Annotated in this window: 54 protein-coding genes and 1 tRNA gene (2 of these 55 only partly in view); 32 read left to right on the top strand and 23 right to left on the bottom strand. The window is 60.6% G+C overall.

Translation table 11 applies throughout. From position 1 onward, the window contains the following. Both WA845_RS05555 and WA845_RS05550 read right to left on the bottom strand, forming a co-directional pair. On the bottom strand, positions 1 to 336 hold the 5' end (the start) of the coding sequence (locus WA845_RS05555; protein ID WP_092651364.1) for a TrmH family RNA methyltransferase. The gene continues 519 nt to the left of window position 1, outside the view; the window shows 336 of its 855 coding nt (coding positions 1-336); it begins with the start codon at positions 334 to 336; the stop codon falls past the left edge of the window. Then, entirely contained in the window at positions 326 to 718 is a 393-nt protein-coding gene (locus WA845_RS05550) for a hypothetical protein (protein ID WP_004443384.1), read from the bottom strand. Before WA845_RS05550 ends, WA845_RS05555 begins: the two co-directional genes overlap by 11 nt. Positions 719 to 756: 38 nt before the next feature. Between WA845_RS05550 and WA845_RS05545 the strand changes: the two genes are divergently transcribed. The 3 genes from WA845_RS05545 (at position 757) to rpoH (ending at position 3895) form a co-directional block, all read left to right on the top strand. After that, positions 757 to 1779: an RluA family pseudouridine synthase gene (locus WA845_RS05545; RefSeq protein WP_077987261.1), complete on the top strand. Its 1023-nt coding sequence runs from the start codon at positions 757 to 759 to the stop codon at positions 1777 to 1779. A gap of 222 nt (positions 1780 to 2001) precedes the next feature. Beyond that, positions 2002 to 2826, top strand: a complete 825-nt coding sequence (locus WA845_RS05540; protein ID WP_077987260.1) for a class I SAM-dependent methyltransferase — start codon at positions 2002 to 2004, stop codon at positions 2824 to 2826. 166 nt (positions 2827 to 2992) lie between these two features. Beyond that, on the top strand, positions 2993 to 3895 hold the full coding sequence (gene rpoH / locus WA845_RS05535) for an RNA polymerase sigma factor RpoH (protein WP_004443393.1): 903 nt from the start codon (positions 2993 to 2995) through the stop codon (positions 3893 to 3895). Positions 3896 to 4323: 428 nt separating this feature from the next. Here rpoH and WA845_RS05530 read toward each other — a convergent pair whose 3' ends face one another. Continuing rightward, positions 4324 to 6630 (bottom strand): hypothetical protein, encoded by a 2307-nt coding sequence (locus WA845_RS05530; RefSeq protein WP_337322224.1) that lies wholly within the window; start codon positions 6628 to 6630, stop codon positions 4324 to 4326. A 70-nt stretch (positions 6631 to 6700) separates the two neighbouring features. After that, a complete protein-coding gene (locus WA845_RS05525; RefSeq protein ID WP_004443399.1) occupies positions 6701 to 7999 on the bottom strand; it encodes an adenylosuccinate synthase in 1299 nt (432 codons plus the stop codon). Between the two features lie 242 nt (positions 8000 to 8241). On the opposite strand from WA845_RS05525, the gene WA845_RS05520 reads away from it, so the two are divergent. Continuing rightward, positions 8242 to 9129: a DMT family transporter gene (locus tag WA845_RS05520; protein ID WP_006700330.1), complete on the top strand. Its 888-nt coding sequence runs from the start codon at positions 8242 to 8244 to the stop codon at positions 9127 to 9129. A gap of 51 nt (positions 9130 to 9180) precedes the next feature. Here WA845_RS05520 and WA845_RS05515 read toward each other — a convergent pair whose 3' ends face one another. After that, positions 9181 to 9714 (bottom strand): transglutaminase-like cysteine peptidase, encoded by a 534-nt coding sequence (locus tag WA845_RS05515; protein ID WP_037091951.1) that lies wholly within the window; start codon positions 9712 to 9714, stop codon positions 9181 to 9183. Positions 9715 to 10374: 660 nt separating this feature from the next. Here WA845_RS05515 and WA845_RS05510 point away from each other — a divergent pair. Continuing rightward, entirely contained in the window at positions 10375 to 10959 is a 585-nt protein-coding gene (locus tag WA845_RS05510; RefSeq protein ID WP_004443407.1) for a transglycosylase SLT domain-containing protein, read from the top strand. 245 nt (positions 10960 to 11204) lie between these two features. On the opposite strand, the gene WA845_RS05505 is transcribed toward WA845_RS05510, so the two are convergent. From WA845_RS05505 to WA845_RS05485, 5 genes are all read right to left on the bottom strand, one after another. Then, positions 11205 to 11819: an alpha/beta hydrolase gene (locus tag WA845_RS05505; RefSeq protein WP_113380775.1), complete on the bottom strand. Its 615-nt coding sequence runs from the start codon at positions 11817 to 11819 to the stop codon at positions 11205 to 11207. Positions 11820 to 11956: 137 nt separating this feature from the next. Next, complete coding sequence (locus WA845_RS05500; protein ID WP_337322223.1) at positions 11957 to 12901, bottom strand: VOC family protein; 945 nt, start codon at positions 12899 to 12901, stop codon at positions 11957 to 11959. 160 nt (positions 12902 to 13061) lie between these two features. Next, complete coding sequence (locus WA845_RS05495; RefSeq protein ID WP_112557367.1) at positions 13062 to 14138, bottom strand: DUF2218 domain-containing protein; 1077 nt, start codon at positions 14136 to 14138, stop codon at positions 13062 to 13064. 207 nt (positions 14139 to 14345) lie between these two features. Beyond that, on the bottom strand, positions 14346 to 15038 hold the full coding sequence (ung, locus tag WA845_RS05490; RefSeq protein ID WP_004443416.1) for a uracil-DNA glycosylase: 693 nt from the start codon (positions 15036 to 15038) through the stop codon (positions 14346 to 14348). 18 nt (positions 15039 to 15056) lie between these two features. Continuing rightward, entirely contained in the window at positions 15057 to 15452 is a 396-nt protein-coding gene (locus WA845_RS05485; protein ID WP_112557369.1) for a VOC family protein, read from the bottom strand. Between the two features lie 247 nt (positions 15453 to 15699). Between WA845_RS05485 and WA845_RS05480 the strand changes: the two genes are divergently transcribed. Continuing rightward, positions 15700 to 16056, top strand: coding sequence for a YbaN family protein (locus WA845_RS05480; RefSeq protein ID WP_004443420.1), 357 nt, complete (start codon positions 15700 to 15702; stop codon positions 16054 to 16056). Positions 16057 to 16071: 15 nt separating this feature from the next. Here WA845_RS05480 and WA845_RS05475 read toward each other — a convergent pair whose 3' ends face one another. Genes WA845_RS05475 through WA845_RS05465 form a run of 3 tightly spaced genes read right to left on the bottom strand, consistent with a single transcriptional unit; the run spans position 16072 to position 18829 of the window. Further along, a complete protein-coding gene (locus tag WA845_RS05475; protein ID WP_004443422.1) occupies positions 16072 to 16854 on the bottom strand; it encodes a heme ABC transporter ATP-binding protein in 783 nt (260 codons plus the stop codon). After that, positions 16851 to 17939 (bottom strand): FecCD family ABC transporter permease, encoded by a 1089-nt coding sequence (locus WA845_RS05470; RefSeq protein WP_022556828.1) that lies wholly within the window; start codon positions 17937 to 17939, stop codon positions 16851 to 16853. Before WA845_RS05470 ends, WA845_RS05475 begins: the two co-directional genes overlap by 4 nt. After that, positions 17936 to 18829, bottom strand: coding sequence for a heme/hemin ABC transporter substrate-binding protein (locus WA845_RS05465; RefSeq protein WP_004443429.1), 894 nt, complete (start codon positions 18827 to 18829; stop codon positions 17936 to 17938). Before WA845_RS05465 ends, WA845_RS05470 begins: the two co-directional genes overlap by 4 nt. 186 nt (positions 18830 to 19015) lie before the next feature. On the opposite strand from WA845_RS05465, the gene WA845_RS05460 reads away from it, so the two are divergent. The 5 genes from WA845_RS05460 to WA845_RS05440 all read left to right on the top strand — a co-directional run bounded on the left by WA845_RS05460 (position 19016) and on the right by WA845_RS05440 (position 22539). Beyond that, complete coding sequence (locus tag WA845_RS05460; protein WP_004429958.1) at positions 19016 to 19363, top strand: antibiotic biosynthesis monooxygenase family protein; 348 nt, start codon at positions 19016 to 19018, stop codon at positions 19361 to 19363. A gap of 8 nt (positions 19364 to 19371) precedes the next feature. Next, positions 19372 to 19896, top strand: coding sequence for a heme utilization cystosolic carrier protein HutX (hutX, locus tag WA845_RS05455; RefSeq protein ID WP_337322222.1), 525 nt, complete (start codon positions 19372 to 19374; stop codon positions 19894 to 19896). Between the two features lie 335 nt (positions 19897 to 20231). Continuing rightward, positions 20232 to 21008 carry a YbaY family lipoprotein gene (locus tag WA845_RS05450; protein ID WP_112557388.1) on the top strand — a complete coding sequence of 259 codons (777 nt, stop codon included), beginning with the start codon at positions 20232 to 20234 and terminating at the stop codon, positions 21006 to 21008. 207 nt (positions 21009 to 21215) lie between these two features. Continuing rightward, a complete protein-coding gene (gene purU / locus WA845_RS05445) occupies positions 21216 to 22100 on the top strand; it encodes a formyltetrahydrofolate deformylase (RefSeq protein ID WP_006700424.1) in 885 nt (294 codons plus the stop codon). Positions 22101 to 22206: 106 nt separating this feature from the next. Continuing rightward, entirely contained in the window at positions 22207 to 22539 is a 333-nt protein-coding gene (locus tag WA845_RS05440; protein WP_112557390.1) for a hypothetical protein, read from the top strand. Between the two features lie 41 nt (positions 22540 to 22580). Here the strand turns inward: WA845_RS05440 and WA845_RS05435 are convergent, their stop codons facing one another. Next, complete coding sequence (locus WA845_RS05435; RefSeq protein ID WP_337322221.1) at positions 22581 to 23957, bottom strand: sensor histidine kinase; 1377 nt, start codon at positions 23955 to 23957, stop codon at positions 22581 to 22583. Then, a complete protein-coding gene (locus WA845_RS05430) occupies positions 23954 to 24634 on the bottom strand; it encodes a response regulator (protein WP_004443444.1) in 681 nt (226 codons plus the stop codon). Before WA845_RS05430 ends, WA845_RS05435 begins: the two co-directional genes overlap by 4 nt. A gap of 81 nt (positions 24635 to 24715) precedes the next feature. Between WA845_RS05430 and WA845_RS05425 the strand changes: the two genes are divergently transcribed. The 10 genes from WA845_RS05425 to dps all read left to right on the top strand — a co-directional run bounded on the left by WA845_RS05425 (position 24716) and on the right by dps (position 34347). Then, the gene (locus WA845_RS05425; protein WP_006700422.1) at positions 24716 to 25783 is read left to right on the top strand and encodes an ABC transporter substrate-binding protein; all 1068 of its coding nucleotides are present in this window, start codon (positions 24716 to 24718) and stop codon (positions 25781 to 25783) included. Positions 25784 to 26169: 386 nt separating this feature from the next. Beyond that, positions 26170 to 27078, top strand: a complete 909-nt coding sequence (locus tag WA845_RS05420) for a Bug family tripartite tricarboxylate transporter substrate binding protein (RefSeq protein ID WP_153776944.1) — start codon at positions 26170 to 26172, stop codon at positions 27076 to 27078. Then, positions 27075 to 27569, top strand: coding sequence for a tripartite tricarboxylate transporter TctB family protein (locus tag WA845_RS05415; RefSeq protein ID WP_035210454.1), 495 nt, complete (start codon positions 27075 to 27077; stop codon positions 27567 to 27569). Before WA845_RS05420 ends, WA845_RS05415 begins: the two co-directional genes overlap by 4 nt. 104 nt (positions 27570 to 27673) lie before the next feature. Then, the gene (locus WA845_RS05410; protein ID WP_004443452.1) at positions 27674 to 29191 is read left to right on the top strand and encodes a tripartite tricarboxylate transporter permease; all 1518 of its coding nucleotides are present in this window, start codon (positions 27674 to 27676) and stop codon (positions 29189 to 29191) included. A 129-nt stretch (positions 29192 to 29320) separates the two neighbouring features. Next, positions 29321 to 29581, top strand: a complete 261-nt coding sequence (locus WA845_RS05405) for a hypothetical protein (RefSeq protein ID WP_004443453.1) — start codon at positions 29321 to 29323, stop codon at positions 29579 to 29581. Between the two features lie 343 nt (positions 29582 to 29924). After that, entirely contained in the window at positions 29925 to 30863 is a 939-nt protein-coding gene (locus WA845_RS05400; RefSeq protein WP_112557320.1) for a siderophore ABC transporter substrate-binding protein, read from the top strand. Positions 30864 to 31054: 191 nt separating this feature from the next. After that, entirely contained in the window at positions 31055 to 32020 is a 966-nt protein-coding gene (locus WA845_RS05395; protein WP_112557322.1) for an iron chelate uptake ABC transporter family permease subunit, read from the top strand. Further along, positions 32013 to 32981 carry an iron chelate uptake ABC transporter family permease subunit gene (locus tag WA845_RS05390; RefSeq protein WP_112557324.1) on the top strand — a complete coding sequence of 323 codons (969 nt, stop codon included), beginning with the start codon at positions 32013 to 32015 and terminating at the stop codon, positions 32979 to 32981. Before WA845_RS05395 ends, WA845_RS05390 begins: the two co-directional genes overlap by 8 nt. After that, positions 32978 to 33736 carry an iron ABC transporter ATP-binding protein gene (locus tag WA845_RS05385; RefSeq protein ID WP_006700416.1) on the top strand — a complete coding sequence of 253 codons (759 nt, stop codon included), beginning with the start codon at positions 32978 to 32980 and terminating at the stop codon, positions 33734 to 33736. Before WA845_RS05390 ends, WA845_RS05385 begins: the two co-directional genes overlap by 4 nt. Positions 33737 to 33858: 122 nt before the next feature. Further along, positions 33859 to 34347, top strand: coding sequence for a DNA starvation/stationary phase protection protein Dps (dps, locus tag WA845_RS05380; RefSeq protein ID WP_004443462.1), 489 nt, complete (start codon positions 33859 to 33861; stop codon positions 34345 to 34347). A 66-nt stretch (positions 34348 to 34413) separates the two neighbouring features. Here the strand turns inward: dps and WA845_RS05375 are convergent, their stop codons facing one another. Next, positions 34414 to 34635, bottom strand: a complete 222-nt coding sequence (locus WA845_RS05375) for a hypothetical protein (RefSeq protein ID WP_004443464.1) — start codon at positions 34633 to 34635, stop codon at positions 34414 to 34416. 368 nt (positions 34636 to 35003) lie between these two features. Here WA845_RS05375 and WA845_RS05370 point away from each other — a divergent pair. Further along, positions 35004 to 35078, top strand: a tRNA-Gly gene (locus WA845_RS05370). Positions 35079 to 35194: 116 nt separating this feature from the next. On the opposite strand, the gene WA845_RS05365 is transcribed toward WA845_RS05370, so the two are convergent. Then, on the bottom strand, positions 35195 to 36028 hold the full coding sequence (locus tag WA845_RS05365) for an aldo/keto reductase (RefSeq protein ID WP_112556971.1): 834 nt from the start codon (positions 36026 to 36028) through the stop codon (positions 35195 to 35197). A 61-nt stretch (positions 36029 to 36089) separates the two neighbouring features. Then, positions 36090 to 37271, bottom strand: a complete 1182-nt coding sequence (locus tag WA845_RS05360) for an MFS transporter (RefSeq protein WP_337322220.1) — start codon at positions 37269 to 37271, stop codon at positions 36090 to 36092. A 163-nt stretch (positions 37272 to 37434) separates the two neighbouring features. Here WA845_RS05360 and WA845_RS05355 point away from each other — a divergent pair, with 163 nt between their 5' ends. Further along, the gene (locus tag WA845_RS05355) at positions 37435 to 38337 is read left to right on the top strand and encodes a LysR family transcriptional regulator (RefSeq protein ID WP_035210461.1); all 903 of its coding nucleotides are present in this window, start codon (positions 37435 to 37437) and stop codon (positions 38335 to 38337) included. A 4-nt stretch (positions 38338 to 38341) separates the two neighbouring features. Here WA845_RS05355 and WA845_RS05350 read toward each other — a convergent pair whose 3' ends face one another. Further along, positions 38342 to 39241: a LysR family transcriptional regulator gene (locus tag WA845_RS05350; protein ID WP_035210462.1), complete on the bottom strand. Its 900-nt coding sequence runs from the start codon at positions 39239 to 39241 to the stop codon at positions 38342 to 38344. 135 nt (positions 39242 to 39376) lie between these two features. Between WA845_RS05350 and WA845_RS05345 the strand changes: the two genes are divergently transcribed. The 4 genes from WA845_RS05345 to WA845_RS05330 all read left to right on the top strand — a co-directional run bounded on the left by WA845_RS05345 (position 39377) and on the right by WA845_RS05330 (position 45311). After that, positions 39377 to 40186 (top strand): alpha/beta hydrolase fold domain-containing protein, encoded by an 810-nt coding sequence (locus WA845_RS05345; RefSeq protein WP_004443469.1) that lies wholly within the window; start codon positions 39377 to 39379, stop codon positions 40184 to 40186. A gap of 115 nt (positions 40187 to 40301) precedes the next feature. Then, positions 40302 to 41492, top strand: coding sequence for an efflux RND transporter periplasmic adaptor subunit (locus tag WA845_RS05340; RefSeq protein ID WP_004443470.1), 1191 nt, complete (start codon positions 40302 to 40304; stop codon positions 41490 to 41492). A 133-nt stretch (positions 41493 to 41625) separates the two neighbouring features. Beyond that, a complete protein-coding gene (locus tag WA845_RS05335) occupies positions 41626 to 44820 on the top strand; it encodes a multidrug efflux RND transporter permease subunit (RefSeq protein WP_112556967.1) in 3195 nt (1064 codons plus the stop codon). Positions 44821 to 45107: 287 nt separating this feature from the next. After that, the gene (locus tag WA845_RS05330) at positions 45108 to 45311 is read left to right on the top strand and encodes a hypothetical protein (RefSeq protein ID WP_004443472.1); all 204 of its coding nucleotides are present in this window, start codon (positions 45108 to 45110) and stop codon (positions 45309 to 45311) included. A 52-nt stretch (positions 45312 to 45363) separates the two neighbouring features. Here the strand turns inward: WA845_RS05330 and WA845_RS05325 are convergent, their stop codons facing one another. Both WA845_RS05325 and WA845_RS05320 read right to left on the bottom strand, forming a co-directional pair. Beyond that, positions 45364 to 46209, bottom strand: a complete 846-nt coding sequence (locus WA845_RS05325) for an endonuclease/exonuclease/phosphatase family protein (RefSeq protein WP_004443473.1) — start codon at positions 46207 to 46209, stop codon at positions 45364 to 45366. Positions 46210 to 46222: 13 nt separating this feature from the next. Further along, positions 46223 to 47683 (bottom strand): phospholipase D-like domain-containing protein, encoded by a 1461-nt coding sequence (locus WA845_RS05320; RefSeq protein WP_004443474.1) that lies wholly within the window; start codon positions 47681 to 47683, stop codon positions 46223 to 46225. Between the two features lie 264 nt (positions 47684 to 47947). Between WA845_RS05320 and pdxY the strand changes: the two genes are divergently transcribed. Both pdxY and WA845_RS05310 read left to right on the top strand, forming a co-directional pair. Continuing rightward, entirely contained in the window at positions 47948 to 48823 is an 876-nt protein-coding gene (gene pdxY, locus WA845_RS05315) for a pyridoxal kinase PdxY (protein WP_112556975.1), read from the top strand. A 174-nt stretch (positions 48824 to 48997) separates the two neighbouring features. Continuing rightward, positions 48998 to 49639, top strand: coding sequence for a carbonic anhydrase (locus WA845_RS05310; RefSeq protein WP_004443476.1), 642 nt, complete (start codon positions 48998 to 49000; stop codon positions 49637 to 49639). Between the two features lie 177 nt (positions 49640 to 49816). On the opposite strand, the gene WA845_RS05305 is transcribed toward WA845_RS05310, so the two are convergent. Further along, positions 49817 to 50632, bottom strand: coding sequence for a lytic murein transglycosylase (locus WA845_RS05305; protein WP_004443477.1), 816 nt, complete (start codon positions 50630 to 50632; stop codon positions 49817 to 49819). 221 nt (positions 50633 to 50853) lie between these two features. After that, on the bottom strand, positions 50854 to 51888 hold the full coding sequence (locus WA845_RS05300) for an aspartate-semialdehyde dehydrogenase (RefSeq protein ID WP_003522626.1): 1035 nt from the start codon (positions 51886 to 51888) through the stop codon (positions 50854 to 50856). Between the two features lie 511 nt (positions 51889 to 52399). On the opposite strand from WA845_RS05300, the gene WA845_RS05295 reads away from it, so the two are divergent. From WA845_RS05295 to WA845_RS05285, 3 genes are all read left to right on the top strand, one after another. Further along, positions 52400 to 54283, top strand: coding sequence for an MFS transporter (locus WA845_RS05295; RefSeq protein WP_004443480.1), 1884 nt, complete (start codon positions 52400 to 52402; stop codon positions 54281 to 54283). 192 nt (positions 54284 to 54475) lie between these two features. Continuing rightward, positions 54476 to 56050, top strand: coding sequence for a Re/Si-specific NAD(P)(+) transhydrogenase subunit alpha (locus WA845_RS05290; RefSeq protein ID WP_112556965.1), 1575 nt, complete (start codon positions 54476 to 54478; stop codon positions 56048 to 56050). 20 nt (positions 56051 to 56070) lie between these two features. After that, a protein-coding gene (locus WA845_RS05285; protein ID WP_077987245.1) for an NAD(P)(+) transhydrogenase (Re/Si-specific) subunit beta crosses the window boundary here: on the top strand, positions 56071 to 56464 show its start. 1052 nt of this gene lie beyond the right edge of the window; the window shows 394 of its 1446 coding nt (coding positions 1-394); it begins with the start codon at positions 56071 to 56073; its stop codon lies off the right edge, out of view.

The following is a 56464-nucleotide window of genomic DNA, read 5'->3' as shown; positions in this document are numbered from 1 at the left end:
AATGCCACGATGCAAATGGAAACCGACGATACCATCCAGCACCGGCGCTTCGGCCACATAAACGGGCACATCTTCGGGGAAATCGGAGAGAATATCCGCAACGCCGGAAAGCCGGTTGCGCAGAATCAGGATGCTCTCCGCCGCAAAGGCCCCACCCGCCTTGTGAGCGGCGGCCAGCATGCGCAGCACCACCGTACCTTCGGCGATGAAACGCCCCTGCCGGCCGGTGAGATCACGCTCGCGAATATCGCGAAAGGCGGCAATGCGCGGATCGGCCGGGTCGTCGATCGAGATCAGCGCCCGGCCATCCAGCAGGTTATTGACCTCACTGACCATCAACAGTCACGTCGGCCAGGAACCGGCCGCTGGCGACGTTGAAGACCAGCGCCTTGCGCGTGCCGTTGGCCAGCCGGCCGTAAAACAGCATGTCACCGCCGGAATAGCTGACATTGTCGATCGTGAAGCCCTGCGGCAGGCTGGCGGTGACGGCCATCGGGCCACTACCAGTGGGAACGGCGAGGTTTGGCGCTTCCGTCTGCGTCTGAACGGCCTTCGACGGCCCCATCGCCTTGTAGACAACCGCACCGAAGACAGCCATAAGGCTGATAAACATCACGGAGCCCGACACGATCTGCAAACGGATCATCTTGCGGCGAACTTTTTCCATGGCCGGATCAAGCGGCTTGTCTTCCTGTTCGTCTTGCTCGATCTGCGTCATCGGGTTCCCTGAAATGCTGATGGATCGGAAAAATAAGAATGAACGACCCCTTTAAACAAGGCGGAGACGCAAGGAAAGTCCTGATTGCCGGGGAAGACGCCGAAGGCCGCCTCGATTCCTGGCTGGCGGGCGAACTGGGCAGCGACTTCTCCCGCAGCCGCCTGAAGGCGCTGATCGAACAGGGCGCGGTTTCCCTCAACGGCAAGCCGGTGACCGAGCCGAAAAAGAAGGTGCATCCCGGCGACCGTATCGAGATCGTCATGCCCGAGCCGGAAGACCCGGAACCCAAGGGCGAGGACATTCCCCTCAACGTGGAATATGAGGATGAAGACCTGATCGTGCTCGTCAAGCCCGCCGGCCTCGTCGTGCATCCCGGCGCCGGCAACTGGACGGGAACGCTGGTCAACGCCCTCATTCATCATTGCGGCGACAGCCTCTCCGGCATTGGCGGCGTCAAGCGCCCGGGCATCGTACACCGACTGGACAAGGAAACGTCAGGTGTCATGGTCGTTGCGAAGAACGACAACGCCCACCGGCATCTGGCCGCACAATTTGCCGACCATGGCCGCACCGGGCCGCTGGAACGCGCCTACAAGGCCATCGTCTGGGGCCGCCCGCGCACGCTGCGTGGCACCATCGACGCAGCGCTCGGCCGCAGCGTCGACCGCACCAAACGCGCCGTCAAGCACGAGGATTCGGATGATGCCCGCGAGGCAATCACCCATTACGAGGTAGTCGAGCGTTATCACGAGCGGCCGGACGCCACCTGTCTCGCCTCGATGGTGGAATGCCGTCTCGAAACGGGCCGCACCCACCAGATCCGCGTGCACATGGCCCATATCGGCCACCCGCTGATCGGCGATCCCGAATATGGCGCGGCTTTCCGTACCAAGGCGAACCTTCTGGAAGAACCGGCAAAGAGCATCGTCGGGCGCTTTCCGCGCCAGGCACTTCATGCCTATCTGCTCGCTTTCGAACACCCCCGCACCGGCGAGGTGATGGAGTTCGAAACCGAGCTTCCAGAAGACATGGAAGCCTTGGTCGCCGCATTGCGTGCCTGAAAACGCCTGGCGCAGTTCCAAAAAACTGCGCCGCACATTTCGCCGGAAGCTTCGGATAACAAAAAAAGATTAGCGGAACGCGATATTCTGCCAACGGTCCTCTTCATAGACCGCCCCAATTTCGCTTTAATCCTCGCACCTCCTTTGCCTCGCAAAGCCTTGAACCGCCGCACGTTCGAACTGCCTTGAACGGAGCCGGCACGATGACGGGATCGCGTGCGCATGACGATTAAAGACCGCCGGTTTATATTCCAGGAGCTGCGCAGCGTCGAAGGTTACATCGACCCGCCGGATGCGCTCGTCTTCAAGGCACTTCTGCAGGCGCAGACGAAAAGCGCCCTTAGTGGCGGCATCGCGGAAATCGGCGTCTATTACGGTCGCTCCTATTTCCTGCTGCGCAAATTCGCGCAGAGCCAGGAAAAGGTGCTGGGCGTCGATCTTTTCGATCTGGACCCGCCGCAAGACGGCAGCCTCGACCAGTATGAACGCCTGATGGAAAACGGCCGCCGGCTGGGTTTCACAATGGATCGGGACCTCATCATCAAGGGCGACAGCACGCGGCTGACACCAGACGACATCACGTCCCGCATCGGTCCGACACGGTTTTTCAGTATTGATGGTGGCCATCACCTGCATCACGTGCTGGCCGATGCGAAACTGGCCATGGAGGTGATCGCGCCGCACGGCATCATCGTTTTCGATGACACCTTCAACCCCGCCTGGCCGGAAGTGACGGTGGGTGTCGCCGATTTCCTGCGCACCCACGGCCACAGCCTCGTTTGCTTCGGCATGACGAAATACAAGACCTATGTGTGCCATCGCGAATTTCACTCAATCTATGCGCAGGCCATTGCCATCGATCCGGACCTGCAGGCGCTTGCTCATGTCGAGACGCAGTTCCTCGGCGCGAAGGTGGTGCGTCTGCACAATCCGATGCGCCGACGGGTGATGTATGAGCTGATGGTGCGCTCCGGCCTTGGCGGTTTTTCGGAACGAATTTACCGCTCGAAAGTTAAACAGGTCAAAGAAGGGGTCGCCTCGACATAACGCATGTGTGAACGCAGCGTTCGCTTGAAACGCGGCGTGAGCGTACATATCTGTCACATGGGTTCGTGCGGGGTCGGTAACGACCCGCAGCTTACGGCGCGCCTCCGGCGGGTTATTCGCCGATCAAAGAGGGTGCCGTTCCAGACCATAGATAAGGGGGTGCTTTATGGCCCGCAATAGTTTGCCTACGATTACAGCCGGCGAAGCCGGTCTCAATAGATATCTCGACGAAATCCGCAAATTCCCCATGCTGGAGCCGCAGGAAGAGTACATGCTTGGCAAGCGTTATGCCGAGCATGGCGACCGCGACGCCGCGCACAAGCTCGTCACCAGCCATCTGCGTCTCGTGGCCAAGATCGCCATGGGCTATCGTGGTTACGGCCTGCCGATCGGCGAGGTCGTTTCCGAAGGCAATGTCGGCCTGATGCAGGCGGTGAAGAAATTCGATCCGGAACGCGGTTTCCGTCTGGCCACCTATGCCATGTGGTGGATCAAGGCCTCGATCCAGGAATATATCCTGCGCTCGTGGTCGCTGGTGAAGATGGGCACAACCGCCAACCAGAAGCGTCTGTTCTTCAACCTGCGCCGTCTGAAGGGCCGCATCCAGGCCATCGACGATGGCGATCTGAAGCCGGAGCATGTCAAGGAAATCGCGACGAAGCTGCAGGTGTCTGAAGAAGAAGTCATCTCGATGAACCGCCGCCTGCATGGCGACGCATCGCTGAATGCGCCGATCAAGGCGTCCGAAGGCGAGTCCGGCCAATGGCAGGACTGGCTGGTGGATGACCATGACAGCCAGGAAGACGTGCTGATCGAGCAGGACGAACTGGAAACCCGCCGCCGCATGCTGGCGAAAGCCATGGGCGTGCTGAACGACCGCGAACGCCGCATCTTCGAGGCCCGCAGACTTGCCGAGGAGCCGGTGACGCTGGAAGAACTCTCGTCCGAGTTCGACATCAGCCGCGAGCGCGTGCGCCAGATCGAAGTCCGTGCCTTCGAGAAGGTGCAGGAAGCGGTGCAGAAGGAAGCGCTGGAAGCGGCGCGCGCCCTGCGCGTGGTGGATGCGTAAGACAGCCCGCTCATGACGCCAATGCGCTGACCATGAATCATCCTCGGCCTTCGGCCGGGGATTTTTTGTTGGTAAAAGGCGGGCGATAGGAAATGGTCTGCCTCTGAGACCGACGGTAGTGCTGGAGGAAAACCGGTAGGAAAAATATCGATGCTTCAGAGGATGCCGCTTACCCCCTCTGCCCTGCCGGACATCTCCCCCACAGGTGGGGAGATCGGCAAGACGCGCTACCGCCACTTCATCCTCGGCCGTTGAGTTGGTCGAGACCTCGCGGCATATCGATCTCCCTCCTTGTGGGGGAGATGCCCGGCAGGGCAGAGGGGGGTGAGCCGCACCCACCAACATCCCCGAAGCCCATCACCTGACACAGCAAAGACACCGCCGTAGCCATGTAACGAAAAGGGCGGCTTGAGCCGCCCTTTCAATCCTTATTGACCGCCCGTCGCCGGCGCTGATGCCGCCCATTCGCTGAGCGCCTTGTCGAAGGCGGCGATGCCGTCATTGCCCTTTTGCAGGGTCAGCAGCGCACGGCGGCCATTGCGGTAGGACACCGGAATATCGATCCAGTTGCGGCTCTTCAGAAGCTCCAGATTGGTCTTCATCGCATCCGGGAAGTCGTTGAGCGCGATCATGTGGAAATCGTCGGTGATCTTGGCCGGAACCGCGATCAGCGCGTTGCCGCGATCCTGCTCAGTGCTCTTCATCGCAATACGCTGGACGCTGTCGATCGCGCCGCCTTCAAAGCCGGGCGAAACCGAGAAGACGATTTCGATCAGATGGCTCGCCGGCAGCGACGGATCGGTGTTGCGCTTGAAGGTGATCAGCGCGCTGAGGCCACGGCCGGGAACGGTAATCTGCCCCTGCACGGTAGGCGAAGGCTTGCCTTCGGCATCATTTTCCTGCTGCAGCGACCAGGACACGCTGCCCTGAATGGCGGTCGGAACCGTCTGGCCCAGCACTTCCTCATAAAGGAACATGCGGTCGCCGGAAGCCGCGGCGGCAGGTTGCTGGCCGGCAGGTGCGCCAGCCGGTGTGCCGGCAGGTGCACCTGTATTGCCGGCCGGGCTTTCGCCTGCCGGCGGGGGCGCAACATTCTGCTCGTAGACCGACTGACCTTCCGCCGTGACGGGCTGGCCGTTAGCGCCCGGCGCCTGGCCCTCGTCACGCTCGGTGCCATCAGCCAGAAGCCGCTGGGTGAACTTTGTGCCGGTAACCGAACCATCATCGCCATGCGACTGGTTCGGGTGGTTGTTTGGTGTGGCCGTCGGTTGCTGCTGGCCAGCCGCAGGCGGCTGCTGGGTCGCGGGCGGCGTGGTGGGCTGCGTCTGCGCCGTCTCCGGCGAAGATGTCTGGGTACTACCGTTCTGGGCAGAATTGACCAGCCCGCCGACCATGTCGTTCAGCGCATCGCGGTTCAGCCAGAAGGCATAACCACCGCCGGCAAGCAGCGCCACGCCCACAAGTGCCAGCACCACGGAGGCATAGTTGCGGCGCGGCTTCTTCTTGACCATGTAGGCAGGCGTTGCCGCAGCCGCGCCGAGGCCGGGCGTTTCATCCGAAGACTGGCGGGTGGTGGACGACGCGCCGTCGTAACCGATCAGCTCGTCCAGATCATCCCAGGGCGTACGCTCCCTGTTGTCCTTCGCCTGCGCCTGATCGCCGAAGGGATCGTTATCGGCACGCGGCAGGACGGGGGCGTCTTTGGCGGGAATGGCGATATCCGCATCCTGAAAATAGGACGAGAAATCTTCCACGACGGCCTTTTTCGGAGTGGCCTCCTCGCTCTGCCGCTGCTCGGAAAACTCGTCCCGGGCGCCGAAAGCCGGAGTCTGGCCGAACCGCTGATCCGCATCGTCCCGCCTTTCGGAATCCAGCGTCACTTCCGGTTCCTGATAATGATGCGCGGGATAATCGGCAACGAGCGGATGCTCATCCGCCTCGGCGCGCCTGTCGGCATAATCGTCCGCCGCGCGCAGGTCCTCGTCCCGCGCCTCATCCAGCTTGCGCCAGTCATCTTCATCCACCGGCTGCGCCCAGTGGGCCGGAACGGACGCATCCTCTGCGAGCGGCGCGGTTTCGAATTCACGATCATGCTCGCCGGCCGAACGATAGGCCGGCTCTTCCTCCGCACGGGTGAAATAGGTTTGATGCACCTCGTCGGAAGCGACGGGCGATACCGGCGCCACGGGCGTGGGCGCCTCATAAAGCTCTTCCGGCTCGGCTTCGCCATGCTGTTCTACGCGCGGCTCTTCGTGTGGCTCAGCGTAAACCTGCTCATCCCGCTCGGCTACGGGCGTTTCACGGCCGGGTTCTTCTTCGGTGGCCTGTTCTTCGTATACCGGCTCGCGCTCGTCGGCCTCGACGGGGGCGGGCTCTTCATAAACCTGCTCCTGCTCTTCGTGCGTAACAGGCTCGGCGGCATGCGCCGTGCGGTCGTCTTCTTCGATTTCGTGCTGGTGGTAAGGCGCAGCCGCGTCTTCCGCGACGGGGGAGAACGCGTCATCCTCCTCCAGCGCCGGAAGCGCCTCGGCATATTCGCTGTCCACCTCGGCAATGGCGGCGTCCAGCTTGGCGATCTGCCGGCGCAACAATTCTTCCGGCGGACGTGGCTTCATATTCTCGAGCTGGCGCACAACCGCACTGCGCGCCTTGTCGTAAACCTTCGCCCGGTTTTCGGGAGTATTGTTCGCCAAGCCATCCACGGCCTTGCGAATGACTGCTACAAAATCCGCCATAAGCACTTTCTCGTCGTGACCGGCGACGTACCGGCCCGATATGGTTTATGAATCTAGATCGCCGAGGACATTAATCCTCAAACGGATCAGTCACAAGTATGGTGTCGTCACGCTCGGGACTTGTCGACAGGAGCGCAACCGGCGCCCCGATCAGTTCCTCCACCTGCCGGACGTATTTGATTGCCTGAGCAGGCAAATCCGCCCATTTTCGGGCACCGACGGTAGATTCTTTCCAGCCTTCCAGCGTGATGTAGATCGGCTCGACACGCGCCTGCGCGCCCTGGCTGGCCGGAAGATGATCGATTTCCTGCCCGTCAAGCTTGTAGCCGACGCAGATTTTCAGCTCATCCAGACCGTCGAGAACGTCGAGCTTGGTGAGCGCAATGCCGGTAATGCCGTTGGTGGCAACCGACTGGCGCACCAGCGCGGCATCGAACCAGCCGCAACGGCGCTTGCGGCCCGTGACGGTGCCGAATTCATGACCCTTTTCACCCAGGAACTGACCGATTTCGTCATTGAGTTCGGTCGGGAACGGGCCTTCGCCAACGCGCGTGGTGTAAGCCTTGGTGATGCCGAGGATATAACCCAGCGAACCAGGACCCATGCCCGAGCCGGCAGCGGCCTGGCCGGCTACGGTGTTGGAAGAGGTCACATAGGGATAGGTGCCGTGGTCGATATCGAGCAGCGAACCCTGCGCGCCTTCAAACAGGATGCGGGCACCGGCGCGGCGCTTCTTGTCGAGCAGCAGCCACACGGTTTCGCTGAACGGCAGGATGCGCTCGGCAATCGAGCCCAGCTCTTCCATGATCGTTTCATGCGAGACTTCGGCTGCACCGAAGCCGCGACGAAGCGCGTTGTGGTGCGTGAGGATACGATCGACCTTGGCGGAAAGCGCCTCCATGTCGGCGAGATCCATGACGCGGATGGCGCGGCGGCCAACCTTGTCTTCGTAAGCCGGGCCGATGCCACGGCGGGTGGTGCCGATCTTGGTCCCACTGTTGGAGGCGGCGTCTTCGCGCATGCCGTCCAGTTCACGGTGCAGCGACAGAATGAGCGTGGCATTGTCGGCGATACGCAGGTTTTCCGGGGTAACCTTGACGCCCTGCGCTTCCAGACGGCCGATTTCGGCGATCAGCGCATGCGGGTCGACGACGACGCCATTGCCGATGACGGCGAGCTTTCCGGGACGCACGACGCCGGACGGCAGAAGCGAAAGCTTGTAGCTGACACCATCAATGACAAGCGTGTGGCCGGCATTGTGACCGCCCTGGTACCGCACGACGACATCTGCCCGCTCGGACAGCCAGTCAACAATCTTGCCTTTGCCTTCGTCGCCCCATTGCGAGCCGACCACCACAACATTCGTCATTTCTTGCTTTCCTGCTCATGGCGCCTGCGCGCCCGATAACCCGATGGGAAACCCAAACCCGCGAATGTATACTGTGTTGTTTTACGGAAAGCGACCCTGTTTCTTATGGAGAATTTTGCTTTTTCCGTGACAAGCCGCGGATTTCCCGCATTATCTCGCCCCGTGGGCGGCCAAGCGCGGGTGCAAGGCCGCCGCTCACCCCTCACCGTTTTCCCGCCCTTATGAAGAAGCGAAACATCAGCGTGCCTTCGAAAGCCTATATCGCCCTCATCATCGCCACGCTCTGCTGGGGCGGCAACACCGTTGCCGGCAAGCTCGCCGTCGGCCACATCAGCCCCATGGCCTTCACCTTCCTGCGCTGGGTCTTCGCCGTCGCCATCATCTTTGCCATTTCAGTGCCGCAGTTGATCAAGGACTGGCCGGTGGTGAAAAAACGCCTGCCCTATTTCTTCGTGCTCGGCAGCGTCGGTTACACGGCCTTCAACGTATTTCTCTACACCGCCCTGCAGCACACCTCGGCCATCAATGCCGCCGTCATACAGGCCGGCATTCCCATGGTCATTTTTGTTCTGAACTTCATCCTGTTCCGTACCCGGGTGCTGTTCGGCCAGATCGCCGGTTTCTGCCTGACCATTGCAGGCGTGGCGCTGCTCGCCTCGCATGGCGATCCGGTCTCGCTGCTGCAACTGGAAATGAATGTCGGCGACGCCGTCATGCTGCTCGCCGTGCTGGTTTATGCCATCTACACCGTCATCCTGCGCTGGAAACCCACGGTCGACTGGCGGACGCTGATGGCCATCCCCGCCTTTTTCGCACTGCTTACGTCGGTACCGCTGGTCTTCTGGGAAATGTCGCGCGACAGCGTCGTCTGGCCGGATCAGAAGGGCTGGGTGCTGGTGGTCTATGCCGCCATTTTTGCGTCGCTCATCGCACAGATCCTCTACATCAAGGGCGTGGAACAGATCGGCGCCAATCGCGCCGGCCTGTTCATCAATCTGGTGCCGGTTTTCGGCACGTTGCTGTCGGTCGTCGTGCTCAGTGAAACCCTGCACACCTACCAGATCGCAGCACTCATCATGGCGCTGGCCGGCATTGCCGTGGCGGAACGAAAAAAATCGCCGGCTTCCTGAACCCACAGGGTCAGAAAACCGGCGCAGTCTGGCAGGCATGAAAGGATGGGTTTAAAGCGCGGTTTCGCGCTCGACCGGAGAAAGGGCGGCATTGCCAAGGACGATATCGCCCTTATCGGTGGTGACGATGAGCACTTTTTCGAGCGATCCGTCATTGTTCAGCGAAAAGGCAAGGCGCAACGCACTGGAAGACCAGCCAGCGCCGGCGAGGGCGGCGCGCTTGATCGCGGCGCAGTCACCGCAATCTCCAAGGTTTGCAGAAGGCGTTGCCGGAAGATCGGTTGCGAGACCGGAAAAATAATCGTCGAGCGCGCCCATGGTGGTGTTCACATCGCGGTTGACGCGCAACAGTTCCTCACGGCGCTCGGCCGTCAGCGGCGCCGCGATGGTCGAAACGCATTGACCTGCGGAAAGGACGCAGCCATCGAAACCATCAGGTGCGGAAACACCAATCTGCGTAACGGCGGACCTCTCGACGGCGGCAAAACCGCGGGCAAAACCGGCAGCGCCAGCCGCGTCGGCATGGTTGGACATGGAAGCAACGGCAATTCCGCAGATGGCGGCAGCAATAATCTTCTTCAGCATTTTCATACCCCGTTTTGCGATCCGCCGGCTTGTGCCGGTCTCGATTTAGTTGTGAAGCATCTCTTTCAAGGGACGTTCTCTGTCTGTGATCCCACAATGGCACAACACTGTTTTCAGCCGCTTTAAGCCGATTGCTACAATTTTACCGGTTTTCATTTTTGTACAGCGGGCACGATTTATGAACATGCGCCGGTATCGTCGCCGCGGATTCCGCGGCAACGTCGGGAAGAGAAAAAGAGGCCGCATCGCTGCGGGGGTATCAAAGGGTGGTAGAGGGTTTTGCAAACGATGCAGCCCCTGCTTCAAACACATGACCCGCCCGCCAAACCGGTTCCTGTTTGGAGGATGGGCATATGCCGGCCGCCCTGACCGTGACATCGGGAAACTCCCCGGTTTAGGCCGCCTGCCCCGCCCATCCTGCGCCGCGCGCACGCCTGATGACCGGTATGGGCAAAGTATAGTCTGGCTGGCAGCACCGGGGACGCGCGGGGATGACGCATTCTGAAAAAAGGCGCCGGGAGGCGGTTTCGCCCCATCCCGGCCACAGGAATTTTCAGCGAGTTAACGCCCGCCCGATCGGCGGCATTTGAATTAACCTTGTCTTAAAACCCGACGTTAATGGTTAGCAATTTAAGAATAACGGAACGAAAGGGTTCCGTTATGCGTGGCGTATTTGCCGTTGTTTTTCTGATGCTCGTTCTCGCCGGCTGCGCCACCGCACCGTCGCAGGTGACCAATGCCTGTGCGATTTTCGAGCAGCGCAACGGCATCTTCAACAATTGGCGGCGTGATGCGAAAGCGGCAGAACGAGAGTTCGGCGTGCCCGTGCCTGTCATGATGGCGACGATCTATACCGAATCCGCCTTCCGCCCTTATGCGCGGCCTCCGCGCACCAAGCTGCTGGGCTTCATTCCCTGGAAACGGCAATCGACGGCCTATGGCTACGCCCAGGCACTCGACGGCACATGGAGTGTTTACCAGCGAGAAACCGGCCGCTGGTCGGCAAGCCGCACCGATTTCACCGATGCCATCCACTTCGTCGGCTGGTATCACGCCAAGAGCCGCCGCGAAAACGGCATTGCACTGAACGATCCCTATAACCTCTACCTTGCCTATTATTCCGGCCATGCCGGTTATGCGAAGGGCAGCTGGCGCAACAACTCAGCCGTCCAGAAGGCTGCCCGCCGCTCCGCCAACATGGCGTTGCGTTACGAGGCGCAGTTGCAGCAGTGCGGGTATCGTTGAGGCTGGGCGGGACGAGGCTGGTCTAGGGATTACTTGACGGAGCAGTAAATCCCTCCTCCGTCATCCTCGGGCTCGACCCGAGGATGACCTTGAGTTTGGGCGAATGCACATCATCCGCGCCCCGTCACCCCGGACTAGATCCGGGGTCCAGTGCGATCAAGTCCTTGATCGCGAAAGACTCTTTTCACGGCACAGACGCGCCGTGGCTGGATGCCGGGTCAAGCCCGGCATGACGGAAGACAGCATCACTCCCCGTAAACCGAGAGAAATTCCCGCACGGCATCAATCTCGCTGGAGCGAATTTCATGCCCGCCCGGATGCCATACCGTCTCCACGGTTCCACCCTGCGCCTTCAGGCTCTGTTCCAGCGCCTTGGTCAGCGGCACCGGGCAGATCGGATCGCGCTCACCCGCCGTGATCAACACCCGGCGTGTGGCTTTGGCAGGGGAAATCTTCGGCTCGAACGGGATGAGCGGATGCATCAGCACTGCGGCATCGAAAAGCTCGGGTTGTTCGACCAGCACATTGGCGAGAATATTCGCGCCATTTGAAAAGCCGAGACCGATGATTGGTCCGGACTGGTAATGATCGCGGTTTGCCTTGACGAAATCCGCCAGCTTCTCGGTTGCCCGGGCAAGATCGGCCATGTCGTAAACGCCCTCGCCCGTGCGCCGGAAGAAACGCGCCGCGCCATGTTCGGAAACATCGCCGACGGGTGAGAGGACGGTGGCCTGCGGCAAAATACGGGAGCCAAAGTCGAAGAACTGGTTCTCATCGCCACCCGTGCCATGCAGTACCAGGAAAAGCGGCGCACCGGCGGCACCGGCGCGGGATTTGTGGAAATAGGTTTCCTTGTTCATAGGATAGTCCTTTCTGGAAGGAGAGGTTTAACGGCTTCGGCTTCTTCAGCCATGTGGAGCGAGCGCGTGCCGCTTATTTCTTCTCCCCGCCGGGGAGAAGAAAGCGCGGCAACATCCTGCCAAAAGCCATCGAGCGATTAAGCAGCCTTCTCATCCCCCAGCGGCTCCAGATGCTCTTCCAGCACGGCGCGCAGATGCGCATGCTGGGTCGGCAGCTTCAGCGCCTCGCCGAGATGGGCGGTGTCCTCGTCGCGGTCGAAACCCGGCTCGTTGGTGGCAACTTCAAACAGCACGCCGCCCGGCGTGCGGAAATAGATCGCCCAGAAATAATCGCGGTCGATGACGGGTGTCACCTGATAGCCGGTGTCCATCAGCGCCTTGCGCACCTCCAGCTGCTTTTCGCGGTTTTCGACCGCAAAAGCGATGTGGTGCACGGAGCCAGCACCCAGCCGCGCGCCTGATATATTCGGCATGGTTTCGATGTCGATGACATCGGCACCGTTGCCGCCGGGCATACCAAGGCGCAACACGCCGTCCTGACGGTCGACTTCCTGATAACCCATGAATTTCAAAAGCTCGGCCGTCGCACCTTCATCGCGAAGTCGCAGCGACGCACCCTGAAAACCATGGATCGCCTGATCCTGACCGACGCCATTGCCGATCCACTGCGCACGGTTGTCATCCCTGACCTCGACCAGCGCAAAACCGTCACCATCGGGGCCTGCGAAATGCAGGCGCTTGTTTCCAAAGGCTTCGTCGGCCTTCAGGCCATCCACGCCGGCCTTCGAAAGACGCTCCTGCCAGTAGCCGAGCGACCCGTCCGGTACGGAAAACAGCGTCGTGCCCACTTCGCCGGTGCCGGGACGGCCGCGGGCGATATGTGGAAACGGGAAATAGGTCATGACAGAGCCGGGCGTGCCGACTTCATCGCCATAATAGAGATGATAGACATCAGGCGCGTCGAAATTGACCGTCTTCTTTACCCGGCGCAGGCCGAGCGTATCGGTGAAAAAACTGTTGTTCTGGCGCGCGCTCGCCGCCATGGATGTGACGTGGTGCAGGCCCTTGATCTGGTTGAGCATGATAAACCCCTTCTTGCCTGGCGGGCCGCATGGTTGGGCCCGTCCTCTTCATGGCGTAAAGATGGGGTAACAGTGCACTCGGGCATAGAGTGGACAACGGGAACGGATTGTTCCCGAATGGTGAACGATAAAACCGACTGTTCAACGACCGATGGGCCAGTCAATGATCGTCAGCGACACCCAGGCTCCAGTAACCGACCGCGCGCAGAGCAGCTTTCGGCACGGAAATCTCGTCGGTAAGGAAGGATTTTGCCGCCCTCGCCTCGGATTTTTCGCAGGCGACAAAGACATGCAATCCTTCATGGTCTCCGCTCCAGGCATGGTCGCGCAGCGCTTTTTCAATAAGGCCGGCGGTGCCGGCGGCCTTGCCGCGACGATAGAGCCATGTCCACTCGACATTTGCCGCGCAAACGATTTCCTGCCGCTCGGCTTCGTCATCGATCTCGGCATAGACGCTGAGCTTCTTCCCGGCCGGCATTTCGGCCGCCATGCGCAGCATCACCGGCAGCGCCGTCTCATCGCCGGCAAAGACATAACGTTCGGCCTCCGGGCAGACACCGCTCGGGCCGATGATGCCGAGAACATCGCCGGGCCTGGCCGTTGCGCCGAATGTCGCGCCCGGCATGTGGTCACCCTCATGCATGACGAAATCGATATGGACTTCACCGCGCGCAATATCGCCGGAACGGATGGTGTAGACGCGGCGCGTGAGAAGATCCTCGCCCGAGGGCCAGACGATGGCCCCGGTGGGCGCAAGATAAGGCCAGACCGGCGCTCGGGCCTGATCCGGGACCAGAAGCAGCCGCACATGCATGCCGCCCGTCATCAGCCTTTCAATACCGCTTTCGACGGAAACCACCAGCCGGCGCATATGAGGCGTCAGATTATAGGCGCGGGCAATCTTGCCGACGAAGAGATTGGGCAGCTCACGCTGCTGCGCGCCATGGCCGCTCCAGCGGAAATCCAGCCCCGTCTCCCCGGAAAACTCGACAATATGCTCGGCCACCATGGCCTTGACCGACATCAATATATGTTCGGAAATGCAGCTGACGCTTGCGGCGAAACGACCGCCTTCTGCGCTGAAGCGGCCATGGCCGTATTCGGTCTTGAACCGAACCGTCGCGCCTTCGCGCTCCATCTCCATATGCTCGGAAAAATGATCCTCGAAAGCATCGACGATCGACAGCGGATCGGGCAACGAGACGGAGGTTTCGGCAGACAGGAGAGACACGGGCATAATCCTTCACTTCATAGTCTAGTATTCTTTAGACCGGAGGTTGCCGCGCGTAAAGACATTTAGGTTTTGAATTCCGTCATGCCGGACATGATCCGGCATCCAGCCAGCCCAAGTCTTTGGGCTGAAAGGACTCTTCTCGCCGCGCAGACGCGCGTCGGCTGGATTCCGGCTCACGGCCGGAATGACGGAAGTATATGCAGGGAGGGCTTACACCGATTCCGGCAATTGCCAGTCGATCGGGTCGCGGCCATGGGAGATGAGAAAGGCATTCGCCTTGGAAAAATGGCCATTACCGAAAAAGCCGTTATGGGCGGAAAGCGGTGACGGGTGCGGCGAGCGCAACACCAGATGTTTGCGCTGGTTCACAAAGGCCGCCTTCTTCTGGGCATAGGAACCCCAGAGCAGGAAGACGACATGGTCGCACTCGTCGTTGACGGCGCGGATGACGGCGTCGGTGAATTTTTCCCAGCCCTGCCCCTGATGCGAGGCGGCGCGGGCCTCTTCCACCGTCAGCACGCTGTTGAGCAGTAGCACGCCCTGTTTCGCCCAGCTTTCCAGAAAACCGTGGCCGACCGGGCGAATGCCGAGATCGGCCTGCAATTCCTTGTAGATATTGACGAGCGAGGGCGGGATGCGCACGCCGGGCTGCACGGAAAAGCACAGTCCATGCGCCTGGCCGGCGCCGTGATAGGGGTCCTGCCCCAATATGACGACCTTCACCTCATCGAGCGGTGTCAGATCGAGAGCGCGGAAATAGTCCGCGCCCTTCGGGAAGATACGCTTGCCGGCTGTCTTTTCGGCAAGCAGGAACTCTTTCAGCTTTTGCATGTAGGGGCTGGCGAATTCTGCGGAAAGCACGCGCTTCCAGCTGTCTTCGAGTTTAACGCCTGCCTCTGCCATGCCTGCCTCCATCAGAGCTTATTTGAACCGGTTGCCGCGCCGCAGCACTTCGATCTTGTAACCATCGGGATCGCAAATGAAGAAATATTTTGCGAAAGGCTGGCCCTTGTAATCGGCCTCGATGATCTTGCCGGGGGAAAGCCCGATCTCGTTCAAGCGCTGATGCTCGGCGTCAACATCGGCAACGCTGACGGCGAGATGGCCATAACCGTCGCCCAGCGCATAGGGCACTTCGCGGCCACGGTTGACGGTCAGCTCCAGCTCGAAATCGCCCTCGGCATTGCTGAGATAGATCAGCGTGAAATTCTCGAACTCGGCGCGTTCCGCCACTTCAAGCCCGAAAGCCTGTTTGTAAAATTCCACCGAACGCTTTTCGTCCAGCACCCGGACCATCGAGTGGATCAGCTTGGCCATGGTGTTTTCCTTCTTCTTCCTGTTGACGGCCCGGTTATGCTCCGGGCATCGCGGCCAAGGGGATAAAGACAGAGTGCGGCGCTTTCAACCCTAAAGGCGCGACACAGGGCCGGGGAGAACGCAGATCACGGCAAATGTGATGGCAAAAGCTGCCGGTTTCCGGTGCGGCGGAGCCTGCGGCAACGGGACCCATCCTTTTCGGCCCACCGCTCTATCCTGAGTGGTAAAGTCATGATACCGGCTAGGCATGCGCCTTTTATACCTCTGTCTTGGCTGGCTTATGGTCGCGACCGGCATTGTCGGCGCGTTTCTTCCCGTTTTGCCCACCACGCCTTTTCTGCTTCTGGCGCTCTGGTGTTTTTCCCGCTCCTCGCCAAAACTCGAGGCGTGGCTTCTCGCCCATCCCAGATACGGCCCTTCCCTGCGGCGATGGCGCGAACGCGGCGCAATAGCCCGCAAAGCCAAGATCGCGGCGCTTTCGGCCATGTCCGTCAGCTACGCCGCTTTCTGGTTCCTGAGCGAGCCGCCGCCGTTGCGCGCAGCCGTCGTCGCCGCCGTCATGCTGGGCTCCGCGCTCTTCATCGCCACCCGCCCGGAAAATTGAGGCGGAGGACAGCCCCTATCGGTGGCGAGACTGCGGAAGTACGTAGGGAATATGCCGCGCCGGCAGCCGGCCGACGACACCACCAATGCCATAGACCCTTGCAATGGTCTCATCGCTGATCGTTTCCAGCGATGGGCCACTGGCCGTCACCCGGCCGCCATGCATGACGATAAGTTGATCGGCAAATTCCGCGGCCAGATTGAGATCGTGCAGGATGGCGAGAACCAGCCCGCCGCCGCTTGCAAAATCCCGCGCCGTTTCCAGCACGGCGATCTGGTGGCCGATATCGAGACTTGCGGTGGGCTCGTCGAGGAAGAGCGCCCTTGCCTCGCCATTTTCAACCGGGTTCGGTACCTGCGCCAGCGCCCGCGCAAACTGCACCCGCTGCTGCTCGCCGCCTGAGAGCATATTGTAGGACCGCTGTTCGAAACCGCGCAGCCCGGCCTTGGCAAGAGCCCGGCGGGCCTGCTCTTCCGGCGCACGCGACCCCTGCGCGACCGCCCCCATGCGGACGATTTCGAGCGCAGTGAAAGGGAAGGCGAGCTGGGTGCTCTGGGGCAGCACGGCGCGGAGCCGCGCAAGCTGGACCGGCGTGAACACCGGCAGGTCGACATCATTATAGGTCACCAAACCGGCCTCAGCGCGCATCTCGCCCGAGAGAACCTTCATCAGCGTGGATTTGCCGGCACCGTTGGGACCGATGATGACATTGACCTTGCCGGGTTTCAGATCGACGCTGACTTCATCAAGCAGCCGACGGCCGGAGCGGATGAGGGTAAGGTTTTCGGCCCGGATCATGACATGTTCCGCATGGAAAAACCGCCGCGTCCCAGCAGCAGGAACAGAAAGACCGGCGCACCGATGAGCGCCGTGACGACGCCGATCGGCAGTTCCGCCGGTGCGGCCACCGTGCGGGCGAAACTGTCGGCCAGCAGCAAAAGCGCCGCCCCGCCAAGGGCGGAGGCCGGCAGCAGGAAACGATGCGACGGGCCGATGGCGAGGCGAAGCAGATGCGGCACGACGATACCGACAAAGCCGATGGAACCCGCCGCCGCCACGCTCGCCCCGCAGGCGGCGGCAACGGCCAGAATGACGACCCGTTTCAGCCGCTGCACCGGTATTCCCATATGGAAGGCGGCCGCATCCCCGAGGATGAGCGCATCCAGCCCGCGCGCGACGAAGGGAATGATGGCGAGAACGACGATGATGAAAGGCAGGGTGGCCAGTACCTTGGCGGGCGTTGCCCCGCCGAGAGAACCGAGCGACCAGAAGGTGATGTCGCGCAGCGCCCGGTCATCGGCGACGAATATCATCAACCCGGTCATCGCACCGCTGATGGCCGCCACCGCAATGCCGGCCAGAATGAGTGTGGTGGTTGAGGTCGCGCCGTCCTTCGTGGCGATCAGATAAAGCACCCAGGTGTTCAGGAGCCCGCCGAAGAAGGCCATGATCGGCAGGAAGTGAGGGCCGAAAAACAGCGCGACCGTGGCAAGCGCGCCTTCCCCGAGCGAAATGGCGGCGACAGCAAAGAGCGCAGCGCCCGAGGTGACGCCGACAATACCGGGATCGGCCAATGGATTGCGGAACAGGCCCTGCATCATCGCCCCTGAAACAGCGAGTCCCGCGCCGATCAACATGCCGAGCGCCGTGCGCGGCAGGCGCACCGCCTCGAGAATGATCCTGTCGCGCGCATCGAGCTGATCCGCGCCGCCGGTGAGATAGGCAAGGAGTTCGGAGATGCCGACGCCCGTGGGTCCGCTGATCAGCGATACGCCACAGGCAAACAGCAGGATGCCGACGAGCACGACAAGGGCAACAACGCCCTGACGGGATCTGTCGCCCGCAACGCTGCCCTCGGTCGAACTCAAGACGGCTAGGCTCACGGCTTCACCACATCAGGATAGAGCTTGTTTGCCAGCTCCCGGCCTGCAGCGGGCGTGCGGGGGCCGAAACCGATAAGATAAAGCCCATCCATGCTGATGAGCGCCTTGCTGGCGGCGGCGGGTGTAGACTGGAACGCGGGAAGCGCGAAAGTCTCATCCGCCTTGGCGGCGTGGTCGCCGCGCGCCATTGTGAGTACCACGTCGGGCGCCGCGGCAATGACCGCCTCGTCCGTCAGCGGTTTGTAACCGGTAATGTCCTCCGCCGCGTTGATACCCCCAGCCATTTCGATGATCGCCGCCGCCTCTGTATCCTTGCCCGCCGCCATGACGCGGCCACCGGCAGTGGAAAGCACGAACAGAACGCGTTTCCGGCCCTGTTCCGGCACGGCGGAGACGTCCTTGGTGAGCGCATCAAGCCCCGCCCTGGTCTCGGCAGCCAGCGCCTTCGCCTTGTCCGAGAGCCCCACGGCCGCACCGACATCCTCGATCTTTTTAGGGATTGCATCGCCGCTCGGCGGCGTATCGACGGTGACGAAAGGCACCGCGCTGGCTTTCAGGATGGCGATGACGTCCGCCGGGCCTGAGCCGTCTTCGGAGAGAATGAGATCGGGTTTCTGCGACAGGATACCTTCTGAAGACAGTGCCCGCATATAACCGACGTCAGGCTTTGCAAGCGCATCGGCCGGATAGCTGCTGGTGCTGTCGCGCGCCACGATACGGTCTCCTGCACCCAGCGCATAAAGGATTTCCGTAACCGTACCGCCCAGGGCAACGATGCGTTTAGCCTCCGGATTACCCTTGTCCGAAGCCATGGCGGCCGGCGCGGCAAAGGCAATTGCGGCGGGCACGAGGGCGGCGAAAACAAAGGAACGAAGACGGGAATTCAACATGGCGTTATCCTGAAAAACGACCCGGCGCAGGTTCACCCGCGCCACTAATCTTGAGTTATTTACACATGTTTATACGCCGCGCAATCGATAAGTGGAGTATTTTTGTTCGCTTTGGCGTGAACCCCTTCCCAACCCCGTCCGCGGACGATATCCTGACTGAAACAGGAAACTTAAAGGGAGACTTTCATGTTTATCGCAATGAACCGCTTTCGCGTCGTGCCGGGTTACGAAGACACGTTCGAATCCATCTGGCGCGAGCGCAAATCGCATCTGAGCGAATTGCCGGGCTATATCGAATTTCACATGCTGAAGGGCCCGAAGGCGGACGATCACACGCTTTATGCTTCGCACACCGTCTGGGCCACCAAGGACGATTTCCTTGCCTGGACGAAATCCGAACAGTTCCGCGCCGCCCATGCCAAGGCCGGCGAGAACCGCGGCAAGGTGGAATATCTCTCCGGTCCGCATTTCGAAGGTTTCGACGTCATTATCCACGAAGACAAGAATGGCGAGCGCCGTTCGATTGCCGCCTGAGGCTACCGATGAGCATTGCAGTCCAAAAGACGAACGACGACAGGCGGGCACGCGCCGCCGCCGCGCTCGCTGAAAAACCTGATGGCATCGTGGAGGCCATCGCCTCCAAGGCCGAGGTGACGCCGGCTGAAATTCTGGCGATCCTGCCGGAAGGTGCGGCCGTTTCCGCTGCCTCCTACCGCTTCGATGCGATCTGGAACGAGATGCGCGGCTGGGGTGAAATCCTGATGATCGTGCAGACCGGCGATATCGTGCTGGAAGTGCCGGGCCACCTGCCGGAAGGCAGCGAAAGTCACGGCTGGTTCAACATCCACGGCGACAGCCCCATCGGCGGTCACATCAAGAAGGACAATTGCGCCGGCATCACCTTCGTCGACCGCGGCTTCCACGGACGCCGCTCCTGTTCCGTCTGGTTCATGAATGCCGCCGGCGGCGCCATGTTCAAGGTGTTCGTCCGCCGCGACGAGAACAAGGAGTTGCTGGCCGAACAACTGGCGAAGTTCGAAGCGCTGCGGAACGGTTTCCGCGGCTGAGAGCTGAGCGGAGGCCGCCGGCAAGGAGTTGCTCCCTTGGACGATGCGGCCTCCCACCACCCTCATTCCTGTGCTCGTCACAGGAATCCAACCAGCCCAGGCCCTTCGGCTGAAAAGAATCTTCCCGCCACGCAGACGCGTGTCGACTGGTGTCCTGTGACAAGCATGGGAATGAGGGCGGAGGGGATGCAAATGACATAGATCCTCCCGTCGCTCCCTTGCCATCCACACCAAATGTCCACCTGACCGGATTTGAAAATCCGGTTCATCGCACGTTCAGTGCCGTTTTTTATCATCCGGTTCAATTCCACCGGAACCAGCACGGAGCAAGCACCATGACCGACCACCAGCCCCTTCTTTCGCGCCGCAGTTTCGCCGGTCTTCTCGCGCTTGCCCCGCTCTTTGCGGCAGGCGGCGCGGCGGCGGCACCGGCGAGCCTGCGCGGCAGCGTCTCCTATCGCGAACGCATCGCCCTGCCGCCGGGCGCAACCGTTACCGTGCGCCTGATCGATGTGTCGCTGGCGGACGCGCCGTCACAGACGATTGCCGAAACCACCATTCGCCCGCGCGGCCAGGTGCCGGTGCCCTTCGTGCTGCGTTATGACGACCGCGACATCCGTGGCCGCCGCGCCTATGCGCTGAGCGCCGAAATCCGCGACCGCGACCGGCTGCTCTTTACCACCACCCGGCGCTATTCCGTCCTGACCGGTGGCCGCGACGATACCGATCTCGTGCTGGAGCGCGTCGGCGCCGGCCCGGGCCGCCCGGAGCCGGAAGCCGGTATCGATGGGCGCTGGCTGGTCGAGGAAATCCGCGGCGAGAGGGTTCGCGGCCGCCGACAGGCGACGCTGGAAATCTCCCGCGAAGGCCGCGTTTCCGGAAATGCCGGCTGTAACGGCATTGGCGGTGAAGTGAAGATCAACCGTAACCGTGTCGATTTCGGCCGGATGATTTCCACCCAGATGGCCTGCGCGCCAGACATCATGCGCCAGGAGCGGCAGTTCATCGAAGCCCTGGAAGGCGCCCGCTCCTTCAGGCTGGAGCCGCGCCGCGGCGCGCTGGAACTGCTTGACGGCCGCGGCCGCACGGCAATGCGCCTGCGCCGCGCCTGAGGTTGGCGACCGCCCCGGCAAAACACCCCGCGTCGCCGTGCTGGCCATGGAACATTCCATGTCGCTTCCGGCACGGCGCGCTTCCCTTTCCCGCCCTATGACTTTGACTGCGTTCGTCTTGACGCTTTGCTCCACCGCGGAGCTGCGCTATGGAACGCGCCGAACTGCGTCGGCTGATACCGGCGCGACGTCTCTGAGGGAAAACGAATGACATCCTATGTTCTGACCGTAGCCTGCAAATCGACCCGCGGCATCGTCGCCGCGATTTCCGGTTATCTGGCGGAGAAAGGCTGCAATATCGTCGACAGTTCGCAGTTCGACGACCTCGAGACCGGCAAGTTCTTCATGCGCGTCTCCTTCATCTCGGAAGAGGGCGCCTCCCTTGAAGCCATTACCGACGGGTTCCGGCCGGTGGCGGAAAAATTCGGCATGGAAGCGGATATCTACCCGGACGGCCAACGCATGAAGACGCTGCTGATGGTGTCGCGTTTCGGCCATTGCCTCAACGACCTGCTCTATCGCTGGAAGATCGGCGCGCTGCCGATCGACATCGTCGGTGTCGTGTCCAACCATTTCGATTACCAGAAAGTGGTCGTCAACCACGACATCCCCTTCCACCACATCAAGGTGACGAAGGAGAACAAGCCGAAGGCCGAAGCCCAGCTCATGGAGCTCGTCGAGACAACAGGCACGGAACTCGTCGTGCTCGCCCGCTACATGCAGGTGCTCTCCGATGACCTCTGCCGCAAGATGTCAGGCAAGATCATCAACATCCACCACTCCTTCCTGCCGAGCTTCAAGGGCGCGAACCCCTACAAGCAGGCCTATGAGCGCGGCGTGAAGCTGATCGGCGCGACAGCGCATTATGTAACAGCCGATCTCGACGAAGGCCCGATCATCGAGCAGGACACGGTGCGCATCACCCACGCGCAATCAGCCGATGACTATGTCTCGCTTGGTCGCGATGTGGAAAGCCAGGTGCTGGCCCGCGCCATCCACGCCCACATCCACCACCGCACATTCATCAACGGCAACCGCACCGTGGTCTTCCCGCCAAGCCCGGGAAGCTATGCTTCCGAGCGGATGGGGTGAAATCGGGATACACCTGATAAAGCCGGCGGAATTATTTTCGCCGGCCAGCAACCCAGCATATCCAGTAACCGTTTCTTCGCCGTAGCCTAACAGCGAGGTCATTCACATGAAAAAGCTCGTCATTACCGGCGTCGCGTTGCTCATCGCGGCGGGGTCCGGTTTCGCCCAGCAGCCGCCCCCACCGCCGCCGGGACCGGCGGATGCCAGTCAAAGCGCCGATGCCCCACCACCGCCTCCTCCTCCCGGCCCTGGCGGCCCCAAGGAAGCAGGCTGGCGCGGCGGCCCGCATGGCAAGAGAATGCCGCCACCGCCCTCCAAGGCGGCGCATTTCAGGATCGAAGACGGCGAACGCAAGATCGACGTCAAATGCGCCGACGACGAGCCGATGAAGGCCTGCGCCGACATCATGATGCAGATCATCGACAAGATGAACGAATAGGGCCGGCAGGTCCTGCACTGAGGCGGCGTAGCAGCGCCGCTTCAGGGAAACACCACCCGCGCCTTCAACCCACGCCCACCCGCACCATCCTCCAGCATCAGCCGCCCGCCGAACAGCCCGGCGATCTCCTCGATGATCGCAAGGCCGAGGCCGGCGCCGGGGGCCGCGTTTTCTTCGCCGCGGGCGAAGCGCTGGCGCACCATGGCGCGTTTTTCAGGCGGGATGCCTGGGCCGTTATCTTCCACTTCCAGCCAGACGACGCCCGTCTCCCTGCCCACGCGGACGGTGACTTCCGCGCCGCGACCGGCATAATTGATGGCGTTGGAAACGAGGTTGCCGATCAACTCGCCGATCAAGAGCGGTTCGGCGAGAATGGTCGCCTCGACCTCGCCTTCGAAACCGAGATCGATACCCGCCTCAGCGGCCCGCGGCACGAAATCGGCCGTCACGTTCTGCGCCACAGCCACGAGGTCTATCGCGGAAAAATCATGTTTCTCGCTGGAGCCGGCAGCATCGATATTGGCCATGCGCAGAAGCTGGGCAAGGATATGCTCGGCATGGGCGACCGATGCCCCACCCTTCAGCGCCGCCGCCTGCGCTTCCTCAAGGCTGGCGGCGCGGGCGGAAAGAGCCAGCTGGGTGCTGATGATGGCAAGCGGTGTGCGCAGCTGGTGGCTGGCATTGCCGGTGAAATGCCTGAGCGCATCCAGCGCCGATTGCAGCCGCACCATGAAGGAATTGACCGTTTCCACCAGGCTCTCCACCTCGACAGGCACGGATTGGCGGATGGGGTGCAGATCGTTCGGGCTGCGCTCGGCAATGGCTTCGCTGAGCCGGTAAAGCGGGCGCAGCGAAATCGTCACCGCGATCCAGACGATGATCGCCGCCCCGACGATCATCAAAAGCAGGCGCAGCGCCGAGCGCAGGATGATTGCCTGCGCCAGCTGGCTGCGGGCAATGGTGGTTTCGGCAACCGTGACGGAAAAGGGCACGGAATTGATGCCGGTCGAAGCAAAACGGCGGATAGCCGCGATGCGGATCGGTTCATCGCGAAACACGGCATCACGAAAGGCGGGCGTATCACCCTTCGGGTTCGCGACCGTTGGCAGGTTCTGATAGCCGGTGAGGAATTGCCCGTTCGGCCCGTCGACACGGTAAAACACCCGGTCCTGGGCAGCCGATGTCAGCATTTCCAGCGCCACATAGGGAATGTCCACTTCCAGCGAACCGTCCTCGGCCACCACCACCCGCTCGGCAATGGCGAGCGCGGAACCGGAAAGCACCCGGTCTGAAACCACATTGGCGGTGTTGACCGCCTCGCGCCAGGTATCGGTCAGCGCAACGCAGCCGATGATGGCGGTGGAGATGAGGAGCCAGCCTAGAAGTCGCCGCCTGAGCGAATAGGCGGCCTGTATCATTCAGCCATCTCCGGCAGCTTTTCGAGATAATAACCGATGCCGCGCGCCGTCTTCACCGTCAGCCCGTGCGGCGCGAGCCGCTTGCGCAGGCGGCTGACATATTGCTCGATGGCATTTGCGGAAATATCGTCGTCGAAACCTGTCAGTGACTGCACGATCGCCTCTTTGGCGACAACCTTGCCCGCCCGCATGAACAGCACCTCCAGCAGCGCCACTTCGCGCGCCGGAATATCGAGCGGGCGACCGTCCGCCGAAAAGGTGCGGGAATTAAGATCGAACAGCACCTTGCCGAAACTCAGCGCCGAAGAGCGCAGCCCGGCATTACGGCGCAGAAGCACCCGCACCCTCGCCTCGAACTCGGTGATATCGAAGGGCTTGATCATGTAATCGTCGGCACCGAGATCGAGCCCCTTGACCTTTTCTTCCGGCGTGCCGCGCGCCGTCAGGATCAGCACCGCCGCCTTGTCCTGACGCGATCGCATGGAGCGCAGCACCTCGATGCCATCCATTTCCGGCAGGTTGAGATCGAGAATGACCAGATCGAAACTTTCCGCCGTAATTGCCGCATCGGCGGAGGCGCCATCAGAAACCACATCCACCGCATAACCGCTGCCCCGCAGAAGCGCCGAAAGCCCTTCCGACAGCACCTGATTGTCCTCGACCAGCAAAATACGCAAATCTTCCTCCTGCAACATTGCCGAGTTTAACCAGACCCTTACCGCTTGTGAATGGCCAGCGCCTGCGGCATGATCTTTTCCATGCGTATCTGCCTTCTTCTCTGTCTCTGTCTCTGCATGGCCTCGCCTGCGCTTGCCCAGGCCGTCGTTTTTCCGGCTCCCTCCGGCAAGGCGGATGCGCAGACACTGGTGGTCTATTCCTCGCTCGACGAACCGCTGGCGACCCCGATGATCGAGGGTTTCCAGAAGGCCAATCCCGATATTGCCGTCCATTATGAGGATATGCTGACCGGCGAAATCTACGACCGTATCGTCAAGGAAACCGATGCTGGCAAGAAGACCGCCGATTTCGCCTTTTCCTCGGCCATGGACCTGCAGGTGAAGCTGAGCAATGACGGTTATGCCCAGCGGTCGGATCTCGCCATGAGCGCCCGCTGGCCCGCCTGGGCGAACTGGCGCAACACCGCCTATGCGCTGACCTTCGAGCCGGCGGTTTTTGTCTATCACAAGCCAAGCTTCACCACCGAAAAGCCGCCCGCCACCCGCGCCGAATTTGTCGATTATCTCGAACGCCACGCCAAAGAGGTGCATGGCCGTATCGCGACCTATGACATCGAACGCTCCGGCGTCGGCTTCCTGTTCATGTCACGCGATCAGGAACAGTTCGGCGATATATGGAGCGTCATCAAGGCCATGGGTGCCGCGGGTGTGAAGGTTTATTCCACCTCCTCGGCCATTCTGGAGCGCGTCTCCGACGGCCGCTTCGTGATGGGTTACAATATTCTCGGCTCCTACGCGGCAGACTGGGCCTCACGCCACCCGGATGTCGGCATCGTTCTGCCGAAGGATTATACCGTCGTGATGTCGCGCATCGGGCTGGTGCCGGAAGCCGCAGCCAATCCTGAACTCGGCCGCCGCTACCTCGAATTCTTCATGTCCAAGGAAGGTCAGACGATCATGGCCCGGCAATTGCAAATCCCCGCCGTCAGCCCGGAAGTGGCGGGCGAAAACACGGCGAACACCATGCAGGCCATCCACGGTGCGCAATTGCGGCCGGTCCCGGTCAGCCCCGGCCTGATGGTCTATCTGGATCAGGTCAAGCGCACCCGCCTCATCGAGCGTTGGAACGAGGCGCTGCGGTCGCAGTAGGTTTGAGCGCCCCCACCATCCCCCAGTCCTGTGCTTGTCACAGAAATGAGGGTGAAGCAGGCTTCAAAGGCGCAAAACAAAGTCATCCACACGCCACAGTGGACGTGCGGCACAAATTAATAGAGAGTAAATGCGCAAGGACTTGCGTTGCGTCAGTTAGATGACAGCTTTTTGTGATGCTCTGCAATCCTTCTTCATTCCGTGGAGGCGGAAGAAGATGCGGGAGGAAATCTTGAGGATTGCCAAGGCCCAGCGTTGAGTACTCAGCGTCGGCACAGATGCGCCCTGAAGCCCCTTCCGCATAAACGAAAAACGACGCCCAAAAGGGCATCCTGAGGAGGGTTTTCTACGTGAAACATTTTCTTATCGGCACATTTCTGGCGGGCATGATCGCGCTTCCGGCGGCTGCGGCAGATTACACCGTCATCGCACCGGCCAATCCCGGCGGCGGCTGGGACCAGACCGCGCGCTCGCTGCAGAGCGTGCTGCAGGAAGAAGGCATTTCCAAGAGCGTTCAGGTGCAGAACGTACCGGGCGCCGGCGGCACCATCGGTCTTGCGCAATTCGCCAGCCAGCAGAAGGGTAACCCGCACGCCCTCATCGTCGGCGGTTATGTCATGGTCGGCGCGATCCTCACCAACAATGCGCCCGTGACGCTGAAGGAAGTGACCCCGATCGCCCGCCTGACCGGCGAATATGAAGCGATCGTCGTTCCGGCATCCTCGCCGCTGAAGACCATCGGCGATCTCATCGACCAGCTGAAGAAAGACCCGGGCAGCGTTTCCTGGGGCGGCGGCTCTGCCGGCGGCACCGACCATATCGCCGTTGGCCTGATTGCCAAGGCGGCCGGCGTCGATCCGACCAAGATCAACTACATCGCCTATTCCGGCGGCGGCGAAGCACTTGCCTCGATCCTCGGTTCGCAGGTCACCGCTGGCGTTTCCGGCTATGGCGAATTCGAAGGCCAGGTGAAGGCCGGCACGCTGCGCCTTCTCGCGGTCACCAGCGAAAACCGTCTTGAGGGCGTCGACGCACCGACGCTGAAGGAAAGCGGCCTCGATGTCGTGGTTCAGAACTGGCGCATGGTTGCGGCCGCTCCCGGCATTTCCGCCGATCAGGAAAAGGCCATCAATGCCGACGTCGAGAAGCTGGTGAAATCCGCCAAGTGGCAGGAAACCCTGAAGACAAAGGGCTGGATGGATACCTATCTCGCCGGTGACGCCTTCAAGGAACAGCTTGCCAAGGACACCGCCGCCACCGAAACCATCCTCAAAGACATCGGACTGGTAAAATGAGCCAGGGTTCCAACCCTTCGCATGATCAAAAGCGTCGCCCCGACTGGGCGGCGCTGGTCATCGCCGTCGCCCTCGTCGCTGTTGCCAGCGTCATCTTCTGGGATAGCGCCCGCCTTGCCAGCGTCACCGGTTATTCCCCTGTCGGCCCGGCAACAGTACCCTACGCCATCGCCTTCTGTCTTGTCGGACTGGCGATCTGGACGGCCGTCGAGGCTTGGCGCGGGGATTTTCCCGAGCGCGACAGGCAGGAAATCGCTCCGGTCGTGTGGGTCATTGCCGGCCTTGCCGCCCAGATGCTGCTGCTGACAGTTGCCGGCTTTTCCATTGCCACCGGTCTGCTGTTCGCCTTCACGGCACGCGCTTTCGGCAAACGCAAGCTCTGGTTCTCGATACCGGTCGGCATTGTGCTGAGTTTTGCCATCTGGATCGTTTTTGCCCAGCTGCTGCAGCTTTCGCTGCCCGCCGGACCTCTGGAACGGCTGTTCTTCTGACAGCCATTCCAACCATATTCGAGATCACAGGAACCGCCGGCGCGCACTGACGCCAAAGCCAGCCGTTCCGCCCGCCCTTCCGCTCGACAGGGGGACATCTGTCCATGAGTACCTTTGAATTCCTGCTGCACGGTCTTGAGGTTGCCGCCCAACCCATGAACCTGCTCTATGCGCTGATCGGCGTGACACTCGGCACCGCCGTCGGCGTTCTGCCCGGCATCGGCCCCGCCTTGACCGTCGCGCTGCTCCTGCCCGTCACCTACCGGCTCGACGCTGCCGGTTCGCTCATCATGTTCGCCGGCATCTATTATGGCGGCATGTATGGCGGTTCGACCACCTCCATCCTGCTCAACACGCCGGGCGAAAGCGCCTCGATCGTGACCGCGCTCGAAGGCAACAAGATGGCCCGCAAGGGCAGAGGCGGCCCGGCCCTCGCCACCGCCGCCATCGGCTCCTTCGTGGCCGGCCTCATCGCCACCATCGCGCTCGCCTTCGTCGCGCCCTACATCGTCAAGCTGGCGCTGGTCTTCGGACCACGCGAATATTTCGCACTGATGGTGCTGGCTTTCGTCACCGTTTCCTCCGCCTTCGGGGATTCGGCGCTGCGCGGTCTCACCTCGCTGTTCATCGGCTTTGCGCTGGCCATCGTCGGCATCGACCAGCTGACCGGCCAGACCCGCATGAGCTTCGGCATTCCCGACCTGCTCGACGGCGTGGAAGTTACAACGCTTGCGGTCGCCATGTTCGCCATCGGCGAAACGCTGTTCATCGTGGCGCAGGGCCAGAGCGGCGACGACAAGGTCGAAGCCGTCAAGGGTTCGGTCTGGATGAGCGCGCAGGACTGGGCGCGTTCGTGGAAGGCTTGGCTGCGCGGCACCCTGATCGGCTTCCCGATTGGCGCGATGCCTGCCGGCGGCGCTGAAATCGGCACGTTCCTGTCCTATGCCACCGAAAAGAAGCTGACCAAATATCCGGAAGAATTCGGCAACGGCGCGATTGAAGGCGTTGCGGGTCCGGAAGCGGCGAACAACGCCTCGGCTGCCGGTACGCTGGTGCCGCTCCTGACGCTCGGCCTGCCGACGACGGCAACAGCGGCCATCATGCTCGCCGGTTTCCAGCAGTTCGGCCTGCAGCCCGGCCCCCTGCTGTTTGCCACCAATCCGCAGCTGGTCTGGGGCCTGATCGCCAGCCTCTTCATCGCCAACCTGATGCTGCTGGTGCTCAACCTGCCGCTCGTCGGTCTCTGGGTGAAGCTGCTGACCATTCCGAAGCCCTGGCTTTACGCCGGCATCCTGCTGTTCGCTACGCTCGGCACCATCGGCGCCAACCCGTCGGTGTTCGAACTCGGCATGCTGCTCGCCTTCGGCATCCTCGGCTACATCATGCGCATCTTCGGTTATCCGATCGCGCCTGCGGTTGTCGGCCTCATCCTTGGCCCGCTCGCCGAACAGCAGCTTCGCCGCGCACTGGCCATCGGCCAGGGCGACCCGACCGTGCTGTTCACCTCGCCGATTGCCGTTGGCCTGTTCATCGTCGCGGCAGCCGCCTTCATCATTCCGCTCATCATGCGTATCCGCGGCCGTGGCGAGGTGCTGACGCAGCTTGCCGCCAACGAGGATTGAGAACCAAAGAACCTCCCAAGGCAACTGGCCCCGTATCTCCGGATACGGGGCTTTTTTTGTGGAACGTTATGGATTGCGGCGAGGTTGGGGGCGGCATAGATTTTATGAAACCCTCTGAGGAACCCTGTCATGCGCAGCCTTGCAATCCTGACCATCCTTGCTTTAACCGGTTGCACTACCGCCGCCCCCGATGTGGAACCCATTCCCGGCAGTATCACCTATGGCGGGCAGCCCCGTACCAAACTGACAAAGTCCCCCGTCGGCAGTACGCTCAGCAACGAATTCGTGATGGGCGACGGAAGGCTGGCGATCGAGACTTACCGGGTGCAGCCGGACCGATCGTTGAAACTGGAGAGGCGCGAAATCGTCGGCGACTGGCCACCGGATTGACAGCGGCTGTCACGTTGGTCGTGATCGGTAAAACAGACGGGTAAAAGGCACCGACCAAAGTGACGCCGGCCTTTCCTTCCCCTCAACGTCACCTCGGACTTGATCCGAGAATCCATCACCACCACCGCAGTGGGATACTCGGGTCAAGCCCGAGCATGACGGGGAAGAGGTTCGAGCAGATGTTTCATCTGCCCCCCACATTTCCCGCTCACGGCAATTCAGAACCATTCTAAAACATAATTTTGATTTCCGCCCGCCTTGCCAATAAAGCTGATAACGGACATCAAGTTAACCCGACGGAAAGCTTTCCGCCGGTCCGGAACCATTCGCAAGGGACATATTCGTGGCCATCAACTTCACCTTCCCCGTTCGGCTGCTGGCGGCAGCGGCCTTCAGCCTTGGCGCGATGACCGCAAGCGCCGAGGAAATGACGATCAAGCACGCCCAGGGCGAGACCGTGCTGAAAGCCGCGCCGAAAAAAGTTCTGGTTCTTGATGTTCCCTCGCTCGACAATCTCGATGCACTTGGCGTCGAACCGACGGGCGTCGTCGGCTCCAACCTGCCGACCTATCTGCAGAAATATGCCGACGGTAAATATCTGAAGGTCGGCACGCTGTTTGAGCCCGATTACGAGGCGATCAATGCAGCAGAGGCCGATCTCGTCATCGTTGGCGGCCGTTCGCGGGCAAAATATCCGGATGTTGCCAAGATCACACCGGCCATCGACATGTCGGTGGATTCCAAGGAATTCATCGGCAGCGTGAAAGCCAACATCGCCAAGCTTGGCGATATCTTCGGCAAGCAGGAAGAAGCCAAGAAGCTCGATGCCGCCATCGATGAAAAGGTGGCGAAGCTGAAAGAGATCGCCCCCAATTCCGGAACGGCGATGATCCTCGTCACCAATGCCGGCAAGGTCGGCGTTTATGGCCCAGGCTCGCGCACCGGCTGGCTGCACACCGAAATCGGCTTCAAGCCGGTCGCAGCCGACATCGACGACCGCTTCGACCGCGGCGACGTCGTCTCCTTCGAATATCTGGCCGAGGTCAACCCCGAATGGCTGTTCGTGATCGACCGCGATGCCGGCATCGGCCGCGCCACCGATCCCGGCAAGGCGGCCGCGCAGGTGCTGGATAACGAACTGGTCCACCAGACCAACGCCTGGAAGAAAAAGCAGATCGTTTACCTCGACCCGCAGGCGGCCTATATCGTCAGCAGCGGTTATACGGCGCTCACCACCCTGCTCGATCAGGTCTACGAGGCTGTCTCCGACAAGAAATCGTAAAAGCCTCTAGGCATGCGCTTCTGAAGGCTGCTCCATACTCGACGTCATCCTCGGGCTTGACCCGAGGATCCATCGCGCGTCAGGTTGTGGACCCTCGGGTCACCCGAAGATGACCAAGGAGAGGTCGGACACCTGTTTCGGCAGCCTGCCAGGTTACGGGGAGCTTTTACCATTTACGAAAAACCGCCAACGTGAAATCCCTGTCTCTCATTCTTGTCCTGTTGCTAGCCCTGGTGCTCGCCATCACCAGCCTGTTCGTCGGCGTGAGCAACGTTTCGCTCGCAACGCTTTTCGCACCCGACACGAGTGCAGACGCGCTGCGTGTGCTGCTCGTCAGCCGTATTCCGCGCACGCTAGCGCTGATCCTTGCGGGAAGCTCGATGGCGATTGCCGGCCTCATCATGCAGATGCTGGTGCGAAACCGCTTCGTGGAACCTTCCACGGCAGGCACGACGGAATCCGCCGGCCTCGGCCTGCTCGCCGTCACCCTTTTGGCACCGGATACACCGATCTTCGGCAAGATGCTGGTGGCAGCAGCTTTTGCCCTCGCCGGCACCGCGCTGTTCCTGCGCATCCTGCGGCAGGTGCCGCTGCGCGACGTGCTGCTGGTGCCGCTGATCGGCATCATGCTTGACGGCGTCATTTCCGCCGTCACCACCTTCTTCGCCTATCGCTTCGATCTGCTGCAATCGCTCGGGGCATGGATGACGGGGGATTTTTCCGGCGTACTGCGCGGCCGTTATGAGTTGCTGTGGATCGGTTTTCTCTTCGCCATCGCCGCCTATCTCGCCGCCGACCGCTTCACCGTGGCGGGCATGGGCCGGGACTTCACCACCAATCTCGGCCTCAACTATCGCCGGGTAATGGCGCTCGGCCTCACCATCGTTTCGCTGGTCAGCGCTGTCGTGGTGGTGACGGTGGGCATGATCCCCTTCCTGGGCCTCATCGTGCCGAATGTCGTGAGCCTGATGATCGGCGACAATATGCGCCGCTCGGTGCCATGGGTGGCGACGCTCGGCGCGGTCTTTGTGCTCTCCTGCGACATCATCGGCCGGACGGTGCGCGCGCCTTACGAAATACCCATTGGAACCGTGGTCGGCGTCATCGGCAGCGCGCTGTTCCTCTATCTCCTGCTGCGGAAACGCAACCATGCGTGAGAGAAATCCTGACAGGCGCGCAAAAATCGTTCTGCTTGTGCTTGCCGCACTGGCGCTCATTTCCATGATCGCCTTCATGACGCTCGGCGCCAGGGGAAGCTGGAGTTTCGTGCTGCCGTTTCGCGGCATCAAGCTCCTGTCGCTTTTGCTGGTGGCCTACGCCATCGCCGTTTCCACCGTACTGTTCCAGACGGTCACCAACAACCGTATCCTCACCCCTTCCGTCATGGGTTTCGATTCACTCTACGTGCTGATGCAGACCGGGCTGATTTTCGTCTTCGGTTCGGCAACAGTCGTGATGATCGATCCTCAACTGAAATTTCTGGTGGAAACCGGGCTGCTCGTCGCCTTTTCCGCCCTGCTCTATCGCTGGCTTTTTGTCGGAGCGGAACGCAGCCTGCATCTTCTCGTCCTGGTCGGTATCGTCTTCGGCGTGTTTTTCCGCAGCCTCTCGGGCTTCATGCAGCGGGTCCTCGATCCGAACGAATACACGGTGCTGCAGGATGTGCTTTTCGCCAGTTTCAATTCCATCGATCCGACGCTGCTCACTGTTTCCGCCATCATCATCGGCGTGGTGACCATTATCGGGCTGCGCCTGATGCACACGCTCGACGTGCTCTCGCTCGGCCGCGCGACGGCCATCAGCCTCGGGGTCGAATACAAGCACACCGTGACCGTCATCCTCGTGCTGGTCTCCGTACTTGTCGCCGTCTCCACTGCACTCGTCGGCCCGGTCATGTTCTTCGGCCTGCTGGTCGCGGCCCTCGCCCATTATCTCACCGGCAACGGCAAACACGCCTATGTGCTGCCGGCGGCGATCCTCATCGCCGTGATCTGTCTCGTCGGCGGTCAGGTGGTGCTGGAGCGGGTTTTCGCCTTCGATACGGCGCTCTCCATCATCATCGAATTTCTGGGCGGCATCGTCTTTATCGGTCTCATTCTGAAACGAGGTGCGCGATGATCATCGCCAGTCAGATCAGCAAATCCTATGGTGACAGCGTCGTCATCGACGGCGTCTCGGTTTCCATCCCGGCAGGCGGCGTCACCTCCATCATCGGGCCGAACGGCGCGGGTAAATCCACGCTCCTGTCCATCGTCGCAAGGCTGATGTCCATGGATACGGGAACCGTCACGGTCGACGGGCTGGATGTCACGAAAACCCCCTCCGATACGCTGGCGAAGCGGCTCTCCATCCTGCGGCAGGACAATCACATCTCCTCGCGCCTGACCGTGCGCGACCTTGTCGGCTTCGGCCGCTACCCCTACTCCAAGGGCCGCCCCACCATCGAGGACAAGGCCCATATCGACCGGGCGCTTGAATATCTGCACCTTGAAAATCTGGCCGACCGGTTTCTGGACGAACTGTCCGGCGGTCAGCGCCAGCGCGCCTTCGTGGCCATGGTGCTTTGCCAGGATACGGATTATGTGCTGCTTGACGAGCCGCTCAACAACCTGGACATGAAACACGCCTCCAGCATGATGAAAATCATGCGCAAGGCGGCTGACGAGCTGAAGAAGACCGTGGTTCTGGTTCTGCACGACATCAACTTCGCCTCCTGGTATTCCGACACCATCATCGCCATGCGCGAGGGCCGCATCTGTCATCAGGGTCCTGCGGAAGAGATCATCCGTCCCGATATTCTCAAGGAAATTTATGACATGCCGATCAGCGTCAGTGAGATAGACGGCCGGCGCATCTGCCTGTTTTACGAATGACATGATGATTGTGCAGGATTTTTGCTGTCCCGTCGCCTAACATGGAACAGGGCCACAGGCCCGGACGTTAATCGACGGACTTTTCCAAAGCGGCATTCCGTCCGCAACTTCAGGAGACATCGATGAAGACGCACAAGACGAAGAACGACCTGCCTTCAAACGCCAAGTCGACCGTTATCGGCATTCTAAACGAATCGCTGGCTTCGGTGATCGACCTTGCGCTCATCACCAAACAGGCGCACTGGAACCTGAAAGGCCCGCAATTCATCGCCGTGCATGAACTTCTCGATACGTTCCGCACCCAGCTCGACAATCATGGCGACACGATTGCCGAACGTGTGGTCCAGCTTGGCGGCACGGCGCTCGGCAGCCTGCAATCGGTCTCCTCGACAACCAAGCTCAAGGCCTATCCGACCGACATCTACAAGATCCATGACCATCTGGACGCCCTGATCGAACGTTATGGCGATGTGGCCAACATGATCCGCAAAGCCATCGACGATTCCGATGAAGCGGGCGACCCCACGACGGCCGACATCTTCACCGCCGCCTCGCGCGATCTCGACAAGGCGCTCTGGTTCCTCGAAGCGCATGTGCAGGAAAAGAGCTGAGCGGAAATCCGCCCACTTCAAAAACAAAGCGCCCGGATATCCGGGCGCTTTTTTTCTTCTCAGGCATCAGTGCCGCCGCAAAACGGCAAGCCCGATGTCCCGCAACATCTCATGGTCGAGAATGCCGCGCTGGGCGCTGCGGATAAGAACCGCCGCGCACTCGTTGGCAACGTGGCTGCTGCGATCTTGAAGGCACTCGAAACATACGCCATCGAAAATATTCTGCAGATCGGTGATCTGCTCCGGCGACAATTGTGCGCCAACCCGTTCAAAAGCTGCATACGACAAGGCTCATCCTCCTGATGATATGCCAAGTATCGTTTCTTTTTTTCGTGGACAGGAAATTTGTACACCCGAACGAATCACTTGTCGAATCAGATTTTAACCAAATGTAAATAGATTATTTCCTGGCACCGCATCTGGGCGCTCCATTGTGAGACGGCAATAAAAACCAGATGAAACAATATCTTCGCTCAAATATCCATGGCGTCCGAGCCCGCCGCTTCCCGGAAGGGCAGATAAACTCGCAGGCAGGCGGATTTCCACCGAAACCGCAAAAGAAACTGTTGCATTCCAAAAACGATTGAGCGATATAGCACCCGTCGCCGCTTCGGCGGCCCACGGTTCAGCATACTACCCCGGACCGGTGGATTTGAGCGGGTGTAGCTCAGGGGTAGAGCACAACCTTGCCAAGGTTGGGGTCGAGGGTTCAAATCCCTTCGCCCGCTCCAAATTTCCAGAACAGGCCGATAAATCTCTGGCATGCCCGATGCGAGGCGCATCGCCATACGCGAAAATTTCTCGCGCAAAGAAACCGGGAAGAGAGTTCTCTCCCCGGCCCTCATCGTCAGGCGGCCTCGTCCCAGACGGGCGCAAGCCCTTCCGGCGAAACGATGCGGCCATCCGGTCTGGCAAGCGCACGGATTGCCGCCATTTCATCTGCCGAAAGCTCGAAGTCGAAGATGGCGAGATTTTCCTCGACCCGGGCCTCACTCACCGTTTTCGACAGGGCGACGACGCCCTGCTGCTGCACGAGCCAGCGCAGAACCACCTGTGCTACCGACTTGCCACGGCCCGCGGCAATCTCCTTCAGCACCGGATCGTCAAACACTTTACCATCGGCCATGCCGTAATAACCCGTCACCAACATGCCCGCAGCTTTGGCGGCGGCGATAACCACATCCTGATCGATGTAGGGGTGGTATTCGATCTGGTTGGTCACGATCGGGGCATTGGACAGCTTCACCGCTTCGGCCATCAGCGCCGTGCTGAAGTTGGAAACGCCGATATGGCGCACCTTGCCGGCCTGCCTCACCGCGTTCAGCGCGCCGATCTGCTCGGCAAGCGAAACCGCCTCGTTCGGCCAGTGCAGCAGCAGCAGGTCCACATGGTCGGTCTTCAGCTTTTTCAGGCTATCATCGACAGAGGCGAGGAAGGCATCGTGCCTGTAGTTCTCGACCCAGACCTTGGTGGTGAGAAACACTTCGCCGCGCGCAACGCCCGAAGCAGCAATGGCTTCACCGACCTCAGCTTCATTGCCATAGATCTGGGCGGTATCGATATGGCGGAACCCTGCCTTCAGCGCATGGGGAACGATACGCAGCACATCGGGGCCGGGAATGCGAAACGTGCCGAAACCAAGCGCCGGGATTGACGCGCCGTTTGCAGTGACATCAAACATATATTTTCTCCTTTGAGGTGGCCCGGCCGACTTGGGAGCGGTCGGGTATTTCATGAAAAACTCAGGCAGTTTTCAGTGTCAGCGCGGCGCGGCGGTCGAGCGCGCTGCTCCAGATGGTCAGAAGCAGGGCAACCGCGACGAGGATGGCGCCAACCCAGGGTGTGGCACCCAGGCCGAACGGTGATTCCACCACCAGACCGCCGAGCCACGCGCCGATGGCGATGCCGAGATTGAAGGCGGCGATGTTGAGCGCCGACGCGACATCGACGGCGCCGGAACGATGCTCCTTGGCAAGCTGCACCACATAAAGCTGCAGGCCGGGAACATTGGCGAAGGAGAGGAAACCAAGCGCGGCAAGCGTGATGAGCGTCAGCACCGGCGAAACCGCGGTGAAGGAAAAGACGAGCAGCACGATGGCCTGCGCCAGGAAGAGGCCAATCAGCGCCCTGGCCGGATTATGGTTGGCGATCCGGCCGCCACCGATGTTGCCGGCCGCGATGGCGATACCGTAAAGCACGAGGATAAGGCTGACGCTCTTTTCCGAAAATCCGGTCACATCCTGCAGGATTGGCGCAAGGAAGGTGAAGGCGACGAAGGTGCCGCCGTAACCAAGCGCGGTCATGGCGAAGACGATGAGCAGGCGGCCGGAGCCGAGAACACGGACCTGATCGAGCAAGCTTGCCGGCGGCGCCTTCTTGAGTGTGTTCGGGAGAAGCGCTGCAATGCCGAGGAAGGCAATGACACCAAGGGCAGCAACGGCCCAGAAGGTGGCGCGCCAGCCGAAGACCTGGCCGATATAGGTGCCGAGCGGAACACCGGTGACGATGGCGACCGTAAGGCCCATGAACATCATGGCAATGGCCGAGGCGCGACGGTTTTCCGGCACGAGATCGGCCGCGATGGTGGAGCCGACCGAGAAAAAGACGCCATGGGCGAAGGCGGCAATGACGCGGGCGACCAGCAGCATCTCATAATTGGGTGAAAGTGCTGCGAGACTGTTACCGACGATGAACAGGGCCATCAGGCCGAGCAGCAGCGGCTTCCTCTCTATCTTGCCGGTCAATGCGGTCAGGATCGGCGCACCAAAGGTCACACCCAGTGCATAGACACTGACGATGAGACCGGCGAGCGGCAGGGTGATATGGAGATCGTTTGCGACGGTCGGCAGCAGACCGACAATGACGAACTCCGTTGTTCCGATCGCATAGGCCGCGATCGTCAAGGCAAATATGGCCAATGGCATGACGAATACCTCTTCGCCCGCAGCTGGATCGCGGGCCTTCTGGACAGCGTGGGGCTGCCCTGTTGGATCAAATTGTATGAGCGCAATATGGGCAAAGGAGACTTGCATGATAATCGGCAAAGCCGGATAAATACCTTTGAATTGATTTCATAGGTGATGCGCGATGGATAACAGGGCCGGAGAGATGGAAGTCTTCGTGGCGGCGGCGGAACTCGGCAGCTTTTCAGCCGCCGGGCGCAGGCTGAAGCTTTCGCCCTCGGCCGTCAGCAAACTTGTCACACGTATCGAAGACCGTCTCGGCACCAGGTTGGTGGCCCGCTCTACCCGGCTCGTAACGCTTACGCCGGAGGGCGAGGTCTATCTGGCGCGGGCCCGACGCATTCTCGCCGACATAGCCGAGACCGAGCAGATCGTGGCGAGCGGCGGCAAGGTGGTGCCGCGCGGGCTGCTACGGGTCAACGCGACGCTGGGCTTCGGCGAACGTTATCTCTTGCCGCTTGCACCGGAATTCCTGTCGCTTTATCCGGAAATCGAGCTGGATATTTCGCTGACTGACGGTGTCATCAGCCTGATCGAGGAACGCACGGACATTGCCATACGCTCCGGCGCCATGGGCGATTCATCGCTGAAGGCAAGAAAGCTGAAGGAAGTACGCCGCGTTATCGTCGCCTCCCCCACCTATATCGAACAATACGGCATGCCGGAAACGCCGCAGGATCTGGCGCGGCACAATTGCCTGAGCTTCAATTTCAGTCGCAGTCTCAATGAATGGCCGTTCCGCGACCCCGGTTCTGCCGATGTCTATCGCCTGCCAGTCACGGGCAATGCCTCCGTCAACAGCGGCATGGCGATGCGCAGGCTTTGCCTCGCGGGCTTGGGGATGGGGCGCATGGGTGAATTTCACGTTAAGCCCGATATCGCGGCAGGACTGCTCGTGCCAGTGCTGGAAGATTATAATGCCGAGGACATGGAGGTGATCCACGCCGTCTACGCCGGCCACGAGCATCTCGCCGCCCGGGTGCGCGCCTTCATCGACTTTGTTGCCGCAAGGGTCGGGCGGGACTGATCGTTTACATCAGCCCATGGACCAGCTTTGCCAGCCAGTCGACAAAAACGCGGACCTTGTTCGTCACATGTCGGGTCTGCGGATAGACAACATAGATCGGCATCGCCTCCCGTCGCCATTCGGAAAGCACCGGCACCAGCTCTCCGCGCGAAAGGGCGTCGCGCACCATGAAGATCGGCAGCTGCACGATGCCCATGCCGGCGAGCGCCGCATTCAAGTAGGTGCGGCTGTCATTGACGGAAACGACGTAGTTGGGCGTCAACTCGACGCTGCGTATGCCATTGTCGAAGGAGGCCGGCATGATCTGCCCGGTGGTGGCATTGAGGTAACCCACCGACAGATGATCCTTCTCCAGGTCCTCCGGTTCTCGGGGCATGCCAAAATTTTCGATATAGGACGGCGACGCAAATGTTTCGAACCGGAGTTCGCCTACTTTTCGGGCAATCAGCGACTGATCGCGCAACACACCGACACGCAGTGCACAGTCGACATTTTCCGCGATATAATCGACCAGACGGTCGCCGACACCGAGATCGAGACGGATTTGCGGATAGCGCTGGTAAAATTCGCAAAGATGTGGGATAACCACAAGGTCCGCAAAGACACCGGCCATTTCCACGCGCAACCGGCCGGATGGCTGCACCTGCGCGCTGGACATGCTGCCGTCAAGTTCTTCTATTTCCGATAAAATCTGCGATGCACGCTCATAATAGAGAGCGCCGTCCGTTGTCAGCATCACTCGCCGCGTCGTGCGGTTGAGAAGCGTGGTCTGCAAATGCGCCTCGAGCGCCTGGACCATATTGGTGACCGTGGTTTTCGGCATGTTCAGCGCTGTCGCGGCGCGGCTGAAATTGCCGGTTTCCACGACACGCGTAAAAACCCGCATGGCGGAGAGCTGATCCATGATGAGATTATCCGTCTTTTTGGAATAGTGTTTTCATTTTGGCATACTTGATCGTTTTTCTCCGAACAATAATATGAATTTCAGATTTTGCAAATGTGATGCACTGCTCAAGGTGGTGCAACGGGACCGGATCAGATGAACGCGCACTGGGAGAATATCAAAAGCTGTGGGGGCTTCGCGTCCCAGCTTTCCGTGCGCCGATATGAAGGTTCGAGCCTGTGCAGCCAACCGCCCGTCGTACTTTATCTGCGCGGCGGTTCGTTTCTGGAACCCGGCCTGGAGCCGGGCGGCAATTGCCCGGAACTTCCGGTCGCGCGCGCGCTTGCAGAAAGCGGCGCGGTGGTCGTGGAGGCCGATTACAGCAGGCCGTCCGGCAACGAGTTTCCGATGGTTATCGACTGCGCTTACGAAGCGCTCGATCGCCTGAGCCGGGATCGCAAGCATTATGGCGGCGCGAAATCGCTGCTGTTCGTGGCCGGCGAAGAGGCAGGCGGCAATGTGGCGGCGGGGCTTGCCTTGAAGGCCCGTGACCGCATGCCGGGCAAACTTGCCGGTCAGATACTTCTGTCGCCCATGATCGATCCGATGATGACGACGGAATCCTTCCGCGACGCGGACAGGATCGGCATGCGCCAGCGCTGGGCGGATGGCTGGAGCCATTACCTTGCCAAGGCGTGCGGGTTTTTTCACCCCTATGCCGCACCCTGCCAGTGCACGCGGCTGAACCGGGTGGCGCCGGCGCTGATCTTTACCGCCGAGGACGACCCTCTGCGCGACGAAACGGTCAATTACGGAGACCGCCTCATCGCCTCAGGCGTTAGCGTTAGGCAGCATGTTTTCCCCGCCGGCGTCGGCTGGACGGGGCTTTATCAAGGAGAGGGCGGCGGATGGGTCTCATCCGTCTGTTCGGAGTTCAAGACTTTCGTTGACCAGTTAAACCACTGAAATTTCGCATTTTGAGCATGTCCAGTAAAAGTGCGTAGCGGTTTTACGTCCGGATCATGCGACGAAGTAAAATAGATGAACGACCTGCTCCCGATCGGGGGCGAAGGAGATACCCATGACGCTGAACACAAAGCGCCGGGCCCTGACGGGCGCCGGTATCGGGCTTGCCATGTCCGTTGCAGCAGCAGCACTGTTTTTCGACCTCCCCACCAGTCGCGATGCAACGGCCGCTTCCACGCCTGCTGAAACACCAGCGATCCCTGTCACCGTTGCCAAGGTTGAAAGCCGCGACGTGATGCGCTGGGAGGAATTTTCCGGCCGTCTGGAAGCCGTTGACCGGGTGCAGATCCGCTCCCGCGTCGCCGGCCAGATCAAGGCTGTGCATTTTCGCGAAGGCGCGCTGGTGAAGGAAGGCGATCCCCTCTTCACCATCGATCCGGCCCCCTATCAGGCCGCCGTTGCCGGCGCTGAAGGACAGGTTGCGTCCGCCGAAGCCAAGGTCAGCCTTGCGAAAACGGAACTCGACCGTGGCCGCCGGCTTTCCGACAACCGCACCATCTCGCAGAGCGATCTCGACCAGCGCCAGAGCTCGTTTGCGGATGCCGAAGCCCAGCTTCGCGCCGCCCGCGCAGCACTCACCACGGCGCAACTCGATCTCGGTTACACCGAAATCCGCGCACCTGTTTCAGGCCGCGTCGGCCGCATCGAAATCACCGCCGGCAACCTCGTCGCCGCCGGTTCCACCTCGCCGGCACTGACGACCCTCGTGTCGGTCAACCCGATCTATGCGAGCTTCAACGCCAGCGAAGGCGTGGTGGCCAAGGCTCTTGCCGAGCTGCCGAAGACCGATGGCGCCCTGCCGGCTCTCGAACAGATCCCGGTGGAAATCGGCACGCTTTCGGATGAAGGCACGCCGATCAAGGGTACGCTGCACCTGATCGACAATCAGGTGGATTCGGCAAGCGGCACCATCGGTGTGCGCGCCGTCTTCGACAATCCCGATGGCAGGTTGATCCCCGGCCAGTTCGTGCGGGTGCGCATGGGCGAACCGAAGCCGGAAAACCGCATCGTCATCAGCGATCGCGCCATTGGCACGGATCAGGACAAGCGCTTCGTCTTCGTGGTCGATGCCGAAAACAAGGTGAGCTACCGCCAGATCAAGCCGGGCGCGCCGGCCGATGGCCAGCGCATCATCGAAAGCGGCCTTGCTGCCGGTGATACGATCGTCGTCAATGGCCTGCAGCGCATCCGTCCCGGCGCAACCATCGCACCTCAGGCGGAAGATAAGGTTGCTGCCTCGCAGTAATCCACCTCTTTGATCAGTAAGCGTCCCGCGCTTTCGCGAGACGCGCATTCAGACAGAACCGGCCTTCACCGGCGGCAGAATTGCCGCCGGAGCGGCCTTCGCATTCCAAAATATACCCGGAGAGGGACTGGATATGAATATTTCCAGATTTTTCGTCGACCGGCCGGTATTCGCCGGCGTCTTGTCGATCCTGATTGTGGTGGCAGGCCTTCTTGGCATGCGCGCCTTGCCGATTTCGGAATATCCCGAAGTCGTTCCGCCATCCGTCGTCGTGCGCGCCACCTATCCCGGTGCGAACCCGACCGTTATCGCTGAAACCGTCGCGACACCGCTCGAAGAACAGATCAACGGTGTCGAAGACATGCTGTACATGGGCAGCCAGGCGACGTCGGACGGCGTGCTGACGCTCACCGTCACCTTCAAGCTCGGCACTGATCCTGATAAGGCCCAGCAGCTTGTGCAGAACCGCGTCTCGCAGGCCGAACCGCGCCTGCCGGCGGAAGTGCGCGCGCTCGGCATCACCACGGTCAAGAGCTCGCCCGACTTCATCATGGTCGTCAACCTTGTCTCCAAGACCGACGCCTATGACATCACCTATCTGCGCAATTATGCGACGCTGAACGTCAAGGACCGTCTCGCCCGCATCGAAGGCGTGGGTCAGGTGCAGGTCTTCGGCGCGGGTGACTATTCCATGCGCGTCTGGCTCGATCCGCAGAAGGTGGCCGAGCATGATCTCGCCGCCAGCGACGTCTCCGACGCCATCCGCCAGCAGAACGTGCAGGCCGCGGCCGGCGTCATCGGCGCTTCACCAAGCCCGAACGGTGTCGACCTGCAGCTCAACGTCAATGCCCAGGGCCGTCTGACGACGCCGGAAGAATTCGGCAACATCATCGTCAAGAGCGGCGCAAACGGCGAAATCACCCGCCTGCGCGATGTCGCGCGCATCGAACTCGGAGCAGCCGATTACACGCTGCGTTCTCTGCTCGATGGTGAGCCGGCGGTGGCCGTCGCCGTCCTCCAGGCGCCCGGCTCCAACGCCATCGAAATCGCCGACAATGTCCGCGCCACCATGGATAATCTGCAATTGGCGATGCCCGATGGCGTGAAATACGAGATCGTCTACGATACGACGAAATTCGTGCGCTCCTCCATCGAGAAGGTTGTCGATACACTCCTCGAGGCCGTTGGCCTCGTGGTGCTTGTCGTCATCCTCTTCCTGCAGACGTGGCGCGCCTCGATCATTCCGCTGATCGCCGTTCCGGTCTCGATCATCGGCACCTTCGCCGTCATGTACGCCTTCGGCTTCTCCATCAACGCGTTGACGCTGTTCGGCCTTGTGCTCGCCATCGGCATCGTGGTGGATGACGCGATCGTGGTCGTCGAAAACGTCGAGCGAAATATCGAAAACGGGCTCTCACCGCGTGACGCCACCTATAAGGCGATGCGCGAAGTCTCCGGCCCGATCATCGCCATTGCGCTGGTACTGGTCGCCGTCTTCGTGCCGCTCGCCTTCATCTCCGGCCTGTCCGGCCAGTTCTACCGGCAGTTCGCGCTGACGATTGCCATCTCCACCGTCATTTCGGCCATCAACTCGCTGACGCTGTCACCCGCACTTGCAGCCCTGCTGCTGAAGGAACATGGCGCACCGAAAGACTGGCTCACCCGCTTCATGGACAAGATCCTCGGCTGGTTCTTCCGCGGCTTCAACCGTGCCTTCGGCGCGGCCTCGAACGGCTACGGCAAGACCGTGGGTGGGCTGGTGACGCGCAAGAGCCTTGTCATGATGGTCTATATGGCGCTGGTGGCCGCCACCTACGGCATGTTCACCACCGTCCCGAGCGGCTTCGTGCCGGCGCAGGACAAGCAGTACCTCATCGGTTTCGCGCAGCTTCCTGATGGCGCAACGCTCGACCGTACCGAAAGCGTTATCAAGCGGATGAGCGAGATCGCCATGGAAACGCCCGGTGTCAGCCACGCCATCGCCTTCCCCGGCCTGTCGATCAACGGCTTCACCATCGGCTCCAATTCCGGGATCGTTTTTGCGGTTCTCGACGACTTCGAAAAGCGCAAGACACCGGAACTGTCAGGTGGCGCCATCGCCATGCAGCTGAACCAGAAATATGCCGGCATTCAGGATGCCTTCATCGCCATGTTCCCGCCGCCGCCGGTCAACGGTCTCGGCCAGACAGGCGGCTTCAAGCTGCAGATCGAAGACCGCGCCGGTTACGGCTACCAGACGCTGGACGAAGCGGCGAAGGCCGTCATCGCCAAGGCATATCAGACGCCGGAGCTGGCAGGCATTTTCTCCAGCTACCAGATCAACGTGCCGCAGCTCTTCGCCGATCTCGACCGCGCCAAGGCGGAACAGCTGGGCGTCTCCGTCAGCGACGTCTTCCAGACGCTGCAGATCTATCTCGGCTCGCTCTATGTCAATGACTTCAACGCCTTCGGTCGCACATACAGCGTCCGTGTGCAGGCGGATTCACAGTTCCGCGCCCACGCCGAAGATATTGGCCGCCTGAAGGTTCGCTCGGCAACGGGTCAGATGATCCCGCTGTCGACGCTCCTGAAGGTGAATGCGACGACCGGACCGGAGCGCACCAACCGTTATAACGGCTTCCTTGCGGCCGATATCAACGGCGGACCGGCACCGGGCTTCTCCTCGGGTCAGGCACAGGCCGCGATCGAAAAGATCCTTGCCGAAACCCTGCCCGCGGGCGTCGATTACGAATGGACGGATCTGACCTATCAGCAGATTCTCGCCGGCAATTCCAGCATCGTGGTTTTCCCGCTGGCGCTGCTGCTCGTCTATCTCGTGCTCGCTGCGCAATATGAAAGCCTGACCCTGCCGATCGCGATCATCCTGATCGTCCCGCTCGGCGTGCTCGCAGCCCTCACGGGCGTCTGGCTGACGGGAGGGGATAACAACATCTTTACGCAGATCGGCCTTGTCGTCCTTGTCGGTCTCTCAGCGAAAAACGCGATCCTGATCGTGGAATTCGCCCGGGAACTGGAATTCGAGGGACGAACGCCGCTTCAGGCGGCCATCGAGGCAAGCCGGCTTCGCCTGCGCCCGATCCTGATGACCTCGCTCGCCTTCATCATGGGCGTGGTGCCGCTGGTCGTCTCGACAGGTGCCGGTGCGGAAATGCGCGCCGCCATGGGTGTCGCGGTCTTCTCCGGCATGATCGGCGTGACGTTCTTCGGCATCTTCATGACTCCGGTCTTCTATGTGCTGGTGCGCAAGCTGGCGGGCAACCGTCCGCTCATCCAGCACAAGCAGGAAGAACCGGCCAATTCGGACTACAAGTTCGAAAAGGCCGGCTGAGACCGACACCTATCCACCGCAACCTTCGACGCAAGCCCGCCGCGCATCCCGAGATGCGCGGCGTTTCATATGGAAAGATGTGTATGCGCCTCTTCTGAAATTGAATCAGTTTCAAGTGCTTAACGGTAATACAGGCCGCGTTCCGGCCGCACCACAATTGGCAAAAGTCAATATAGATGTTGGTGACTGCGCGCAGAGGAAGAAACAATGATATTTTATGCTTTGTATTTTGTGTTATTTTCCAAGAACAGGGTGATTCGGACTAAATGATTTAGTTCAGGGGCGACATGATGGAGCAGGATTACGAGAACTGGGCGACGACTGTTGCCTATTCGATAGTGATGCATGAGGGTCTTGATCTCGCGCTTTCCGCGCAAAATCTCGATAGAGGCAAGACCAGAAACAATCGTGAGCGGTTGATGGAAGCCATTCGCACATCCTTGCTGGAAGCGCGCTCACGCAGCCACGTGACAGCGGCGCAACGGGTTTAAGCCGGCCTCCTGAGATTGTTGCGGCAGCTTTCCTGGGCACGCCGCTGCAAGATCAGGCCGGAAGCAGGTCGGTCCGCACCGCGGCTTTCAGCGGCAGATGATCCGAAGCGATACGCGCCAGTGCGCTGTCATGCGCTTCGACCTGCTCGATCAGCCCTTCACGATTGGCGATGATCCGGTCCAGAGCCAGCACCGGCAGGTTGGACGGAAAACTGGGTACGGCTGGCGGCAGAGCGCCGAAAGCATCGCGAAACGTATTGAGTGATGAACCATTGCCGAGGCGCCATTCATTCAGGTCTCCCATGAGAATGGTCGGGCATTCATCCCTCGCTTCAAGAAGGCCGATCAGAGCCTTCGCCTGCTGGGCGCGGGAATGCCGCAGCAGCCCGAAGTGAGCGGCAATGACCCGCAGGGTGCCGCCGCGCTTCAGATCCAGTTCAACAACGAGCGCGCCACGCGGCTCAAGCCCAGGCAGCTTCAGGGTATGAACCTCCTTGACCGCGCCCTCCTTGAACAGGACGACATTGCCATGCCACCCATGCGCCTTCACCCCGACCTGCACAGGCACGGGGACAAGGCCGCTTTCCCTTTCCAGCCGGGCGAGATCGAGCAGCCCGGTGCGTTCGCCGAAGCGGCTGTCGGCCTCTTGCAGCGCAATGATATCCGCCCCGATTTCCTGAATCACGCGACTGGTGCGATCAGGATCGAACTTGCGGTCCCGGCCCACGCATTTATGCACGTTGTAGGAGGCGATAACGGGAAAATCATGCGCCTTTTCCGCAGGCTTGGCATTCTGCCGCTGACGGTGATTGCGCAGCGAGTCCATCACAAAGGCCGGCAGGCTGGTATTCCGCGCCAGTACCGCTTTTTCGTTTTCCAGCACGCCGTCTTTTTTCACACGTCATCTCCGCTCAAAGATAGGGCGAGGCCAGCCACAGTACCCGTTCCACAAAACGAACAACGAACGGACGCGCTTTCAGTTCGCTCAGTCTCACAGGTATTGCGGCGTCGCGCGCCGTCGAGATCGTCTGCGTGATGGCCTGTCCGAACGCTTCGTCCATAACCTCCAGATCGATCTCGAAATTCAGACGCAAAGAGCGGGGATCGAGATTGGACGAACCGATGTAGCTCCACCGTCCGTCGATCACCAGCATCTTCGAATGATTGAACGCTCCCGTCGCCCTCCATATCCGGCAATAGTTGCGCAACATCTGATCGAACTGCGCCGTCATCGCCCTGTCGACAAGCACCAGATTATTGCTTTTCGGCACGACGATATCAACGACGACGCCGCGTCGCGCCGCCGTAATCAGCGCCGAAATAAGCTCCCGATCCGGGAGAAAATAGGGCGACATGATGAGAATCGACGACCTTGCGATGGAAAAAGCGCCGGTCAGCATCTTGTGATTGGTCTCGATGCTTTTGTCCGGCCCGGAGGAGCAAACGCGGGCAACGATCTGCGAGCCCGGCACGCCTTCGGGAATGGCGATATCCCAGACCGGCGTGTCCAGAAGTTCCTTTGTCGTGAAACGCCAGTCTTCCGCCGCAATGGAGAAAAAATCCGCTACCACCGGTCCGCTGATCTTGAAATGTGTGTCGTGCGATTGTCTTCCCTGGCCGAATTCCTCGGTAAAGCCCTCGCGTATGTTCATGCCGCCACTAAAGGCGACACGCCCGTCCACCACGAGAATCTTGCGGTGGGTGCGCAGATTGGCGTAGGGCAGCCGCAGCCCCATGATGACGTTGCCGTTGAAGACGTTGGCGACGATGCCCCTCTCCCGCAGCGTCGGCAGGATGCTCGGAACCGAATAACGCGCGCCCACGGCATCGATGAGCACCCTCACCTCCACGCCGCGCTGTTTTGCCCGCTGGAGGGCGGAAACGAAGCGGGCGCCGATCCGGTCATTATCGAAAATATATGTTTCGAGGATGATCGACCGTTTCGCCTGCTCGATCGCTTCCAGCATCGCCGCATAGGCGGCGTCACCCGTGGCGATGGGCTCGATGCTGTTGCCAGTCGTCAGTGCATGGCGGGTCACCCGGTCACCCAGTACCTTCATCGCCGCGAAACGGCGGCCGAACCGCTCGGCCACCAGCTCACCGCCAGCGTCGAAACGGGCCACGCGGTCCATGATCTCGTCCTGCATGAAGGACCGCTGCTGGGTAATGTTGGACCGGCGGATGCGGTTGATGCCGGCAATGGCATAGATGACCGCACCGACGATGGGCGACAGCACGATGACGCCGACCCAGCCCAGTGCCGAGCGAACTTCTTCCTTCGTCATGGTGGCGTGCACGGCCGCCACGGTTCCCATCAAAACGGAGAGAACGGCAAGAATATGCGGCCAATAGGCGATGATGAGAGCGAGCATGAATACAACTATAGGGCATCAGGCGGAAAAGTGTAACGCGGTTTTCCGAAAGCCGCCGCCTTAACGAGAAATCGGTGCAGCGATCCCGCAACGAGAGGCGTTCCCTGACGGCGGCAAAACGACCGCCATGCTTTTGCGGGACAGACCCTTGCGGGATTAACGGTGGAAACTGGTCTTGCGATATGTCATGAGAGCGCATCTTGATCTTTGGGCGGGGGCAGCATTGGTGGGCTTTCTGCCGCGTTTGAACGCAAGAAGGCCGTGATGCAGGACAATACCCAAGGCGCCGTCATCGTCATTTCCAGCCATGTCATGCGGGGCTCCGTTGGCAACCGCGCGGCAGTCTTCGCGCTGGAGACACTCGGTTTTCCGGTTTGGGCAGTGCCCACCATCGTCATGCCCTGGCATCCCGGCCACGGACCATCCACCCGCATGCGCTTTCAGGACGAAGACTTCGACAAGGCGATGACCGACCTCGAAAACGCCAATTGGATCGGCGAGGTCAAGGCGGTTCTGACCGGTTATTTCGGCAGCGCCTCGCAGGTGCGTGCCGTCGCAAGGCTGATCCGAAATCTCAAGGAAAAGAACCCGGCGCTGATTTACGCCTGCGATCCTGTCATGGGTGATCTGGGCGGGCTTTATATTCCCCTTGAGACCGCCGAAGCCATCCGCGATCACCTCATTCCGCTTGCCACGGTCGCCACGCCCAACCGATATGAACTCGCCTGGATGAGCGGCGCCGCGCTTGAGACCAACAGCGCCATCATGGATGCAGCGCTTTCCCTCGGCCCGCCAAAAATGCTTGTCACCTCGGCGGTGCCGATGATGACGGGCGGCACCGGCAACCTTTACCTCAGCGGCCGCCACGCGCTGCTCGCCGAACATCGCGCCATTGAAAATGCGCCTAACGGCCTCGGCGACCTGATGTCGGCGCTGTTTCTTGCCCGCCTGCTGGAAGGTCTGGATGACGAAAAGGCGCTGCAGCTCGCAACCGCCAGCGTGTTCGAAATTCTGGCCCGCACAAAAAAACGCGACATGAACGAACTGACGCTGGAGACGGATTCTTCAAGCCTCTCCACACCCATGGCCATGGTGCAGATGCGTCATCTCTTGCATCCTTCGCGCAGCAAGCGCAAATAGCGGCTAGAGCATTTCCGTGAAACGTGGCCCTTGGTCTTCGTCCGGAAATGCGACAAGCAAGGAGTTGGAGCGGTTTCACGGCTCGAAGAAAAGCGAAAATGCTCCAAAGGATTGGTCTTCAACGCACCGAGTTCTTCCCTTGATCTCGGTCCAACCACAACGGTACTGCGATAGATGAAAGATTTTCCGGAAAACCTTCTCAACGGCTATAAGAACTTCATGAGCGGTCGTTATGCCGACGAGCGCGAAAGATACCGCGTTCTGGCCGATACCGGACAGAAACCGCAGACCCTGTTCATTGCCTGTTGTGACTCCCGCTCCGCGCCGGAAACCATTTTCGACTGCGGCCCGGGAGAGCTTTTTGTCGTCCGCAATGTTGCCAACATGGTGCCGCCCTTCGAGCCGGACGGGCAATATCACGCCACCTCGGCGGCCATCGAATATGCGGTTCAGGTGCTGAAGGTGAAGGATATCGTCGTCATGGGCCACGGTCGCTGCGGCGGCATTCAGGCGGCGCTCGATCCCAATCTGGAGCCGCTGTCGCCCGGTGATTTCATTGGCAAATGGATGAACATGGTCAAGTCGGCCGCCTCGCAAATCCAGAGCAACGACGTCATGACCGCCTCTGAGCGGCAGACGGCGCTGGAACGCGTTTCCATCCGCAACTCCATCGCCAATCTGCGCGGCTTCCCCTTCGTCAAGGCACAGGAAACCGCCGGCAAGGTGAAGCTGCACGGCGCATGGTTCGATATTTCGACCGGCGAATTGTGGGTGATGGACGGCAAGACCGGCGACTTCCGCCGCCCGGATCTGTGATTGGCAGGTAATAGCTACCGGCCAAACTCAACGCTCGTCACCCCGGACTAGATCCGGGGTCCAGCGCGATCAAGTCCTTGATCGCCAAAGACTCTTTCACGGCGCGGACGCGCCGTGACTGGATGCCGGATCAAGTCCGGCATGACGGAAGTGGGAATTCGCGCGTGGAAAGCGGCCTTATTGGCCGTCAATCGCCTTGCCGATGAAGGCAATCGCCTGCTGGTAGACACTTGCCGCGTTCCAGCCCTGAATTGCCGCGTAATTCGCCTGCCCCTGCTGGTAGCCTGCACCGCGCTGCCAGCCATGGCCGACGAGGAAGTTCGCGGTGGACGCCAGCGCGTCGGCGCGCGAACCGACGAGATCGATCCGACCGTCGCGGTCGAAATCCACGCCGTAGCGCACGACGTTCAGCGGCAGGAACTGCGTCTGGCCGATTTCACCATGGGCGGCACCCTTGGCGTTGACATTCAGCGAGCCGCTGCCGACGAGTTTCAGAGCCGCATAAAGCTGCTCGGTGAAATAGTCCGAACGGCGGCAGTCAAAAGCAAGCGTTGAAACGGCGGAAAGCGTGTGCTGGTTGCCCATGAAACCGCCAAAGCCTGTTTCCATGCCCCAGATGGCGAGCAGCGGACCAGCCGGCACGCCATAGGCACGCTCGATGGAGGCGAACAGTGCGGCGTTGTTCTTCTTCATGGTCTTGCCGCGCGAAATGATCGTCTGACCGCCGCGCTTCTGCATGAACTGCTCGAAGGACAGCTTGAAGCTGTGCTGACCGCGATCGGCGCGGATCGTCGCCTGGTTGTAGGAGACGCCGGAGAAAGCCCGGTCGAGCACCGAGGCGCTGACGCCGCGACCCGCTGCTTCCTGCTTGAAGGCGCTGACCCAGGCATCGAAGCCCGCCGAAGTGTTGCCGCATTGCGCGGCCATAACCGGCGTCGCTGCCAGAACCGAGACCATGGCCACACCAGCCAGAATTACCTTCATTGCCCGCATCAAAATCTGCCTTCGATATCCTTTGGGGAGTTTTTCCCGAGAACCAAACCGTCAATACTGTATGATTCAGGTGCCAAAACTGTCTTTTGGCGGCCTAAATTGCCTTTCGGCAGCAAGGCCTGCAAATAAACTGGCCGTGATCTCGCCAATTATAAAACCCGCCTGCCCCACACAGAACAGACGGATTATACTTAACGAACCTTAAAAATTCGTATCTCGGATCAGGCGGCCGCCTTGCGCGGCTTGATGAAGCCACGATTGATCAGCAGTTCGGCGATCTGGACGGCGTTAAGGGCAGCACCCTTGCGCAGGTTGTCAGAAACAACCCACAGGTTGAGACCGTTTTCGACCGTCGCATCTTCGCGGATACGCGAGATGTAGGTCGCGTCTTCGCCAGCGGATTCAACCGGCGTGATGTAACCGCCGTTTTCGCGCTTGTCGATCACGAGGCAACCCGGTGCTTCGCGCAGGATGTCACGGGCCTGATCGGCGGTGATCTCGTTTTCGAACTCGATATTGACCGATTCCGAATGGCCGATGAAGACAGGGACGCGCACGGCCGTGCAGGTCACCTTGATCTTCGGATCAAGCATCTTCTTGGTTTCGGCCAGAACCTTCCATTCTTCCTTCGTGTAGCCGTCTTCCATGAAGACGTCGATGTGCGGGATAACATTGAAGGCAATGCGCTTGGTGAACTTCTTGGCTTCGACCGGGTCGGCCACGAAAACGGCGCGGGTCTGCTGGAAAAGCTCGTCCATGCCTTCCTTGCCGGCACCGGACACCGACTGATAGGTGGAGACGACGACGCGCTTGATCTTGGCGAAGTCATGCAGCGGCTTCAGCGCGACAACAAGCTGCGCCGTGGAGCAATTGGGGTTGGCGATGATGTTCTTCTTGGTGAAGCCTGCAACCGCATCGGCGTTGACTTCCGGAACGATCAGCGGAACGTCCTGATCGTAGCGCCATGCGGATGAGTTATCGATGACGACGCAGCCCTGCTGGCCGATCTTCGGCGACCACTTCTTGGAAACATCGCCGCCTGCAGACATCAGGCAGATATCCGTGTCGGAAAAATCGTAGTTCTCGAGGTTCGAGACCTTCAGCGTGCGGTCGCCATAGGAGACTTCCGTGCCCTGCGAACGGGCGGAAGCGAGCGGCACGACTTCATCGGCGGGAAAACCGCGTTCGGCCAGGATATTGAGCATTTCGCGACCGACGTTGCCGGTGGCGCCTGCAATTGCAACTTTGAAACCCATGATCAAGCTCTCTTTCTGTCTCTCCTCTTTTTGGTGAGGTGGGAACCCGCATCATCAGATCGCGGCTTCCTCGATCCCCAGCCAAACCGGGGAGAGAGCGGTGGCCAGAGACGTCAGACGGTTTTAATCGTCGTTTTGGCCGTAATTCGGATAGAATAAGAAAGGCGCGGATCATCGCCGGCGGATTGTGCCGGTCCTTCCATGACGAACATGTCTGCAACATGCATGCGCAAGGTGATGCTCCTTCTTCGCGAGAAGCTATTAGAAGGTTTCTCGGTTCTGTCAAGGAAAAAGGCGCGTCATGCAGCCGCTCGGACCAAAGCACAAATCGCCGCAGCGACATATTCGGGACGTTTAACATTAGACTAAAGTCATAATCCGAAAGCATCGCTCTTATTGGGGTTAATTTTCTGTCACTCTCATGATCCGCGCATTGCAGCCGCAAGGTGAGTCCAGAGGAGAGAGTTGGGCTCCGCAATGCGTCGATTGGGACATCTGTGGAGGACAGACAATGGCAAATGTTGCAGCCGTAAGCGGCGCCGCCCGTCCGATGACGGGTGAAGAGAAGAAGGTGATTTTCGCCTCTTCTCTCGGAACAGTCTTCGAATGGTACGATTTCTATCTCTATGGCTCGCTGGCGATTTACATCGGCGCGAACTTCTTCAGCCAGTATCCGGAAACGACGCGTAACATCTTCGCTCTGCTGGCCTTTGCCGCTGGCTTCCTCGTCCGCCCCTTCGGCGCGCTGGTCTTTGGCCGCCTCGGTGATATCGTCGGCCGCAAATATACCTTCCTCATCACCATCCTCATCATGGGTGTGTCCACCTTCCTCGTCGGCGTGCTGCCCAGCGCATCGCAGATCGGCATCGCCGCTCCGATCATCCTGATCGTCCTGCGCATGCTGCAGGGTCTGGCGCTTGGCGGTGAATATGGCGGTGCCGCAACCTATGTTGCCGAACATGCCCCCAACGGTCGCAGAGGCTATTACACCTCATGGATCCAGACGACGGCAACGCTCGGCCTGTTCCTGTCACTGGTGGTTATCCTCGGCGTGCAGTTCGCGCTCGGCAAGGAAGCTTTCGCCGCCTGGGGCTGGCGCATTCCCTTCCTCGTTTCCGTTCTGCTGCTTGGCGTATCCGTCTGGATCCGTCTGAAGATGAACGAATCCCCCGCCTTCAAGAAGATGAAGGAAGAGGGCAAGACGTCGAAGGCGCCGCTCAGCGAAGCCTTCGGCCAGTGGAAGAACGCCAAGATCGCGCTCATTGCGCTTGTCGGTGCCGTCATCGGCCAGGCCGTTGTCTGGTACACGGGCCAGTTCTACGCCCTTTTCTTCCTGCAGAGCATTCTGAAGGTCGACGGACAGTCGGCCAACATCATGGTGGCGGCAGCGCTCATTCTTGGCACCAGCTTCTTCGTTATCTTCGGCTGGCTTTCAGACAAGATCGGCCGCAAGCCGATCATCATGGCCGGCCTCATCCTTGCCATGCTGACCTACTTCCCGCTGTTCAAGGCACTGACCTGGGCAGGCAACCCGGCGCTTGCACAGGCACAGGCGAGCGTTCGCGCCACCGTGACTGCCGCACCGGGCGACTGCAAGTTCCAGTTCAACCCGACGGGCACGGCGAAGTTCACCACGTCCTGCGATATCGCCACCTCGTTCCTGACACGCAACTCGGTGCCTTATGACGTGGTTGCGGGCGCAGCCGGCCAGCCGGCCACCGTGAAGATCGGCGACGCCACCATTACCAGCTACGACGCCGTCGCCGCCGGCGCGGACGCGGCAGCCAAGGACAAGGCGTTCCAGAAGCAGGTCAACACGGCGCTCCACGATGGCGGTTACCCGCTGGTGCGTGGCGCGGCACAGGTGCCGGACGCGAAACTGGACGCCTTCATTGCCGCAAACCCGGAACTGAACCTCAATGCAGACGCCGTTCGCGCTGCCGACAAGAAGATGGTTGCGACCGACAAGCTGGTGGCTGACAAGCTGCTGACCCCGGCCGAAACCGGTGGTGCAGCCGAAATGGCCGTTTACACCGTGGCCGGCGGCGGCGCCTTCTCCATGGTGGCCGATCCGGCTGCCGTGAACTGGGTTGTCATCATCGCGGTTCTCACCGTCCTCGTGATCTACGTGACGATGGTCTATGGCCCGATCGCAGCTTTGCTGGTCGAACTGTTCCCGACCCGCATCCGCTACTCCGGCATGTCGCTGCCATACCACATCGGCAACGGCTGGTTCGGCGGCCTTCTGCCCGCCACCGCCTTCGCCATGAGCGCGGCCAAGGGGGACATCTATTATGGCCTCTGGTATCCGATCATCTTTGCAGGCATCACGCTGGTCATCGGCATGCTGTTCCTGCCGGAAACCAAGGATCGTGATATCCACGCCATGGATTGAGTGGCAGTCGATGAAACGCAGCAATCACCCGGCGCTTCGGCGCCGGGTTTTTTGTTGCCGCCGTACCGCCATCGCCGAAAATGGGCTTTTCCAGCCTGTCAATCCGCCGCAGGTAGAAAAACAGCAAGAACAAGACAAAAACACTCGAAATGGGCTATGACGGCTTATCAGGACGGGAATGGGAGAGCAGTTTTGAGAATCGGGACACCTAAAGAATTATATGAGGGCGAAGCCCGCGTTGGCATGACGCCGGATAGCGCGCAGGCTTTGCAGAAACTGGGATATGATTGCGTCATCGAAGCCGGCGCCGGCAAGGCGGCCGGTTTTTCTGACGACGCCTATCGCGCCGCAGGCGTGACCGTGGTCGACAGCGCTGAGGCGCTTTACACCGGCTCCGACATCATCGCCAAGGTTCGTCCGCCTGAAACCTCGGAGATTGATCGCCTGTCTGCGGACAAGACGCTGATCTCGTTTTTCTATCCCGCCCAGAACAAGGACCTTCTGGAGCAGGCGAAGGAAAAGGGCGCAAATGTCATCGCCATGGACATGGTGCCGCGTATCTCCCGCGCCCAGAAAATGGACGCGCTCTCCTCCATGGCCAATATCGCCGGTTATCGCGCGGTGATCGAGGCCGGCAATAATTTCGGCCGGTTCTTCACCGGGCAGGTCACCGCCGCCGGCAAGGTGCCGCCCGCCAAGGTGCTGGTCATCGGTGCCGGCGTTGCCGGTCTTGCCGCCATCGGCACGGCCACATCGCTCGGCGCGATCACCTATGCCTTCGACGTTCGCCCTGAAGTGGCCGAGCAGATCGAATCCATGGGCGCGGAATTCGTCTATCTCGATTTTGCCGACCAGCAGCAGGATGGCGCAGCGACCGGCGGTTATGCCGCCCCCTCCTCGCCGGAGTTCCGCGAGAAGCAGCTGGAGAAATTCCGTGAACTCGCACCGCAGATCGACATCGTCATCACCACGGCGCTGATACCGGGCCGCGACGCGCCGAAGCTGTGGCTTGCCGACATGGTGGCGATGATGAAGCCGGGTTCGGTCATCATCGACCTCGCCGCCGAGCGCGGCGGTAATTGCGATCTGACGGTTCCCGACCAGCGCGTCGTGTCCGACAACGGCGTCATCGTCATCGGCTACACCGATTTCCCAAGCCGCATGGCGACGCAGGCCTCGACCCTCTACGCTACCAATATCCGTCACATGATGACCGATCTGACGCCTGCCAAGGATGGCAAGGTCGTTCATAACATGGAAGATGACGTCATCCGCGGCGCGACGGTCACCTATGGGGGCGAAATCACATATCCTCCGCCGCCACCGAAAATTCAGGCCATTGCCGCGCAGAAACCGAAGGAAAAAGCAAAAGAGCTGACGCCGGAGGAGAAACACGCCAGGGAAAAGGCCGAGTTCAAGGCACAGACCAAGAACCAGGTCGGGCTTCTGGTCGCCGGCACGGCCGTATTGCTGCTCGTTGGCCTCTACGCGCCGGCAAGCTTCATGAGCCACTTCATCGTCTTCGTGCTTGCCTGCTTCGTCGGCTTCCAGGTGATCTGGAATGTCAGTCACTCGCTGCACACGCCGCTGATGGCCGTGACCAACGCGATTTCCGGCATCGTCATCATCGGCGCGCTGCTGCAGATCGGTTCCGGCAACTGGCTGGTGGTGATCCTTGCCTCGCTTTCCGTCCTGATCGCGACGATCAACATTGTCGGCGGTTTCCTCGTGACACGGCGCATGCTCGCCATGTTCCAGAAGTCCTGAGCGTGCGGGGATTTAAATAAATGACCATTGGTATTGTTTCCGCGGCCTATGTTGCCGCAGCCGTTCTTTTCATCCTCTCGCTCGGCGGTCTTTCCGGACAGGAAAGCGCCAAACGTGCCGTCTGGTACGGCATAACAGGCATGGGCCTCGCCATCATCGCCACCGTCTTCGGCCCTGAAATCAGCAAGGGCGTCGGGCAGTGGCTCGTCGTGCTCCTGATGCTGGCGGGCGGCTCCGTCCTCGGTTACTTCGTCGCAAGCCGTGTACAGATGACCGAGATGCCGCAGCTTGTGGCGGCGCTTCACTCCTTCGTTGGCCTTGCCGCTGTCTTTATCGGCTTCAACGCCCATATCGAGGAAGCGCATGTCGCCTCGCTCGATGAAAACGCGCGTTCCTTGCTGACGGGCTTTTCCG

This window comes from Agrobacterium sp. CMT1, from assembly GCF_037203725.1.
Taxonomy (GTDB): Bacteria; Pseudomonadota; Alphaproteobacteria; order Rhizobiales; family Rhizobiaceae; genus Agrobacterium; species Agrobacterium pusense.
The sequence above is the reverse complement of the archived record's forward strand: the minus strand, read 5'-3'. Positions and strand labels throughout refer to the sequence as shown.

Excerpts from the sequence above, each read along its gene's own strand:
- dps (WP_004443462.1), top strand. The coding sequence starts at position 33,859 with ATGAAGACGCACAAGACGAAGAACGACCTGCCTTCAAACGCCAAGTCG.
- WA845_RS05345 (WP_004443469.1), top strand. The coding sequence starts at position 39,377 with ATGAACGCGCACTGGGAGAATATCAAAAGCTGTGGGGGCTTCGCGTCC.
- WA845_RS05420 (WP_153776944.1), top strand. The coding sequence starts at position 26,170 with ATGATCGCGCTTCCGGCGGCTGCGGCAGATTACACCGTCATCGCACCG.
- WA845_RS05475 (WP_004443422.1), bottom strand. The coding sequence starts at position 16,854 with ATGATCCGGGCCGAAAACCTTACCCTCATCCGCTCCGGCCGTCGGCTG.
- WA845_RS05440 (WP_112557390.1), top strand. The coding sequence starts at position 22,207 with ATGAAAAAGCTCGTCATTACCGGCGTCGCGTTGCTCATCGCGGCGGGG.
- WA845_RS05310 (WP_004443476.1), top strand. The coding sequence starts at position 48,998 with ATGAAAGATTTTCCGGAAAACCTTCTCAACGGCTATAAGAACTTCATG.
- purU (WP_006700424.1), top strand. The coding sequence starts at position 21,216 with ATGACATCCTATGTTCTGACCGTAGCCTGCAAATCGACCCGCGGCATC.
- WA845_RS05530 (WP_337322224.1), bottom strand. The coding sequence starts at position 6,630 with ATGGCGGATTTTGTAGCAGTCATTCGCAAGGCCGTGGATGGCTTGGCG.
- WA845_RS05460 (WP_004429958.1), top strand. The coding sequence starts at position 19,016 with ATGTTTATCGCAATGAACCGCTTTCGCGTCGTGCCGGGTTACGAAGAC.
- WA845_RS05320 (WP_004443474.1), bottom strand. The coding sequence starts at position 47,683 with ATGCTCGCTCTCATCATCGCCTATTGGCCGCATATTCTTGCCGTTCTC.
- WA845_RS05540 (WP_077987260.1), top strand. The coding sequence starts at position 2,002 with ATGACGATTAAAGACCGCCGGTTTATATTCCAGGAGCTGCGCAGCGTC.
- WA845_RS05500 (WP_337322223.1), bottom strand. The coding sequence starts at position 12,901 with ATGCTCAACCAGATCAAGGGCCTGCACCACGTCACATCCATGGCGGCG.
- WA845_RS05295 (WP_004443480.1), top strand. The coding sequence starts at position 52,400 with ATGGCAAATGTTGCAGCCGTAAGCGGCGCCGCCCGTCCGATGACGGGT.
- WA845_RS05465 (WP_004443429.1), bottom strand. The coding sequence starts at position 18,829 with ATGTTGAATTCCCGTCTTCGTTCCTTTGTTTTCGCCGCCCTCGTGCCC.
- WA845_RS05545 (WP_077987261.1), top strand. The coding sequence starts at position 757 with ATGAACGACCCCTTTAAACAAGGCGGAGACGCAAGGAAAGTCCTGATT.
- WA845_RS05450 (WP_112557388.1), top strand. The coding sequence starts at position 20,232 with ATGACCGACCACCAGCCCCTTCTTTCGCGCCGCAGTTTCGCCGGTCTT.
- WA845_RS05355 (WP_035210461.1), top strand. The coding sequence starts at position 37,435 with ATGGATAACAGGGCCGGAGAGATGGAAGTCTTCGTGGCGGCGGCGGAA.
- WA845_RS05350 (WP_035210462.1), bottom strand. The coding sequence starts at position 39,241 with ATGGATCAGCTCTCCGCCATGCGGGTTTTTACGCGTGTCGTGGAAACC.
- WA845_RS05505 (WP_113380775.1), bottom strand. The coding sequence starts at position 11,819 with ATGAACAAGGAAACCTATTTCCACAAATCCCGCGCCGGTGCCGCCGGT.
- WA845_RS05360 (WP_337322220.1), bottom strand. The coding sequence starts at position 37,271 with ATGCCATTGGCCATATTTGCCTTGACGATCGCGGCCTATGCGATCGGA.
- pdxY (WP_112556975.1), top strand. The coding sequence starts at position 47,948 with ATGCAGGACAATACCCAAGGCGCCGTCATCGTCATTTCCAGCCATGTC.
- WA845_RS05515 (WP_037091951.1), bottom strand. The coding sequence starts at position 9,714 with ATGCTGAAGAAGATTATTGCTGCCGCCATCTGCGGAATTGCCGTTGCT.
- hutX (WP_337322222.1), top strand. The coding sequence starts at position 19,372 with ATGAGCATTGCAGTCCAAAAGACGAACGACGACAGGCGGGCACGCGCC.
- rpoH (WP_004443393.1), top strand. The coding sequence starts at position 2,993 with ATGGCCCGCAATAGTTTGCCTACGATTACAGCCGGCGAAGCCGGTCTC.
- WA845_RS05480 (WP_004443420.1), top strand. The coding sequence starts at position 15,700 with ATGCGCCTTTTATACCTCTGTCTTGGCTGGCTTATGGTCGCGACCGGC.
- WA845_RS05415 (WP_035210454.1), top strand. The coding sequence starts at position 27,075 with ATGAGCCAGGGTTCCAACCCTTCGCATGATCAAAAGCGTCGCCCCGAC.
- WA845_RS05300 (WP_003522626.1), bottom strand. The coding sequence starts at position 51,888 with ATGGGTTTCAAAGTTGCAATTGCAGGCGCCACCGGCAACGTCGGTCGC.
- WA845_RS05410 (WP_004443452.1), top strand. The coding sequence starts at position 27,674 with ATGAGTACCTTTGAATTCCTGCTGCACGGTCTTGAGGTTGCCGCCCAA.
- WA845_RS05405 (WP_004443453.1), top strand. The coding sequence starts at position 29,321 with ATGCGCAGCCTTGCAATCCTGACCATCCTTGCTTTAACCGGTTGCACT.
- WA845_RS05525 (WP_004443399.1), bottom strand. The coding sequence starts at position 7,999 with ATGACGAATGTTGTGGTGGTCGGCTCGCAATGGGGCGACGAAGGCAAA.
- ung (WP_004443416.1), bottom strand. The coding sequence starts at position 15,038 with ATGGCAGAGGCAGGCGTTAAACTCGAAGACAGCTGGAAGCGCGTGCTT.
- WA845_RS05340 (WP_004443470.1), top strand. The coding sequence starts at position 40,302 with ATGACGCTGAACACAAAGCGCCGGGCCCTGACGGGCGCCGGTATCGGG.
- WA845_RS05495 (WP_112557367.1), bottom strand. The coding sequence starts at position 14,138 with ATGCCCGTGTCTCTCCTGTCTGCCGAAACCTCCGTCTCGTTGCCCGAT.
- WA845_RS05510 (WP_004443407.1), top strand. The coding sequence starts at position 10,375 with ATGCGTGGCGTATTTGCCGTTGTTTTTCTGATGCTCGTTCTCGCCGGC.
- WA845_RS05425 (WP_006700422.1), top strand. The coding sequence starts at position 24,716 with ATGCGTATCTGCCTTCTTCTCTGTCTCTGTCTCTGCATGGCCTCGCCT.
- WA845_RS05485 (WP_112557369.1), bottom strand. The coding sequence starts at position 15,452 with ATGGCCAAGCTGATCCACTCGATGGTCCGGGTGCTGGACGAAAAGCGT.
- WA845_RS05365 (WP_112556971.1), bottom strand. The coding sequence starts at position 36,028 with ATGTTTGATGTCACTGCAAACGGCGCGTCAATCCCGGCGCTTGGTTTC.
- WA845_RS05550 (WP_004443384.1), bottom strand. The coding sequence starts at position 718 with ATGACGCAGATCGAGCAAGACGAACAGGAAGACAAGCCGCTTGATCCG.
- WA845_RS05385 (WP_006700416.1), top strand. The coding sequence starts at position 32,978 with ATGATCATCGCCAGTCAGATCAGCAAATCCTATGGTGACAGCGTCGTC.
- WA845_RS05335 (WP_112556967.1), top strand. The coding sequence starts at position 41,626 with ATGAATATTTCCAGATTTTTCGTCGACCGGCCGGTATTCGCCGGCGTC.
- WA845_RS05390 (WP_112557324.1), top strand. The coding sequence starts at position 32,013 with ATGCGTGAGAGAAATCCTGACAGGCGCGCAAAAATCGTTCTGCTTGTG.
- WA845_RS05435 (WP_337322221.1), bottom strand. The coding sequence starts at position 23,957 with ATGATACAGGCCGCCTATTCGCTCAGGCGGCGACTTCTAGGCTGGCTC.
- WA845_RS05305 (WP_004443477.1), bottom strand. The coding sequence starts at position 50,632 with ATGCGGGCAATGAAGGTAATTCTGGCTGGTGTGGCCATGGTCTCGGTT.
- WA845_RS05330 (WP_004443472.1), top strand. The coding sequence starts at position 45,108 with ATGATGGAGCAGGATTACGAGAACTGGGCGACGACTGTTGCCTATTCG.